Source organism: Nostoc cycadae WK-1 (genome assembly GCF_002897135.1).
Taxonomy (GTDB): Bacteria; Cyanobacteriota; Cyanobacteriia; order Cyanobacteriales; family Nostocaceae; genus Nostoc_B.
In genome coordinates this window covers 27,819-70,377 of the sequence record NZ_DF978439.1, presented here as the reverse complement: position 1 = coordinate 70,377, position 42,559 = coordinate 27,819, and the positions used below count along the sequence as shown (strand labels likewise).

Genomic DNA, 42,559 nt, shown 5'->3' with positions numbered 1-42,559 from the left:
CTGTAAATTTTTCCACCGACTTACTTAATGCAAATCTGAGTAAGGCAGATTGTACTGGAGTAAACTTTACTCAAGTCAAGTTTTTTGATACAAATCTTTACGGTGCTAATCTCCATAAAGCTAAACTTCAGGGAGTGACTTTTGACAAATGTGATTTATCAGAAGTAAATCTAGCTGAAGCAGATTTAGTTAGAGTTTTCTTGGGACAAATAAACCTTAAGAAAGCTTGTTTGCAAAAAGCAAATTTAGAGAGAGCTTGTTTGGTAAATGCAAATTTAACTAGAGCAAATTTCAATGGGGCTAACTTAAGGAAGGCTGATTTAACTGGAGCGAATATTTATGGCGCAACCTTTATAGATGCTGACCTAACTGGTGCGATAATGCCTGATGGAGAAATTTACAAACCGATCGCCTCTGAGGTGGAAGTCGGTAAACAGGTAGTATCGTTAGAAAAAGTAATATCTATGACACGGCAAGTTATTAATACTGATCAAGCACCTGCACCAGTGGGGCCATACAATCAAGCGATCGCGGCTTCTGGTCAAATGATATTTGTGGCTGGACAAATTGCGATCGATCCCCGGTTGGGTGATGTTGTTTACACAGATGATGTAAAAAAGCAAACTGAGCAAGTATTAGCAAATCTAGAAGCAATTTTAAAAGCTGCGGGAGCGACTTTTGCTAATGTTGTTAAAACAACTGTATTTTTAGCTGATATGAATGATTTTGCGGCTGTGAATGCAGTTTATGCTAAATACTTCCCTGAAGATACAGCCCCAGCGCGTGCTTGTGTTCAAGTGTCGCGTTTGCCAAAAGATGTCATGGTAGAAATTGATTGTATAGCCGTGATTTAAAACTAGTTGATCGGCAATAGCAATCCTATTGTGTTTGTGAGAATTGCGCTTATTCAGATCCCCGACTTCTCAAAGAAGTCGGGGATCTTGTTTCTCACGGATATTTGCTTACTCATAAGTGTGTGGATGAGGAGGCTGAGGTTTTGTTAAAAATCTTGCCAGCCATGCTAAAACCATGATTAATAAACCAACAGATATTGGTCGTATTTGGTTTTGCAATAGCAGCATTTCTAAATCACTAAAATAACTGTTGAGCAGTTGGGAAATAAAGATAAAAGCTACTAACCAGAGGATGATGCCAATAGGAGTTAGGATTGCTAATAATTTAACGGTTTTGTTGACCTTCCTGTGATTTTGCCAACGTAAAGCCAGCCAACATCCTAATACTTCTCCAATCCACCAACCAATAAACTGACCAATTACAGGTGGTATTAATCCTTCTAATTCAGCATTAGGCATAAATTTAATCACATAAATTCTGCCTAGATAACTGCCTAAATATAAAAGTGCTACAGCCCCAATTAAACTACCTATAATTGCTGCTAAATATCCATTTGGATTGTTTCTAGATAACTGCATATTATTTGCGACACTTACGCTGTGCGAACTTCGTTCCTCCTCACAATGACAGTTATTCTGTCTTTGCTAAATAAAAACTTGGATACACCCTAAGCCAAACTTGAATCTTGCTCTTCTAATTGTCCGTCGGAACCTCAAATTAAAAACTAACTCCTCAGTTTTACTACGTAATCAAATTTAGGTTATTTAGTCTTTTTACAACAGAATTTCTCATTACTGACCAGAAATCTCTGCTTTTAATTTTATTGTATAGTATCATACTGAAGTTACACACATTATATTACCAAAATTATGCAAACATTACATACACCATCATTCCTTAAAACTTTTTGGGAAAACTCATTTAATTTGAAACAACATATACAAGGATTTCTGAACCTAGATCCAGTGTCGCTAGAAACAAAGTTAAAATGTAGTCAGCAACACATGGCTGAGTTAGGCCATAAAGACTTTGATTGGGAAAAAGCAACCACTTTTTATAGTAAAAAAGTAAATGAACTCTATTTGTTTGAACTAGGCGCATGGCACTTAGGTAGCCAAAACTACATAGGAGATACTCTGCGTTTAATTGCAGACCATAGCCAAGGTCGAGTATTAGATTTTGGTGGAGGTATTGGTACTCACACCATAGCCGCTGCTCTTTCTCCTCAAGTTGAACAAGTAATCTATTGTGATATCAATCCCATTAATCGTAATTTTGTTGAGTACCGAGCAAAGGAATTAGGTTTGAACGATAAAATAACTTTCTACCTCGAAATACCACCAAACATAAATTTTGATACGATTCTTTGCTTTGATGTTTTAGAACATTTACCAGACCCTAACCACCAACTGTTACAGTTTCATAAAATTCTCAAAGATGAAGGTAAAATCATACTTAACTGGTGCTTTTTCAAAGGTTTTAATCAAGAACATCCTTTCCATTTAGATGACGCAGAGATGATAAACAAATTCTTCAAAACTTTGCAAACTAATTATCTAGAAATTTTTCACCCTTATCAAATTACAGGTCGTAGCTATCATAAATGGAGCTAAAAAAAGATTAATATTTACTTTATAAATTGAATCTAAAAATATTAGCAATTAATTAATCGAATTGAATGTCAATTGATATTGATAAATCCACACTAAATTTAGCTGTTCAATTCAATTTGTCAGTCGTCAAACTTTAAAAATCTAGTTTATGAGTTTTAGCAAATTATCTAGGATGGATATTGATCCAATATTAATCAAGCAGTTTCAGGAATTGATGTTTGTATTATCCTTCACAGTGAGGGTTTGTAGATAAAACTTCAGCTTGATTGGCTTGCTCAAGCGCAAGGCGGTCATAGTGTTCTTTATCTCTATATTTAATGATTCTGCTAGGTTGACCGCCTACAATTGCTAAAGGTTCCACATTAGAAGTTACAACTGTACCTGCGGCGATAATTGCTCCATCTCCAATCACAATACCAGGAATAATTAAGACATTAGCTCCAATCCAAACATTCTTACCAATTACTACAGGTTTATGAATGTAAATATCATGTTCATAAGGTAGAGCGTTACTTTGATAATCATGATTTGCTGATAAGATGACAACGTTAAATCCGATTGTAGTGTTGTCACCAATTGTAATTCCACCACGACCATCTAATACAACGTTCGTACCGATGTAAATTTTATTGCCAAAGGAAACATTTTGCGGATGATCAATCCGAATATCATCTCTAAATCGCACACGAGAACCGACAGATTTTAATTGTTGCTTTAGTTGTTGATGTTTATATTTCTTGATTTTAGTTTGCAAGTATTCTTCCCACTTGACAATGTGAGGGATAAAAGATAGTAATATGCGCTCTAATTTATTTGTAATTTTATGGCTAATTTGTTTCATGGGTTTTTTGAAAGATTATTTTTAGTATTCCCTTGAAGATTAGCGATCGCTTACAGTTTTAATAAAATTAAAATCGCAAGTACACCCCGCCTTTCCTATTAGATGGGTGGTGTAATATGCTTAATACTTAGGCGAGAGGTATTCATCAGAACTCTAATCTTGTGGTTCAATACCTGCTGCACGTAATTGTGCGGCTAGTCTTTCAGCGCGTTGATGTTCTTGTTCTGCTCGTTCTCGCTCTTGTTCAGCGCGTTGTCGTTCTTGTTTTGCTAACTCAAAACCCCAGAATAACAGGTTTCCTTGTTCATCCCACCACCGCAACCAATAGCCTGTGCGGTTTTCACGAGTACCTTGCCAAACGCTAAGGGAAATATTCATTTCGCTAATCCAGTAATGTTGGCTCTCGTTAGAGGTTTGGATGGTGTATCTACCTGTATTGTTATCTAGGCGATAAACTTCTAGGTTACCGCTATCAGGTTCAAATATGGCATAGTTTGGCACTTTTAAGATGCGTTCATAAAAAAACCATTTCCCAGGAGGATAGGTTGGTTTGGCAGAATACTCTGTTCCTTCTGTATCGGAAATAAATTCCATCACAATTGCGGGGATGTCGCCTTGGAGTTGGGGAGTGTAACTGCGGATTACTTCTGCTTTATCAACGGTAATTTTGGGAATATATGCCCAATCAGGGGCTTTAATGACCATTTTTCCATCTAAAGTTGCACAAATCCCATAATTTGTGGATGTAAAGGCATTTTCAGGGATTTTTCCGGCGATTTGTAAGCTTTCGGTGAGGGCTGCTGCTATGGCTGGTTGGTTGATGTTATCCACTGGCTCATCTGGAAGAACGTAATCATCGGGTAGTTTTTCCCAAGTGACTTGGTAGTTTTGGGTGATGATGGCTGTCATGTTGAGTAGGGGTAGGGGTTTGGGTGAAGAAGAGTGTGAGGGTGTAGGGGAGATTCTATAATTTGTCCCCTATCACCTATTACCTATTCGTCGTCGTCTGGATCGAAATCGCTATCTTCTAGTGTTTGATGGGGAATGGCAGCAATAATCGCATCAATTACTTTGGATACTGGTAAGATTTCCAGGTTAAGGTCGGGAAATTTTGTGCCTTTGGGGACGATCGCTCTTTTAAATCCCAATTTGGCTGCTTCTTTTAACCGCAGTTCCATCTGGGAAACGGCGCGGACTTGTCCACCTAAGCCGACTTCCCCAATCAAAACTGTACCTGGATCAACGATGCGATCGCGGAAACTGGCAACAATGGCGATCGCTACTCCTAAATCTACGGCTGGTTCGACTACACTCAATCCACCCGCCGAAGCCACATAAGAATCTAGCTTTGACATAGGAATTCCTACGCGTTTTTCTAAAACAGCGAGAATTTGGACTAAGCGGTTGTAGTCTACACCAGTCCCGGCGCGTCGGGGTGAGGGGTAACTTGTCGGACTAACCAAGGCTTGCAATTCCACCACAATCGGGCGTGTACCTTCGCAAGCCACAACAATGGCTGTACCTGGGGCGGGATCATCACGATTGCCTAAAAATAACTCTGAAGGGTTAGAAACTTCTCGCAGTCCATGTTCCACCATTTCAAAGATACCGATTTCGTGGGTTGCTCCGAAACGATTTTTCACGGTTCTTAATAAGCGGTGGGAGGCAAAGCGATCGCCTTCAAAATACAGTACTGTATCTACTAAGTGTTCTAAGACTTTCGGCCCGGCGATCGCACCTTCTTTGGTGACGTGTCCCACAATTAACATCGTGATGTCTTCGTGTTTCGCCACTTTCATCAAGGCTGCGGTACATTCTCTCACCTGGGCGACAGAACCAGGTGCAGATGTCAGTGCGGGAAAAAATACGGTTTGAATACTATCAATCACCGCCACATTTGGTCTGAGAGAATCTATTTCCCGTAAAATTTCTTCTAAATCAGTTTCTGGTAAGACATACAAATCTGCACCTATACGCTCAGAAGAGTCTGTTACTGTTTCTACTTCTAATACTTCGGTATTTACTGTGACTGCTGATTCTTCTATATCTAACGCTGCTTCTGTTGCTGTGCCATTACCATTACCAACCACACTCACCGATTTAGAAACACCCAAACGCAACGCCCGCAATTTGACTTGTTGTCCTGATTCTTCTCCCGAAACATAGAGAATCCGGTATCTCTGCGCCAATTGATTTGATACTTGCAATAATAATGTAGATTTACCAATCCCCGGATCGCCACCGATTAATACCATTGAACCAGGAACAACACCACCACCCAAGACTCGATCTAATTCTCCATAGCCAGATTCCCAGCGCGTGACTTGGCGATCGCTAATTTGATCAAATGTCAGCGAAGCCCGTGGTTTTGCTGGTTTAGCATGAGATTTCCCATTATTTTGCTCCTTATGCCAACTGCCGACTCCCCCTCTTGTGGGTACATCAACGGAAGATTGTATGGCAATTTGTTCTTCTAAAGAATTGAAGGTTCCGCAATTAGGACACTTACCAAACCACTGGGGAGATTCTGCACCACATTCGTTACAAATGTAAAAGGTTTTAGGCTTAGGCATTCTTAAATCTTAATTAAGTTAATTAATCTTAATTTTTTCTTAATTCTTACAAAAAACTAAAGTCAAAGAAAACTGGTTTTTCCAGCATTTTTCAAATCAATTGTGGGAATGATATCTTAATATTATGGTATTAAAAATTAATCATGAAAAATTTTAGTTAAGGAGCGTTGAGCAACTTGGAAAGTCATAAAGAAAAAATCCTGGTGGTAGACGATGAAGCCAGCATTCGCCGGATTTTAGAAACGCGCCTTTCTATGATTGGCTACGATGTTGTGACTGCTGGTGACGGCGAGGAAGCGTTAGAAACTTTTCGCAAATCCGATCCTGATTTAGTGGTTTTGGATGTAATGATGCCAAAGCTAGATGGCTACGGCGTGTGTCAAGAATTACGTAAAGAATCAGATGTCCCTATTATTATGCTAACAGCCTTGGGGGACGTTGCCGATCGCATCACCGGGTTAGAATTAGGTGCTGATGACTACGTAGTTAAGCCATTCTCCCCCAAAGAGCTAGAAGCACGGATTCGCTCAGTTTTACGCCGCGTAGATAAAACAGGTGCATCGGGAATTCCCAGTTCTGGGGTAATTCACGTAGGAAATATCAAAATCGATACCAACAAGCGACAAGTTTATAAAGGTGATGAGCGCATTCGCTTGACGGGAATGGAATTCAGCTTACTAGAATTGCTGGTTAGCCGTTCTGGAGAAGCTTTTTCCCGTTCCGAGATTTTGCAAGAAGTTTGGGGATATACACCAGAACGCCATGTAGATACGCGGGTGGTAGATGTGCATATATCCCGCCTACGAGCAAAACTAGAAGACGATCCCAGTAACCCAGAATTAATCCTGACTGCAAGAGGTACGGGTTATTTGTTTCAAAGCATAATTGAACCTGGAGAAGAGTAAACAGTCAGAGGAGCAGGGGAGCAGAGGAGCAAGGGAGAATAACTTTTGGCTATGAACAAAAGACAAATAACCATTGACCAATGACAAATGACCATTGACCAATGACCAAACCTGATCCCAATCGAGTGTTGCGCCGTTTACCCATAGTTGTCGGTGGGTTAGGCGCTATACTTTTGCTAATTAATCGGTTATTGACACCAGAACTTACAGAATCCCAATCTCGTGGCGATGTTTTGGGCGTAATTTTGAGTGCCGTGTTAATTTTAACGGGTTTAATTTGGCAGCAAGTACAGCCGCGATCGCCGGATGCTGTTGAACTGATTGGGGAAGAAGGTTTTGTGCTTGCAGATGACTTACCAGAAGCCGTGAAAACAGAACTAGCCTGGGCATCTCGGATGATATTAACTAACACAGTCACGCGATCGCTGGTAGTTGTATATCAAGGCAAAGTTTTGTTACGTCGCGGTATTCTGGGACTTAAATCTGAAGTAGTACCAGGGGCAATCTTAAAACGAGTACTGGAAAAACAACAGCCAGTTTATTTAGTTAATTTAAATATCTACCCTGGCAAAATTGAATTTGATTACTTACCCGAAAATACTCAAGGGGTAATTTGTCAACCCATTGGGGATAAAGGCGTGATAATTTTAGGAGCAAATGCACCTAGAAGTTACACCAAACAAGATGAAAATTGGATTGCTGGCATTGCTGATAAATTAGCTGTCACAATTAGTTTGTATATCTAATGGTTTAATTTTTAAACGCAGAGGTAGATGGAGGAAAACGCAAAGTAACTCAGAGTATGCTGACAGCTAATTATTTACTATATTTTCCTCGTATCTTTGAAAAATTTAAATGCTTATGCAAATTATTTATTGGTTACTAATTGCCTTAATGATTGTCGGAATTATTGGTGCTGTAGTCCCAGCGATTCCTGGAAGTAGTTTAATTTTAGCTGCTATTATTATTTGGGGACTTGTTAGTGGTTCTTTCGCAGCAATTAAGATACCTTTAATCGTCACAATTCTAGTTTTGCTTTTAAGTGTCGGAGTTGATTTTTTAGCCAGTTACATAGGAGCAAAACAAGCTGGCGCTAGTAAATGGGGACAAATTGGCGCAGTTGTTGGCTTAGTTTTAGGAATCTTGGGATTATTACCAGCTTTACCCTTTGGCGGGCCATTGCTAGGAATGTTATTTGGGCCGCTAATAGGTGCAATTATTGGTGAATTTATTTACCGCCGAGAATTATGGCCAGCAGTCAAAGCAGGTATTGGAATTGTCGTTGGTACATTAGTAGGGAATTTGATTCAGGGTTTGTTAGCAGTTGCAGCGGTTGCAGTTTTTATAGTCACAACCTGGCCACAAGTATTTAGTGGATGACTAAGTAGGTATTTGATAACATTTGGCAGACACGGACACAGGCTTGTACTTGTTCGTCTGTTGGGTTTATTGTCTGTCCCCCAATTGTGACTTATCCCAACTTAACACTCAATATATTAATTATTTTGCGGTAACTACTCAGATTAGTCCATGCTTAAGCGATAATAACTACACCTCCAGACAGATGCACAGTTATGACCTGCTGCCTAGATCCAGCTTGCCACAACCCACCCCATTTTGATGGCGTAGAGTACTGCTCTAGCTGTGGTGCGCCATTAATCGCTTTGAGAAACCGCTACCGTCCAATTCAATCAATCGGTGGCGGGGGATTTGGTAAAACTTATCTAGCAGAAGATATCGACAAACTTAATGAATCTTGCGTCATCAAGCAATTTGCACCGCAAGTCCAGGGAACAGGCGCACTCAAAAAAGCCACAGAACTATTTGAACAAGAAGCAAAGCGACTGCAACAGTTAGGCAAACATCCGCAAATACCAACACTGTTAGCGTATTTTAATGAAGATAAACGCCTGTACTTGGTACAGGAATTTATTGAAGGACAGAATTTATTAAAAGAATTACAACAGCAAGGACATTTCACTGAAGATAAAGTTAGGGAATTATTGCTGGATTTATTAGATATTCTCAAAACAGTTCATCAACAAAAAGTTATTCACCGTGATATTAAGCCAGAGAATATTATTCGCCATAGTAATGGCAAGTTAGTACTCATTGACTTCGGTGCATCCAAGCAACTGACCGCAACAGCGGTGACGCAAGCGGGAACTCAAATTGGTTCTTTTGGTTATGCACCTATGGAACAAATGCAAGGTGGCGAAGCTTTACCCTCCAGTGATTTATATAGTGTTGGTGCAACTTGCTTTCACCTGTTGAGTGGAACTCACCCTTGGGAGTTGTGGAAACGACAAGGTTATGGCTGGGTTTTTAGTTGGAGAGATCATTTGCGACAAGGGGTGAGTCAAGAATTTGGGCGGATGCTAGATAAACTGTTGCAAGAAGAATCTCATCACCGTTATGAGTCAGTAGAAGAATTATTAAAGGATTTAAATCCATCACCACAGCCTTCTGTAACTCATATCCAGCAAGAATTTGCCAACTTTCCACCAACACAACTACCAATACATCAACAACTAATTTCATTTTCACCATCATCGTCACCAGCCATAGTATCTTCTCAGGATCAAGTACTCACAAAAGAAAGATTAGTAGATTCACCAGTAAATCCAGAAGTATCGCCACAGCCGTCGAGACAATATACTAAGTTGGCAAAACACGTGCTGCTGGGTGTTGCTATTACCTTAGTAGGACTTCAAATATATAGTTATGTTCGTTATGGTTTATTTCCGACTAATCCAGTATCTCTAATTACCCGTGAATTAACGGGTAAAACTAGCGAAATGTTCTTAACAGGAACTCTCACAGGTCATGTGAAGTCAGTTCGTTCCGTCGTGTTTAGCCCTGATAGCAAAACTCTTTTCAGTGCTAGTCGTGACAACACCATCAAAGTTTGGAATCTTGCAACAGGAAAGGAAATTCGTACTCTGGAAGGGCATTCCAAGTCGGTTAGTACTATTGCCATCAGCCCTGATAGCAAAACTCTTTTCAGTGCTAGTCGTGACAACACCATCAAAGTGTGGAATATTACAACAGGAAAGGAAATCCGCACTCTGGAAGGGCATTCCGACTCAGTGAATTCTATTGCCATCAGCCCAGATGGCAAAACTCTTATCAGTGCTAGTCGTAACAAAAACCCCAATATCACATTGTGGAATACTGAAACGGGAAAAGAAATCCGCACTCTGGAAGGGCATTCCGACTCAGTGAATTCTGTTGCTATCAGCCCAGATGGCAAAACTCTTATCAGTGCTAGTGCTGACAGAAACATCAAAGTTTGGAATCTCACAACAGGACAGCTAATTGGCACCCTTGAAGGGCATTCCGACTCAGTGAATTCTGTTGCCATTAGTCCAGATGGCAAAACCCTTGTCAGTGCTAGTGCTGACAGAACCATCAAAGTTTGGAATTTTGCAACAGGAAAAGTAATCCGCACCTTTATAGGTCATTTAGGCTCTGTTAGTTCTGTTGCCATTAGTCCAGATGGCAAAACCCTAGCCAGTGCCAGTGGCGACCAAACTATCAAAGTTTGGAATCTCGCAACAGGGAGAGAAATCCGCACCCTCACATCTTATTCTGACGGGTTTAGTTCTGTTGCTATTAGTCCAGATGGCAAAACCCTTGCCCGTGGGAGTATGGACAAAACCGTCAAAGTTTGGCGGCTACCGTAGCGATGATTGACCTATGCGGGAATTGAACAATGACAAAAGAAACAATTACTCTGCAAATTCCAGAAATACTATATCAGCGTTTAGTCAACACCCCCCACGCTCAACGTCACCTCATTAAAGACTAATATTAGGTTTTATCATAGAAAAAAGCCACGCTATGGTCTAGCTTATGTCTTCCCTTGTCTTGGAACAACCTAGTAATGCTGAGACTTCCTACGTTCTTCTGTACAATGTCAGTTGGGAAAAGTTAGAACAGCTTGATGTTGCCCTTACTGGGACAAGCGCAAGGCTAACTTATTTAGACGGTCTTCTAGAAATTATGTCACCCCTGTCTGATGATCACGAGGATAATAAAAAAACTCTGGCGATGTTACTAGAAGTCTATATGCGGATGAAGAACATTCGGTTTTATGGACGTGGAAGTGCAACTATAGGTAATAAGGAAGATAATACACGACGAGAACCTGATGAGTCTTATAATTTAGGAACAAAAAAACCAATTCCCGATTTAATTTTGGAAATAACTGTTACAAGTGGTGGAATTAATAAGCTAAAAATTTATCAGCGTTTAGGAGTACCTGAAGTTTGGTTTTGGGAAGATGGTTTATTATCACTTTATTGTTTGCAAGGTGACAGCTATATAAAAGCTACTAAAAGCAATTTGTTGCCTGATTTAAATTTAGATTTATTAGCAAAATATGCGCGAATGACTGACCAATATGATGCTGTGAATGAATATATTCAGATAATAACTAAGGAATAACACACATAAGTGCTTGCCTGGTTGTAGGATATATATTCTTTTCCTCAATTGTGACACAAATAATCTTTAGTTTTTTCGGATAGGGAAAGCGATCGCACCATTTTAAATTCCAGATGCGATCTACGATATTTACCAATAACTAAACAGTCTGTAACGATTTCTGCGCTTCTATGGCGACTGCTTCAACTTCATCATTTACCAAAGTTTCTAATATCGATTTTGCTTCTGCGCCACCTAACCGTGCTAAAGCTTGGACAACTCTGTAGCGCATTTGCCAGTCGGGATTGGTAGAATATGGAGCTAATAGAGGAATTGCTTCGATATTTCCTAAGTCTCCAAAGGAACTGATAGCAGCAGTTTGCACTAATTCGTTCTCGGATGAAAGTGCTTCTTTGAGTAATTCAAAAGAACGCGGATCACCTAACTCGCCTAATGTGGCAATAATGCTGAATTGGACTAACCACTCACCAGTAGAGTGGTAAAGCTGCTCTAAATCTGCAAACGCATCGTGTAGTTTCAGCGCCCCTAAACAGTCAGCGGCGGCGGCTTGCACATCAGCTTCAGGGTCATTGAGCAAGCGATCGCGTAAAATATCCAAAGATAATTGCAAATCTTGTGTACCGAGTGTATCCATTTGACTCACTGCTGAGTACCGCACTCTAGAGTTGCTATCGCCTATAGCAATCTGCACTAGTTCCAAACCAATCACAGGTTCTAAGTCACGGATTTGATTGACAGCACGCAAGCGATCGCCCAAATCCTCAGAACTGAGCATTTGTCTTACCGACTCAGGAGTAATACTCATTTAATAATCCTAATTTCAAAGATGTTTTAAAAAATAGTCCATAGTTAATAGTCAAATGTCCATAGTCAATAGTCAAGAAACTCCTAACTAATGACAAAGGACTAATGACTAATGACTATCAACTTGCTGCCATTGCCCGAATCACATCACCACGGGTAAGAATGCCAACTACTTGACCTTCAGTATCTAATACAGGTAAGCGATGCACATTGCGATCGTGCATCATTTGTGCTGCTTCTTTTAATGTTTTGTTGGGAGAAATTGTTACAGCATTTTTGCTCATAACTTCTCCAACAGTTTGCCCTAATGCTTTATGTAAATCGCGATCGTAAGTAGCAGGATTTTTTAAATAGATGACACTATCCAAAAACATGATGTAAGCAGGTGGAGTTACACCAGTTTCTTGCCACATCAAATCTGTTTCGGAGATAATCCCCACCAATTTACCGACATCATCCACCACAGGTAGCCCGCTGATGCGTTTCTCTGCCAAAATTTGAATGGCTTCCTTCAGAGGAGTTTCCGCCCGCACAACAATCGGGTCACGGCTCATTACGTCGGCAACAGTTTTAGACATTTGCTTGCAGACACCATTTTTTATATTCCCTGGCATTATTGTAGAAAATTGCCGCCATGAACTGAATTGAGTTAATACATTGTTACTTGTGAACAATGGTCATTGGTCATTGGTCATTTCTTATTTTCTTCTGAATTTAACCTACGCAGAACTTTTCAGGGCAGCGATAATTTGACCGTTAGCTTGGGGAAAAGCATAATCTTCTAATTCATCTAAGCTTACCCAGCGAATTTCATCACATTCTAAGGGTTGGGGAATACCTGCGAGGAAGTGACAGTGATGCACGGTTAAAGTCACGCGCAAATGAGTATAAGTATGGTCAATGGTGATGAGATGGTCTTTCACTGCAATTTCTATACCCAGTTCTTCGGCTATTTCCCGCCGGATACACTCTTCAATTGTTTCTCCTGGTTCAATTTTGCCACCAGGGAATTCCCACAAGCCACCCATTGCACCTTGTGGACGACGGCGATCAATTAAAATTTGCTGCTGGTCGTTCCAAATAACAGCGACACCAATAATTTTATGGGGAATAGAACTAATTTCAGTCATAGTTTATGAGAATGATAGGTGACTGATCAAAAAACTCGGCAGACACTAAATTAGTCTGCCGAGTTTTTTAGATTAATAGTCGAAATTACTTTAATTTATTCAATATTGTCGCAGATGCCGTACAAAGTAACAAGTTATGATTTGATTGCTTTTTGATTAATCTACTATTAGAAATCCAATTTAGATTAACATTGATACAATCCTCATTGCGTTAGCGATTAGTGGCTGTATTGAAGATGTCGCTAACGCATTACAGGGATTTAGAATTTAGGTAAGGTAGGTTGTCAGGATTCCGCAGGAAACGAATCTGAGTTCTGCACATCGGCTGAAATAAACTCAACAACTTGCCATTACTCTTCAATTTCTTGATGATTGGTTTCCGTACCTTGTAATGCTATTTCAAAGTCCATACGTTGTTCAGCGTTACGTAGGAAATAACCACTAATCATTGCGGAAGCCAGCAAACGGCCAAGGCTCTCCCTACTAGTGGTAATAGTCATATTGAAGTGTTCGGGTGGTAAGTTGCCTAACAAACCCACAATGTTGCGTTCCATCACTTGGAAAACTTCGGGAGATGTTGGTTGAGATAACTGGCTAACTGTTTCAGGACTTAAAGATTTAACATACTGCCACAGAAAGTTGCTGGTTTCCGATGCGTCGCTATAAAAAAATTCTGACACTCGATTGGATTGGTTACTCACGTTTTACCTCCTGTAGTACCGTTGCTGGCTGCTATGTTTGCAACTGAGATAATAAGTGCCTGTCGTTTATTTAACGTAGCTGCCGTTTTGGTGTTCCTGTTAAATAATTTAACAAGCACATTCTCACTTGGAAGTCGGTGTAACCGTACCAAAACCAGAGTATTTTCTCGCCTAATGGTCATTTGTCATTGGTCATTTGTCATTTGTGAACTACTAATGACAAAGGACAAAGGACAAATGACTAACTCGCCAAATACTCATTCATAGCAGCTTTGGATTTGCGGAGTTTGTTTAAAGCTTCGCGTTCAATTTGGCGAACTCGTTCACGACTGATATTTAAGATTTCACCGATTCTGGCCAGTGTTAAAGCTTGACCATCAATTAACCCAAAGCGTAAGGTGATGACTTCTCGCTGCTGGGGGGTGAGTTCTTCCATAACTCGCTCTAAATCAGATGAAAGAGAGGTTTGCATCACAAACTCTTCGGGAGAAGCGCCTGGGTCTTCTAGCATTTCTCCGAGTTCGGTGTCGTAGTTATCTCCCAATCGCAGATCTAAGGATAGGGGTAAACGGGCTTTTTCGAGATACTCTCTGACTTGCTTGGGGGTTAGGTCTAGTTCTTGCGCCAATTCACCGACGGAGGGGGCGCGTCCGAGTTTTTGCGATAATTGACGCTGGGCTTTTTTGATTTTATTGAGTTTTTCTGTGATATGAATGGGTAGGCGAATAGTGCGGGCTTTTTCGGCGATCGCTCGCGTAATTGCTTGGCGAATCCACCAGTAAGCATAAGTAGAAAATCGATAACCTTTGGTGGGGTCGAATTTTTCTACGCCGCGCTGCATTCCAATACTGCCTTCTTGGATCAGGTCAAGTAAATCAACGTTACGCTTGATATACTTCTTAGCTACAGATACTACTAAGCGCAAATTGGCTTCAACCATTCTCCGTTTCGCAATTTCACCATAGGCGATCGCTTCGTTCAAATCGGCTATGTCTAGTTTCGACTCTTTTGCCCACTCTTCTAAAGTCGGTTCACGCCCCAACTGACTAGCTAAGGATTCTCTGACTTCTTGTAAAGCGGTTGAACGCTGCACTTGTTTGCCATAACGAATCTCTTCTTCATGAGTTAACAGTGGTACACGGCCGATCTCACGCAGGTAAGTCCGCACGAGGTCTGTAGCTGTCGGAGCGGTCTTCATGGCGCTACTCATTGGTGGTGTTGGGTTGATTGCTTGAGTCATTCAACTAGTAGATAACTAATAAATAGATGTTTGTTTGGGTGCTGCCCAGTTTGACTGGAAACACATATTAGGTTTACGATTTACGCGTCCGTTGGTATCGGTTGCTTTTATTAATCAAAAATTACGCTCTTAACTGCTAGAGGTTACAGTTTTTCCTGAGTTTGTACAAGTATCTACGGATAGATAAAGGTAGCTAGAACAACACCTTTTCTCTTTAATCTTTATTAAAAATTGTAACATTTATGAGAAATCTTGAAAAGCCCCACAGCCGAAAAATGATTGGAATTGAGAATGGTTTTGATAGGTTAACCACATTAGTGAATAAACCTTTGTTGGTCATCAAACCAGAATGAGAACTATAGACTATGGTTAAGGGGTAGATAAAAGTCATTTGTTTGCTTTGGCTCTGGTGTGAGGGCTGAAACTCCGACAAATCAACCTTTTGGCATAAGCATAATTACTTCATGTTGCTGAGAGCGATCGCTCTAGGTTAGTTAATAAATATTCGCAGAGAGAAAAATTAGTTTACTCATATTTGTTAAAATATCGCAATAGTAACTATAATGTTTCTTCTATAATAATTACTTAATTTTCCTTGTAAATACTGCTTTAAGCAGATTCATAAAAAAAGGGTAGGAGACAAGCGAAATCTTTAAACTTCCTCCACACCCTTCATACTCCAGTCAAATTCAGTGCCACGCCGGGCAGAGTTACGACAAACTCTTCATGGAATAATCTTGGAGGGCTTTTACGTCCAAAGTAGTATTTTGCAGAGAACGGATAGCAGCAACGGTAGCCTTAGCCCCAGCAATAGTAGTGATGATGGGGATTTTGTAGGCTAAGGCTGTGCGACGGATGAGTCTGGCATCAGTTTGCGCTTCTTCGCCAGAAGGGGTGTTGATAATTAGTTGAATCTTCTGGTTTTTAATCGCATCAAGGACGTGGGGACGACCTTCGTGAAGTTTCAGCACCAATTCAACCTTTAATCCATTTTCTTGAAGTGCCTGGCGTGTACCGAAGGTCGCCATGACGGTAAAGCCTAAGTCAATAAATTCCTTGACTACAGGAACGGCTGCGGCTTTGTCGCGATCGCTCATGGAGACAAATACAGTACCATTGAGGGGTAAACGCTCACCGGCAGCTAATTCTGCCTTGGCAAAGGCGCGGCCAAAGTCGCTATCTATGCCCATCACCTCACCAGTTGAGCGCATCTCCGGGCCTAATATTGTATCTGTACCGGGAAATTTATTAAACGGTAGAACTGCTTCTTTCACGGCAATATGTGAGGGTATGACTTCCTCAGTAAAGCCTAATTCCTCAAGAGTTTTACCCGACATAATTAAGGATGCCAACTTCGCCAATTGCACACCTGTAGCTTTAGAAACAAAAGGTACAGTCCGGGAAGCACGGGGGTTAGCTTCGAGAATGTAAACTTGGGGAGAGTATGAGCCGACACCTACCACCGCAAACTGAATATTCATTAACCCGATAACTGACAACGCTTGCGCCAGTTGGACAGTCCAAGTTCTGATTTGACTAAGTACCGCTGGGGGAAGAGAAATTGAGGGTAAAGAACAAGCAGAATCTCCTGAATGGATTCCGGCTTGTTCGATGTGTTCCATGATGCCACCAATCACCACCCGTCCGGTATGATCGGCGATCGCATCTACATCAACTTCGATGGCATTTTCTAAGAACTTATCAATTAAAATCGGATGTTCTGGTTCTACCTGCACTGCAAAGGTCATGTAGCGTTCCAGTTCTGTATCAGAGTAGACAATTTCCATTGCGCGTCCACCTAAGACATAACTAGGACGCACCACCACAGGATAACCAATGCGTCTAGCCACAATCAACGCATCTTCATAACTCCGCGCAATTCCGTTGGGTGGTTGTGCAATATTTAATTGCTTGAGAATCTTCTCAAACCTTTCTCTGTCTTCAGCGGTGTCGATGGAATCGGGGGATGTACCCCAAATCTGAGTGCTGAGTGCTGAGTGCTGAGTGCTGAGTGCTTGTTGGAGGGGAAGTGATAGTTTCAGAGGGGTTTGTCCGCCGAATTGGACTATGATTCCCACGGGGTTTTCGGCTTCGATGATGTTGAGAACATCTTCTTTGGTTAATGGTTCAAAGTAGAGGCGATCGCTAGTATCGTAGTCAGTAGAAACTGTCTCTGGGTTGGAGTTGACCATGATAGTTTCATAGCCTGCACCTTTTAAAGCATAAGAGGCGTGACAGCAACAATAGTCAAACTCAATTCCCTGACCGATACGGTTCGGCCCACCACCCAAAATCATCACTTTGGGTTTATCTGAGGGTAAAACTTCGCTTTCTTCTTCGTAGGTGGAATAATAGTAAGGAGTAAACGCCTCAAACTCAGCCGCGCAGGTATCAACAGTTTTGTAAGCTGGTACAATTCCTAATTCTTGGCGATATGCCCTAACTTCATCTTCTGTGGTTTTGGTGGCGAAAGCAATTTGGCGATCGCTAAATCCTTCCCGTTTTACTGCATATAGTTGCTCTTTCGTCAACTGTTTTAACGGGGTGCGCTTGATAAATTTTTCTGTCTCCAACAACTGCTGCATTTTATCTAAAAACCAAGGGTCAATCCCTGTGAGTTCATAGATTTCGTCAATAGTTAGCCCGACTTGCATAGCGTGACGCACAGCAAAAATGCGATCGGGATTCGGTGTCCGCAATAAGGCGCGGATTTGTTCACCACTGGGTAATTTTTCCGCTTTGTCACAACCCCAACCCGCGCGTCCGGTTTCTAAAGAACGCAGCGCCTTTTGGAAGGATTCGTTGAATGTACGTCCGATAGCCATTGCTTCCCCAACAGATTTCATTTGTGTTGTCAGCACTGGTTCAGAACCGGGGAATTTTTCAAAGGCGAAGCGGGGAATTTTGGTAACTACATAATCTATTGTTGGTTCAAAGGATGCGGGGGTTTTCTTGGTGATGTCGTTTTTAATTTCATCCAAGGTGTAACCCACAGCTAACTTCGCCGCCATCTTCGCTATCGGGAAGCCTGTAGCTTTAGAAGCCAGTGCGGAACTGCGAGATACGCGGGGGTTCATTTCAATCACAACCACATCCCCAGTCACAGGATTAACAGCAAACTGAATATTAGAACCGCCAGTTTCTACGCCAATTTCGCGGATGATTTTAATGGACATATCCCGCAACCGCTGATATTCTTTGTCGGTGAGGGTTTGGGCGGGTGCAACGGTGATGGAGTCCCCTGTGTGGATACCCATCGGGTCGAGATTTTCGATGGAACAGATAATCACCACGTTATCTGCTAAATCGCGCATCACTTCTAATTCATATTCTTTCCAGCCGAGGAGAGATTGGTCAATGAGAATTTGCGATACAGGACTTGCATCAATCCCCACTTGCGCCATTTCTTCAAATTCTTCTTGGTTGTAGGCAATACCACCACCAGTCCCCCCCATTGTAAAGGCAGGACGGATAATGAGGGGATAACTGCCAATTTTGCGGGCGATCGCTTTGGATTCTTCTAAAGATGAAGCTGTACCACTAGGACAGACATGCACGCCTATCTTGGCCATCGCTTCATTAAATAGTTTGCGGTCTTCCGCTTTTTCGATCGCGGCTAACTTTGCGCCAATTAATTCCACATTATATTGATCTAAGACACCGTTTTTAGCTAAAGCAACGGCGAGGTTGAGGGCAGTTTGTCCTCCCATTGTCGGGAGTAAAGCATCTGGGCGTTCTTTGGCGATGACTTTAGCAACTAATTCTGGTGTTAACGGCTCAATGTAAGTGCGATCGGCCGTTTCTGGGTCAGTCATAATTGTGGCAGGATTGGAGTTGACTAACACCACTTCATAGCCTTCTTCTCGTAACGCTTTACAGGCTTGGGTTCCAGAGTAGTCAAACTCACAGGCCTGTCCAATTACAATGGGGCCAGATCCTAATAGGAGTATTTTTTTGAGGTCTTGACGGCGGGGCATAGTCTTGGGGTTGGAGTACGAAAATACAAATCCTGATTATTTTAAGGGTGTTTGCCCTCAGTCATGTTGTTTATTATCAAGTTTTCCGGGTGCGATCGCCGCAGCCAGAGAAAAGGTAGTAGGGTAACAGATGTGTAGTGAAAGATGAACAAACAACAAATTACTATCGACGAATGACTATTGACGAATATATCTCTATTTACTATCTCATGTGCCTGACTCGTCTTTACTAACTCAGTATCCAGATTTTTTTGTGTTTACAGTTTTAATTAATTCTCAAAACCCAAACTCTCAATTATCTGCCAATAATTTTTATTTAAGTTGCTATTAAATCTCATAATTTAAATATGAGTTTCCAACTTATATTATTCTTCAACAAGTTATGAAATATTTCTTAAATAAAAATATTTATCATTTACTTAATTGCTAATAATTTTTAATATCTAACTAAATAATAATTTCATCTGGTAATTTTTGGCATATCTAAATAAAAAATGACAGAGATACTAACTACTTCTCTGTCATTTTTTACCTTTTCTTAATGTTCCGTGCTGTCAGATTTTGCCGCAGCAGTATCAAGAATAGACTAGATAATGAGATTTCTAGTTTTGAGCAGGTTGTACAAAACCCAAGGTTAAACTGTCTTTGGCTAAGAAATGAGCTAAATGATAAGCTCGTTCTTCAGTCTTTAACAGAATTTTTTCGTATAAATAGCGTGTCCCACGGTCGCCCAAACTCTCAGCCTGAGCAGCTTGACGACGAATTACATTAATAATTGCTTGTTCGGCGGCTAGGTCATTTTCTACCATTTTGCGCGAAGAATATACACCATCAGACTCTTGCTCAAAACAGGTTAGTTCTGCCAATTTGCTAAAAGAAGCAGCGGGTACGCCACCTAAACCATTAAGTCTTTCGCCAATTTCATGAACGTGGTCTTGTGCTTCATTGTAACTGCTGTTGAAAAACTCATGTAATGAGTAAAATTCTGCACCTTCTACAACAAAATGATGTTTTTGGTATTGCAAGTATAACGCCTGAAAACTAGCTAATAAAACGTTGAGTCCTTCTGTAACTGGAGCAGTAACACTACGGTCTAACAATACAGGATTGTCATAAACCTGACCGAAATTTTGTAACAAAGTTTGTGTATCAGACATAGTTCTCCTCGCTTTTTTGCAGTTACAGTTTTTAACTGCTTAGTTTTTACATATTAACATTCTAAAAATAAAAGCAAGTTCAAAGAATATCATAAATTTCTAAATTTTTTTGTGGCTATAATTGCAAATTTTTGCTTTTTATCGAGTTAATCTGCGCCTACTTCATTAGGCGTATATCTTGAGATTGTAGAAATATTTACTAATAGTAGAAATTACCAAGTAGAAAAGTCGCGCATCAGCGAAAACAAGGGAGACATCAGTAAAAAGACAGAAGTCAGGCGCTAGGAGGTAGGATTCAAAAGGGTTTGAGACTAATTCTGCTTTACATTTCCAGTAGAACAACTAGGTTAAATAAGACTATTCTTCATTACCAGTACTCATACCAGCCGAAAGATAGTGGTGTATCGATGAAGTGATAGAAACTAAGTGCAGACAGTCATTCTCATCCACAATACTAGTTACCTAAAAATTAAGCTGAAAAAAATTTAAAAAATTTTTGCAAAATTAAAATCAGGTCAAAGCTTGATGACATAAGCGGTTGAGCTTGTGCTTAACCCAAAATTAATGAGAAATTTTCATATTTCCATTAGAGAATAACTGAGAATAGTTCGCACTTAGGTTATCCTTATTTAAAGAAGCTGTAATCCTAAGATTCGTCAGAATCGAGGAGCGAAAGCAAACTAGTTACTGCAAATTTGTCGCACTTTTGAGGGTTCGTCTCTTGAAATCGTTTAGTTCCGGTTCAGAAATAGACCAGAAGTACGTAGTTGAAGTTAATTGGGCAGACCGCTGGCAAGTCTATCAACGTTTAAATGAGCTAGATATTCCCTGTTGCTGTGAGACTAACCAGCCGTTGCAAGTTGAAATTGCTAATCCTTTGGCAATGGTTCAATTTTGGTGTGTGATGCAACGATTTCTCGCCTGCCGTCCAGAACTAATTCAGATTCTTGAGAATAGCTGGCAAAGCCGCTACTGAAAGTAATAACCAAGGACAGATGTCTGCAAGTTATTACGTGATTAGAACAAAATTATTCAGTAAAAAATAGGACAAAAAAGATGGCTATAATCTACAGTCAAGAAATTACGGAATTTTGTTTGGAAGGCAGATTTATAGATTTTGTTATTAAAGATGGTTATAAGCTAAAAGGCTTGAAATTAGAAACTTCTGAAGGTGAATGCTATGTAAAGCTGGCTAAACCCTTAAGGGCTGCGTTTGATTTGCGTTTACCAAAAGGTACTTGGCTGCAAGTTGTTGGTACGAAAAAATACGACGAAAAAAAGAGTGAGTATACCCTAAAAGCAGAACGGGTGATGGCTGCACGTTCTGATTTAGGAAGAGTTGCAACCAGCACAGCATTACAGGAACCACCAGCTAGTAATGTGACTCAAGTCAAACCAGCTAAGACGAAGCAGACAATTTTAATGTGTCAAAAGTCAGATTGTTGGAAACGTGGCGGGAAACAGGTTTGTCAGGCATTTGAGGCGGCATTGAGCGATCGCGGTTTAGAAGACCAAGTTACTATCAAAGGTACAGGCTGCATGAAAAACTGCAAAGCAGGCCCTAATGTAGTTATGCCAGATAAAACCCGCTACAGCCGCATTCAAACAGAGCAAGTTGCTTCACTAATGGACAAGCACTTTGCTGAAAAGCAGGAAGATAAGCAAACTGATAACTCAGAATTATTACCAATAAAAATATCTAATTTCAATGAAGTTTCTGTAAAAACTTCTGTAATTTAATGAGAAAATTATAAAGTTAGAAGATTAGTGTGTTCCCTAAAAACTTGGCTACAACTTTTGCAAGGTAGATGCAAGAGTTGTAGCTGGGTTTTTTAATAGAGTTTTTACGTAAAAATAATTGCGATTACTTAACTAGTCAACTTTAAGCTTTGCCAGAATTTCTAAACGTTTAAGATAATTCTCCATATATTCAGCACTTTTTGTAGGGACACAGCCATCATTGTATAGATAAATTCTGTCTGTATTTGGATCTCCCTTATAAGAGAGCTTTGCTGCTGTTGTTGAAGTTATACCTTTTAATTCAACACAAATAGGATAGTCTTCATATTCAATATTTTCTGTAGTCTTAAAGCCGATAGGCTTATATTCTCTGTTCAACACCACGTATCGTCCATCAGATTGTTTGTCCAGACAGTAAGGTAAAAATACTGATCTAAAGTCGTTAAGTGCCATATTAGCTCCTTAATTGTGAAGCCTTTAAATTTTAATCTGTATGTAAGTATGTAACTAATCAGTACATTATAAATATACACACACTGATAAACTTACTCTCCAGCATAAGCACTCAGAAAAACTAGCTGATTCTCCATATCTTTAGCAGATTTAGTTGTCATCAACTTCAAAACTCGTCCCATCTGCTCACCAATTGAATAATCTTGTGTGGAAATAACAATTCCTGAATGATTTCTGTTTTCTGTCATGTAAAGACTATGCAACTGGTAGAAATCACCAACATTAAATGTATAAAATACACGCTGCTGTTCAGTTGAGATAGCTAACTGTTCTTCATCGCTCAAACCAGTTCTAATTAATTCTCCAACTGTTGTCACATCTACGCCTCTGGCTCTTAATGATGTAACAAATCGATGATCCATTGCATCCTCATCTATTAACAGCCGTATTTTGCTCATAATGACTGATTCATCAATGCTGCTAATTGTTCATAGTTGGACTTTTCAACCGTGAGGTAAGCTTCAATTTCTGACCGATTAGCATGATAATAAGTCAATGCTGCATATACTTGCACTAAAGTCAAGTTACCCATTCTTTCAACTATTTCCTCAGCATTTAGACCCATTTTGTACCAAGCTGCAACTCTTTGTACAGATACTCTGGTTTCTGCTATGTGAGGACGGCCACCAAGTGTTCCTGGTGTGCGAACAATCAATGTACCAATGTCTGTAAAGGTTTGCATTCACTTAAGTCCTCGGTTTTAACCTTGATCGTAAATCAACAGTTTGATAAGTGCGACTACATGGAATCTAGTCGCTGACGTAATTTACTACTAAAGGTATCAATTACAGTTACAACTACCAACAGCACTAACATCATAGTTGTGGCTTTGTTGTACTCAAAACCATCAATGTAACTCTTCAATTGAAAGCCAATTCCACCAGCACCAACTACACCCAACACGGAAGCGGCGCGGATATTATACTCAAACATCCATAAGGTGTAGCCTAAACCCAAGGGTAAGACTTGGGGTAAAATGCCGTACTGCATAATCTGAAATCTTGATGCACCCATCACTTGCAAAGATTCTAAAGACTTGGCATTGACGGCTTCAATGGCTTGTTGGTAGAACTTGGCTAAATAGCCGATAGTGTAAATTGCTAAGGCTAAAGTTCCGGCGGGTGCGCCTAAGCCAGTGGCGGCGACGAAAATTAACCCTAAAATAATGGAAGGAACGGAACGGACTGCGTTTTGCAGTAAGTTGGCTAACCATTGCAACCAACTAGGTGCAACATTACTAGCACTAGCGACAGCAATGGGTAAAGATAAAATTGCACCCACGGTGGTTCCCCACAAAGACATCTGCACTGTTTCTATAAGTGCTTTAATTGCTATATCTATAACCGTGGTATCTGGGGGAAATAAACGAGAAACAAAATCGGTGATGTAAGGCCAGCTAGATGTCAGCAATTCAAAATCGACTTTGATACCTCGCAAAGCCCAAGTATAAACTACAACGATAATTAATAGGATGAGTAAGGGACTGATCCAAGGATAACAGCGAAGAGTTTTTGAGTTTAACATTTGACAAATTGGGCTTGCAAGTTTTCACAAAGTCCGTCGTAAACAATGCGTCCGGCTTCTAAAACGATCGCACGTTGACCGTATTGTGCAGCTATACCTAAATCGTGCAACACTGTCACAATCGTCATCCCTTGCTGGTGCAATTCTGATAAGGTTTCCATTACCTGTTGACAGGCGACAACATCCAAACCTGTAATTGGTTCATCAGCTAAGAGTATCTGCGGTGATTGAATTAATGCACGGGCGATCGCTACACGTTGTTGCTGTCCGCCACTAAGTTGACTAGTTTTTTGATAAGCCTGTTCTTTTAAACCCAACTGTGCAAGTAAATCCATTGCTAAAAGGCGATCGCGTTGGGGAAAACCAAATAATGTCTGCCAAGTTTTCCTGACACCCAATCTGCCACACAATACATTATCAATGGCTGACAACTGCCGAATTAATCCGCCTCCCTGGAATAACATCCCCACATTGCGGCGAATTTGGGGTAATGTGCGGGGATTCATTGTCACACCGTTGATGTGAATTTCTCCCTTGGTGAAGGGGACTAATCCTACAAGCGATCGCAGTAATGTAGATTTACCCGCACCATTGAGTCCCAGTAAAACCACAAACTCGCCCTGTTTAATCTGACAACTAACGCCATTCAGGATAGGACGGTTCAAAGAAGCAGCATAAGCTGTCTCTAGGTTATGGCATTCAATTACAAAATTACCCATCCTATACCTCGAAATCCTAATTAATGGCTTTATATCCCCAACTTCTTAAAGAAGTCAGGGATCTTTTGATTTGTTTTACTGAATTTACGGTGCAATTCCAATGCGAGAAAGGGCGGTGCGAACTGGAGACAAGTGACGGTTATGATCAACTCTCACCAATTCGGTGGAATTGTATAAGTTACGTAATAGTTGATTATTTTGTGACTGATTTAACTTGAGTAGAGCGTTGATTAATCTTTCTCTGTCTTGAACTGGGACATCATCATCAATGGCGATACCGTGGGCGGGAACACCGGAGATTTTATGTAATATTCTTAACTGGCTTTTTTCTTGGGCGGTGATGTACGGAGGGAACATCGCATACTCAGAAACAACCGCGACATCAGCCTGACCACGCACAACAGCTTGTAAAGCTTTGCTGTAATTACCACCGTAAGCAACTTGACCGAAGAAACCATCAAGGCGATCGCGGTTGGGGACAAATCCTTGTTTTACCAACTCACTCACCGGGAAAACGAACCCTGAACCAGAAGTTGGGGAAGTAAACGCCATCCGCTTACCCCGTAGTTGTCCTAGGGTTGCTTGAGCAGTATTTCTGGTTTTTAGTGGGCTATTATTGGGAACAACAAATATGGAATTATAAGTGTATCTACCAGAGTAATTATCACGAACTTCTGCGAGATACAACTTTGCATTTGCCAATTGTTCAGCCTTCAACGCCGGACGACTGCTAAGAAAAGCCACATCAGCGCGATTCGCTCTCAAAGCTTCCACCGCCGCAGTATCATCACCAATCTGCGCTTTAACGGGAATCTTTAACTCGTTAGACAGAAATCTAGCGACAGCGTTGGCTTTAGTTTGCAAATCTGTAGAGTCAGAACGACTGGGAAAAATTACTGTTAAATTATTTAGTCTTTTAGCTTGGGCAAGTAAGTGTGGCGCTTGTTGATTAGGAATGGAGTTAGCATTAGCATTCTTTGTCTGCATCACCCCAAAACTGCCAACAACCAAACCTGTCAGCGCCGCAAATGCAGCACCAGCACCCAATACGCCCCTTTTACTTACAGTCATTTCTAACTCCCCATTAGGAACTATTTGCAGTATTTTTGACAATTAATTTCAACTATCTCAACAAATGAATCTAGAACTTTTGGGAATAAAAGTCAATATGAATGGGATGACTGAATACGGCAACAGGCTGTTAACTAGCTTGAAAGTAAGGAGTAGAGAATGAATGTCTGGGTGTTGAGATGAAAGCAAGAACAATATCTGCGTGATGAAGATTTAGATAAAGCCACCCACAGCCAATCAACCCAACTGCAATTTCTCAGCAGAGAGTTAATTAAGCATTTACTCATAGGTTCTCTCAAATATGTCACCAGTACTGTATCACTTTAAACCTTCAAGGAAGATTGTAATAACTCACGCATAGATTGAGCTTGTACATGATTAGGGAAAATTGTTAAAAAGTCTTTTAGGTCTTGAATTGCTTCGAGTTTAATATGCAAGGAAGCACTTTGAGATAGCGCATAATGATACAAATCTTCTGCTGATTTTGGGTCTTCGGCTGCTAAATAGTAGAGAGCTAAATTAAAAGTATTACGCCAGTTTTTAGCATCTTTTTCGTAGCTTTGTTTAGCAATCTTGATAGCAAGTTCTAAATCAGCCTGTGCTTTATCTTTTTGCTGAAGTGCTTTATATGTTAAACCACGCGTATATAAATAGTAATCATTATCTGCATCTAAATTTATAGCGAGGTTAAAATCTTGCAGTGCTTCGTGATAACGCTCCATTAAAAAATACAATTCTCCACGACTAGCGATCGCCCAGTCAAGCTTAGGATTAAGTTCAATGGCGCGGTCAAAATCTTGCACTGCTTCGGGATATCGCTCCATTAAGCGGTAAATTACACCACGTTGTGCGATCGCCCAGTCAGATTTAGGATTAAGTTCAATAGCGCGGTCAAAATCTTGCAGTGCTTCGGGATAACGCTCCATTAAACGGTATGTTTCACCGCGATGTGCGATCGCCCAATCAGATTTAGGATTAAGTTCAGTAGCAAGGTGGAAATCTTGCAGTGCTTCCTCATAACGTTCCATTGAGCGGTAAGTTTCACCACGATTTGCGATCGCCCAATCAGATTTAGGATTAAGTTCAATGGCGCGGTCAAAATCTTGCAGTGCTTCGGGATAACGCTCCATTAAACGGTAAGTTTCACCACGATTTGCGATCGCCAAGTCATATTTAGGATTAATTTCAATGGCGCGGTTGTAATCTGCCAGTGCTTCTTGATGACGCTCCATTAAGCGGTAAGTCCAACCTCTATCGACTAAATATTCAGCTTCTTCTTGATCTAATGTTATGGCTTCTGTTAAATCTTCTAAAGCTTTGGAGTATTGCTTAGATTGAGTATAAACATAACCACGCCAGTCTAAAGCTACTGCACGCCACTTGACTTCAATAAAGCTATTACTCAACAACGCTGTGAACATTTCAACAGCAGTTTCATACTGGTCTTCATCATAAGCTTTTAAACCATTGGCTAATTGTTCACCCCAACGCTGAATTTCAGCTACACCCGTATCTTTACCTGCTTGCATCATTCTTTCTGCCCAGCGTTTAGCAAAAGAAAGTTGATTTTTCAGTGCAGCGAGGAATTCATTTAAAGCAGCAGGTAAACTTCTCTGTGGTGACTGACATAAACCGTGATACAAAACATTGAGGGTGTAATTTTGCCATGCAGAATCGCGCTGTTTTTTGTCTTCCTCTAGGTGTAAATTATTTCGCAAGGTGTCGTAATAATCTGCTAACTTGCCATGCAAATCAGCCCAACTTTGCGGTGATACAAGCCGCTTGTGGCGAAGCATTTGCGTTTTGACCACATCATGATAAGCCCAACCATCGGTGCGTTCGTCAATAAATGGCATTTCTTTCAGCCAGCTAAATAAACCGTCCGCCTCTTCTTCTCCTCGCAATTTAGCCAACACATCTCGATTTAAACACAGGGGAAGCGCCGCATCTACAGCTAATTGTCGCCGCTTGGGGTCATCAATCCATTTTAAAAAGCGTTCTACTGCTGTACCGCTAGGATCACCTACTTGAGTGGGGTCACTGGGAGTTTCCGCCGCTAAGGTGGCGACTAGTAAAGGTAATTTTCCCGAAAGGCGTAAAATTACTTCAATAACTCGACTGTTGGTAATCCCTTTACGTGTGAGATATTGTTGGGCTTCTGCTTCTGTAAATGGTTCTAAAGGGAAACGAACCATTAACCCCTCATAAAATGCCCAATGGTTTTTATCTAATTCTTGCCGACCAGCAATAATCATCAATATATTGGCAGGAATTTCACCGTGACGACCGTCGAGAATTTCCCGCAGCCAGCTATCGAGAAATTCCTCACTGCGTTCATAGGTATCAAAGAACAACCCAAGACCAGACTTTTGAGCAATTTTAGAAATATCTTCTAAAAATAAAGGAGTTAGCACCTCCACAGGTTCTTGGACTAAGCGAACTTCGTCTTTATTTGCTAATTTTTTCGCTACATAAGCTGTCCATTCCCCGGCTTGAGTCGCCACAGCATCTTCATTTATCAAGCCAAACACCGCACCAGAACCGGGAACTTGTTTAGCCATACCCATTCCTGCTTTAGCGACAGTCTTACCCACAAAAGCTGAGAAACCTTGTGGTGCTTCGGGGTCAGTTTCTAATTCTTGACGCTTCTGACGATAAACTTTGTAGCGTTCCGTAAATTGTCCCAGCCTATGACCTTGCTGTTCTAAGTCTTCCGCCAAACGCCCCATAACTTCCGGGACACTTTTTTCACCCTCATCAACGTAAGCCGGGATAATTTTTGCCCCTTCTACAATTTGGCGAAACTGACGCAGCAGTGTAGTTTTACCAACTCCCCCTTGACCCCAAATATTAAATAAAAAGTGGCGACGGGAGTCTTCTAAGGGTAATTCTAGATTTTTGCGAAATAGATTAACTTGTTCCTCACGACCAACAAACCCTGACTGCTGACGTTGTTTGAGAATATCCTGTAAACTTTTGGGCTTATTTGGTGGGTTCATTACCAGATTCGGGTGTAAGCTCTAATACATACAGGATAACTACTCAGTCAGCATTACCCATTGCGGATTTAGAAAGACTTAATTCTTGGCTATGTAGCCAGTTGTGCGATCGCAGCATCAACACAGTAAACAGATAATTAAGGTGCGTGCAGTTTTACTCCAAGATTAACTAGTTAAAACCTATCAAAACACTAAAATAAAAGCACATATCGATAACTCATATTGCCCTGGCTATGACAACTGTAATCGCTAGACCTTCATCATTGATTGGTAGTATCAGAATAGAAAAGCTGGATAAGTTTCACCTTTTCAAATTTAACGATCAACTACAAGCACGAATGGAAGAACTGTTAGAACGCAAAAAAGCTGACCTACTAACTCCAGAAGAAGTAATCGAACTTGAAGAAATCGGAGAACTAGATAGAATTTTTACTCATATCAATGCGATGTTAGTAGCTCAAAACAATGATTGATGATGCTACTAAAGAAATTGTCCGAAAACGTGCCAATTATCTGTGCGAGTATTGCCATTCTCCAGAACGCATTTCTACAACAAGATTTACAGTAGACCATTTAATACCAAAATCTATTGGCGGTTCTGATGAACTTAATAACCTAGCCTTGGCTTGTCGTCGTTGTAATGAGCGTCGCTACAACTTTGTCGCCGGATATGACTCAGAGACTAACGCAGTAGTACCTCTATTTAATCCTCGCCAGCAAATTTGGTCAGAGCATTTCTTTTGGTCAGCAGATGGTAAGACAATTATCGGAGTTACCCCCGTTGGTAGAGCAACCTGTAAGCGACTTGATATAAACGATGAACGCTATCCCGAAGATGACTCTATTAGGAGTGCGCGGAGTTTTTGGGTTAATGCTGGCTTACATCCTCCTAGTGAAGATCCAAGAGCAAGCTAGTCGTTAGCGTTATTCTGAACTGAAACTTATTGCTCGTTAACCCTCAACAGTCTAGTTCCAAACACAAAAATTTTAACTTGAAACGAAAACGTTCTCACTTTTAACCGCAATGCTCTCGTTTCAACCAAGAACATTCTCACTTGAAACAGAAACATTCTTACTTAAAACAGAAACGTTCTCGTTTGCAACAAGAACGTTCTCACCTACAACAGCAAAATTTAAGCTTTGAACTCGGAGTTTTTCATTTTAAACTAAACCATCCAGGCTCAGAAACTCAAATGTCGAGTTAATTACTCAACTTACAAAGCTTGTGGCTGGACTTTTTTAGTTTTCCGCGCAAATCTTCGTCCTAAATCATCAATCATTGTCTCTAAACCTGCGCCTTTACCACTAGCTTTTGCATAGTTATAAACTAGCAACCCCGCAGCATAAGCTTCACTGCCCACAGCCACAGATGTATCATCAACCAGTTCTTGCAGTTGTGTCAACGACAGCAAAATCGGATACAAAGCTTCAAATAATTCAATGTCGCGGCGCATTTCATCTAAGTCAAAAGAACGCGGTAAGAAGTCGGGATTTTGTGCAGCTATTTCCAACGCCTTACTCACAAATGCGCGACTCTTATCTCCCAGCTTCGGTAAAGATTTACGCTCCTCCGTTGACAAATCTACTAAGAACGGTAACTTTTCTTTGATGGTCGTAATTGCTTGCATCACCGCTTCCCGGTCTGCTGGGGAAAGTCTAGCACTAACTTTAGATTCTGGCATTTTTCATACACTCTAAATTGGACTTAATTTCAGTGTTCCCCAAGTTAGTTAGGCAGTTATAGTTACTTATAAGCAATTAAGAAAATTTTTTTATACTATCACTCAAGTAATGTTCGGTAATTATAAGCTTTAGTCCAGTAGCGTTTGTTGTGCCGTAGACTAACGCACATTGAATTGTTGAATTAAAATATAGCCATCTTCAATTATTCATGAATAATAAGATCCCCGAATTTTTGAAGAAGTCGGGGATCTAAACATCTCAAATTACATCTTATGACAACATTCCCTAAATACATCCCACAATCTGATCCGCCCCGTCCTCCTTGGGAAACCCTACCAACAATGTATGATTTACCCAGCGATAATCCAGAGGAACCAGGTTTGCCAGACGATTTTCATTTTTTACAACCTTTACTTTTATATTTAACTTTTCAACCAATTAACTGGAATCCAGAGTTAGTTTATAGTGCGGCTGACTTGAATCTTTATTATGATTTGCAGCATCCTTTATGGTACAAACGCCCAGATTGGTTTGGAGTTGTCGGAGTTAAAAAACTCTACAAAGGTGAAGATTTGCGATTAAGTTATGTCACTTGGCAAGAGCCAGCAAATCCTTTTGTGATTGTGGAATTATTATCTCCCGGTACAGAAGCGGAAGACTTAGGAACCAGCGAAAAAGCAGAAGATAAACCACCGAGTAAATGGGAAGTTTATGAAAAAATTTTGCGGATTCCTTACTATATTGTGTTTAGTCGTTATACCAATGAACTCCAAGCATTTGGATTAGTTGGTGGTCATTATGAACCCATAAATTTAACTAACGGACGCATACTTATGCCAGAGTTAAGTTTAAGTTTAGGTGTATGGCAAGGTGCATTTCGAGATATTGAAAGATTATGGTTACGCTGGTTCACCCTAGAAGGGGAATTGATACCCGAACCTACCGAGGAAGTTTCTGCGGCGAATGAACGAGCGATAATTGCTGAACAAGAAGCGAGAAATGCGAAACAAGAAGCAGAACAAGCAAGAAGAAAAGCAGAACAATTAGCAGAACGTTTACGCCAATTGGGTGTGAATCCTGATGAGTTGATTTAATATGTAACGTGAGATAAACCCCTAGATAGACTTGCGATCGCTCAAAGATTGTCACAATTAATCACAAGAACTGTTATTTTTGGACAATCAAACCTATGGGATTCGGTATTGGTGATTTATTCTGGATTTTTCTGCTGCTTTCTTCTCTACAACCCCTCTGGCAAAAACGCCAAGTAGAATATCGGCGTATTCGCAGCTTGCAAGAATTCCAACAAGAACGCAAAAGTCGGGTGATTTTGCTCATCCACCGTCAAGAATCCATCAGCTTACTAGGCATTCCCATCTCCCGCTACATCACCATTGAAGACTCAGAACAAATTCTGCGGGCAATTCGCCTCACGCCTCCAGATGTTCCTATTGATTTAATTCTGCACACTCCCGGCGGTTTGGTACTCGCAACCGAACAAATAGCTAGAGCATTAATTCGTCATCCTGCAAAAGTCACAGTTTTTGTCCCACACTATGCCATGAGTGGTGGGACAATGCTGGCCTTAGCCGCCGATGAAATTGTTATGGATGCTAACGCTGTTTTGGGGCCAGTTGATCCCCAATTAGGTAACTTCCCCGCCGCCAGCATTTTAAAAGTAGTTAAAGATAAACCCATCGGTGAAATTGATGATCAAACTTTGATCATGGCAGACTTGTCAGAGAAAGCCATTCAACAAGTACAACGCTTTGTGCGGACTTTATTGAAAGATAATATCCCTAAACAAAAAGTTGAACCAGAAAATATTGAACCAATTATCGATGCCTTAACAACCGGACGCGTGACTCACGATTATCCCATTACCGTTGAAGAAGCCACAGAAATGGGGTTGCCTGTCACAGTCGGACTACCCCGTTCCATTTACGATTTGATGGATTTGTATCCCCAACCCCAGGGAGGACGGCCAAGCGTACAGTACATTCCCATGCCTTACGATGACCGTCGTCCAATTTTACCAACACCTAAAGGTAGACCTTTAGAAGAACCTAATCAAAGAATGTAGACAAGTGCTGAGTGCTGAGTGTACTTGGTTACTTATCCTACAGGAAAATGCTTTGGGTCTAAAAAGCTTTAGCAATCAGCAATTTCTTTATCTATCAAACTACCGATACAACTTAGGGAGTAGTCGTTGGAGTTGCTGTTGGTGTCGCTGTTGGAGTTGCAGTCGGTTTAACCGTTGGAGTTGCAGTCGGTTTAACCGTCGGTTTCGCAGTTGGTTTAGCCGTCGGTGTCGCAGTCGGTTTAGCTGTTGGTGTCGCAGTCGGTTTGGGTGACGATGGAGACTGAGGCGTACCTATAGCTTCCTTCGCATCTGCATTTAGCTTCTGACGGAGTGCTAAATTCGCAATTCCCGTTTCTTGAAGCTGATTTTTTTTCTGATATTCCTTAATTAATTGTTCTGTGCGCGGGCCAAAAAACTGATCACGAGGGAGAGAGGGATTTGGTTTAAGTACGACATTTAAATTAGCTTGCAGGATCTGCACAATATCGGCCGCTAAATCTTGGGTTTTGGGGCCTGCTATACCGTCAACACCGAGCTTGTAGCCTTTTTGAAAATCGCGGATGGCCTTTTTCGTTTCCTCGTCTGTTAGAGGTGTATTCGAGACTTTAACTTTGTAACCTAGCCCGTGCAACACAGCACGTAATTGTTGGGGCGTATAGTTACGTTGACGAGCAGCAAAGGAACTATCAGAAATTAGTACACTGGTACTTACTAGGCAAGTAGCAGCAATAATTGCGCTGGATTTACTAAACCCACACCACATATCTCAAACTCCTTGCAGTTAAATTAGCATCATTTAGAGATTAACAGGTGCATTTTACGTTTCTTGAAGACTTTTTTCTCAATGTTTAATCATTTGTGATTAATTAAAATTAATTAATATTGATATAAATTTTTGGCAATCTTTCTTGAGAAGTATTTAGATTTCCTATTTCCTTCTTTCAAATCTCTAGTTAGGTTATAACTAAATACTTAAAACTTGTATAATCTAAAACAAAAAAATGGTTAATCAAACATTGCCAAAACAAAAAAATCTTTGGTTTGAAAGATTGATGGCACTGCTTGCCACAGTTAACTTAGGCTTAGTTGTGTTTGATTTGACTTATATACAATGGCGTGATTTATACCTGCGGAGATTACCTAAAGTTACTCAAATATATGATCCAATTAAAGGCATCGCTGCCCATAGAGAAACCCAAAGTTATTTAAAAGCAGTAGATGCACTCAAAGAGCAGGTTAGTCAAACAGGTTTAACATCACCACAGGCAAAGGCAAAGCTAGACGAACTCAGCCGCCTGAGTGTCGAAATGATTGATAGCAACCCGTTTGCCGGAGTTGGCAAAAGTGGTACTCTAGAAAAAATTAAAAACCGAATGCGCGATCGCATCGGTAAAGATTCCGCCAAGCAGTCCTTTGCTACTTTCTGGAGTCAAGCTTATCTCTCCGAAAAAGGCTGGAATCAAGAATTTACTTTTTTTAATCAAAAAATTAGTCCGTTAATCGCCAGCAACTACTACCGCCAAATTGGGGAAAATAGCGAATATTTCGATGATTTTTGGCTCCTAGACTTACCATTTGTCACGATATTTGCCATCGAGTTTTTAGCACGCATCTTTTATATCAAACGTCGTCATCCCGGTTACCGCTGGTTAAATGCCATATCTTACCGCTGGTATGACTTATTTTTGCTCATACCATTTTGCCGTTGGTTGCGAGTTATACCTGTAGTCGTCCGCCTTGACCAATCCCAACTATTAGATCTCCAGCCATTACAGCACCAAATTAATCAATCAGTTGTCGCAAATTTTGCCGAAGAACTCACAGAAATTGTCGTCGTTAGGGTAATCAACCAGATTCAAATCTCGATTAAACAAGGTGATTTCACCCGCTGGATATCGCAACAAGAGAACTTACGCCCTTATGTAGATATCAATAATGTAAATGAAATAGAAGCGATCGCCGGCATTTTAGTGCAAACCGTCGTCTACCAAGTTCTACCCAAAATTCAGCCTGATTTAATCGCGATTTTGCGCCACAACATCGACGGTGTATTAAATCAAGTTCCTATGTACCGCAACCTCCAAGCCTTCCCAGGCATCGGAAAAGCTCAAACCCAACTCAGCGAACAACTCGCCACTCAAATTACCACCAGCTTGTATGGTGCTTTAGTCAGTGCTATTCAAGATTCTGAAGGTGCAAAACTCACAAATCAACTTGTACAAAGTTTTACCACCGCTTTAGGCACAGAAGTACAGCAAAAACAAGTAACTGCCGAAATTCAAAGCTTATTATTTGATTTCTTAGAAGAAGTCAAGCTCAACTACGTACAGCGCCTCTCCCAAGAAGATATAGAGACAATCGTCGAGCAAACCAGACAGCTAAGAACACAACCATACATTCAGCCCATAGTAGAGCAAAGTTCTGCGATCGTTGAGAGCAGAGACAAAAAAATCTGAAGTGTGAAATTGTTCATAGCTTCTGCCTCCTGCCTCCTGCCTTTTGACCATTTAACTATTGACTCTTAGAGAAATGCGCTACACTCAATTTAGGGCGAACTATCATCAGTTCGTTACAAGACTTCTTGGAAGATATCCCTATCGCAGGAAGTGGGTCGAAGCCCACTTTTTTTATTGAAATTTCGCATGACTCATCCGTTAGTCCCACAAATTATAGATTTGGCAGCACCAGTAGCAACAGAACTGGGATTAGAAGTCGTTGGCGCAGTTTTTCACACTAACCAACGTCCACCCGTATTGCGGATAGACATTCGCAATCCCCAGCAAGATACTGGTTTGGAGGATTGCGAAAGGATGAGCCGCGCTTTAGAACCCTGCTTAGATGCGGCGGAGATCATTCCAGATGCTTATGTCTTGGAAGTGTCTAGTCCAGGTATTTCGCGGCAATTGGTGACAGATAGAGAATTTATTTCCTTCAAAGGATTTCCTGTGATTGTCACCACTTCGCCACCCCACGACGGACAACCAGAGTGGAATGGTCAGTTGATTCGCCGGGATGAAACCAACATTTATTTAAATCAAAAAGGTCGGGTAGTAGAGATTCCCCGTTCTCTCATTACTAGGGTGCAACTAGACGAACGTCGGTAAACGAGGGATTAGGGTTTAGAGATTAGAGGCTAGGGACTAGGGAGTAGAGTTAATCTTTTCTCTAATCCCTAGTTACTAATGCTTTTTCCTACTTCCTACTCCTTATTCCTTAATTTTTAAAGGAGATTGCTTATGTCAATGGTTAGTCTACCAGGATTAAAAGAATTAATTGAAAGTATTAGTCGTGAGCGAAACTTACCTCGTTTAGCAGTTCAAGCGGCGATTAGAGAAGCACTGCTGAAAGGGTATGAACGTTATCGTCGCGCTCAAAATTTAGAACGCAAGCAATTTGATGAAGATTATTTTGATAATTTTGAAGTAGAACTCGATATTGATGACGAAGGATTTCGCGTTCTCTCCACAAAAACCATCGTTGAAGAAGTTAGTAACACCGACCATCAAATTTCTTTAGACGAAGTGCAACAAGTCGCCCCAGAAGCTCAATTAGGCGATTCTGTCGTCTTGGATGTCACCCCCGACCAAGGAGAATTCGGTCGCATGGCCGCCATGCAAACCAAGCAAGTCCTGGCGCAAAAATTACGGGATCAACAACGCCAGATGGTGCAGGAAGAGTTCCAAGATTTAGAAGGAACTGTACTGCAAGCCAGAGTTCTGCGATTTGAGAGACAATCAGTAATTTTGGCTGTTAGCAGTACCTTTGGTCAGCCAGAAGTCGAAGCTGAATTACCCAAGCGAGAACAGCTACCAAACGATAATTATCGAGCTAATGCCACCTTTAAGGTATACCTGAAAAAAGTTTCTCAAGGTCAGCAAAGAGGGCCGCAACTGTTAGTATCCCGCGCTGATGCTGGGTTGGTAGTTTATTTGTTTGCCAACGAAGTCCCAGAAATTGAAGACGAAGTAGTGCGGATAGTCGCTGTAGCGCGAGAAGCTAATCCCCCATCTCGATACGTCGGCCCCCGGACTAAAATCGCTGTAGATACCTTAGATCGAGATGTTGACCCTGTAGGTGCTTGTATTGGCGCACGAGGATCAAGAATCCAAGTAGTAGTAAATGAACTACGTGGTGAAAAAATTGACGTAATTCGTTGGTCTCCAGACCCAGCTACATATATCGCCAACGCCTTGAGTCCAGCGAGAGTCGATGAAGTCCGGCTGATGGATCCAGAAACGCGGCAAACTCACGTATTAGTAGCCGAAGATCAACTGAGTTTGGCAATTGGCAAAGAAGGACAAAACGTGCGTCTAGCAGCCCGCCTCACTGGTTGGAAAATTGATATTAAAGATAAAGCCAAGTATGACTATGCAGGCGAAGATACAAGGTTTGCAGCTGCTCGTGCTAAAGCTCAACTAGAACAAGAACAAATGGAACTAGAGGAGGATGACATCGAACTAGAAGATGATGATATGGAATTAGACGAATTTGAGGAGCAAAACCAACAAGAATTAGATGACGACTCTTTTGATCCGGGTGACGAAGAGTAATTTATGAGCTTGGGACAGTTCTGCTAATATTTACCTCAGTCAAAGTTTAATAATTACTTGAGAAAAAATGAGGTACAAGTCAAAAGTTAGCTATACTAGCTGGACTTTCCTATAAAACTGTTGACCGATAATTTTCTGATGCAATCAATAAAAAAAACAAAATTTATCAATGGGGTAAATCCAAAATCAAAAATCAAAAATCAAAAATTATTTGACTTCATGCCTATAAAAAACTGATGAAACCGAATTATCGGCGTTGTATTAGTTGCCGCAAAGTCGGCTTGAAGCAAGACTTTTGGCGGATTGTCCGCGTCTTTCCATCGGGAAAGGTACAATTAGATGAGGGCATGGGGCGTTCTGCCTATATTTGTCCGCAAGCAACTTGCTTGCAAGCGGCAAACAAAAAGAATAGATTAGGGCGATCGCTACAAGCATCAGTGCCAGAAACACTGTATCAAACATTGTGGCAACGTCTAGCTCCAAGTCATCACCAAAATCAAATATCAGGTTGAAAAACTTGGTGGTGGTAATCCCCAGAGGATTGTAACGAAAGCCGAACTACTCGTGCCAAAGATACACCCTCTGCAATTGTTGGGGTTAGTGCCAAAATAGTAGATGGGTGTAGTCAGCAAGCGGCTCTTTAATTTAAAAAGGAACGAAGCAATACTCCCACAAAGTTTTACTCGATTGTGTTGTGGAAGACTCAGAATCAGCAAAACAAAAAACTACAGAATGGCAACCTGGTAGCGCTCAGGCGCAGTTCGGCATCAAAAGTTCTCAGAAAAACTTTTTATGGGAGCCAATCAACCGCCATTTTTGGCGTAGATGCCAACGTTAACCCGAAACATCTCTCTTTCCTGATTGGAGGCACCGGCAAAATTACCAAGGGCAACCGAAAAACAGTGATCTAAGGATGGAGATGTCGCACACCCAGGCAACCATCCGCCAAAAAACTGTAAATTAAAGGGGAAGAGTGGATGAACAACGGCAAAGTTAGAATCTATGAATTATCAAAGGAATTGAATTTGGATAACAAAGAGCTATTAGCAATTTGCGACCAGCTCAATATTGCGGTCAAAAGCCATAGCAGCACTATTTCAGAATCAGAGGCAGAACATATCCGGACGGCTGCCGAAAAATTGGCAGTAACGAATGGAACACCTAAAAGAGAACTAGGAACAACCACCAACAAACCAAATTCACACCAAACTGGCTCTCATAGCCGACCTGCACCACCACACAAACAACAAATTTTGGAAATTCGTAAACCCAAAATATTGAGAAATCCTAACACCAATGCCCCAGAGGCATCAGTTGCTACTAATACTCAATTTGCTTCTTCTGAAGTCAATTCTCCAGCACCTCCACGGCCCTTCGCTACACCAGTCTCATCCATGAAGCCGACGGCACCAACCCGACCTGTACCCCGGAATCAGTCTGAGAACTCACAAGCACCTGCTGTCACAGACGCACCCCCAAAACCGAATACGCAAGTAGCAGAAAATATAGCAGCGGAAAAGCCAGAAAAAGCGCCTTCGCACAAGCAAAGGCCAGAAAAACCGCAAAAACCGCAATTATCTGCCCCACCGGCCAGACCAGAGGCAGAACAAGCCTCAATTAGTGGTCTGTCCAGTTCAGCAGACAAACCGATCCTCAAACGCGATCGCGACCAGGTGAAACCGACTAAGGCTGGTAAACCATCTCAGCCTCCAACAGAAGCAGGACAAGCACCAGCGCCCAAACAAAGTCGTCCGACCCCTGGGCCTGTTAAACCAGAGCAACGGACGAACCGACCCCCAGGAGCAGGCTCCTCAGACGGGCCACGTCCTCAAAGACCAGTACGTTCCACAGAACAAGCAGCAGCCCCACTTGCTACCCCACCTAGCAGACCGGCAGCCGGAGCAACAGCAAAAATCGGAGTCGATGATGATGCTGTAGTTCCAGATCTCTTAGACTTGAAACGGCCAACACCGCCTCGTCTAGCCAAAGGTGGGAAAAAATGGCAAGAAGAGGAAATAATTGACGAAGTTAAAGAAAAAGCAGGCAAGGGCGGCCCCAAAGGTAAGCGGGTCAAACCAATCCTGGATGATGACTTTGAAGATGATGATCTTCTAGATGAAGAAGGTCTAGATATCCCTACTACTATCCAGGCCAGTCTTTCTATAGCTCGTCCACCAAAACCAAAAGCAGCGCGACCTGCACAGCCTGTAATTGCAGCAGCGATCGCCGCTCCAACTTCTAGAGCGAATAAAAAAGCTAGTCATTCTAATCGTGGTGAGCAAAACCGTCGTCAAGAAGCAGAGCCAAAACGCGATCGTCCAGAAAAAATCGTGGTGACAGGGCCGCTGACAGTGCAAGAACTCGCCAACGAATTAGCAGTTGCGGATACAGAGATTGTAAAAATCCTGTTCCTCAAAGGTATGGCGGTAAGCATTACTCAAAATCTAGATATCCCAACCATTACCTTGGTGGGTAAAGAGCTAGAAGTAGAAGTTGAAACCGCCGAACCAGAGGCAGAAGCACGTAAGATCACAGAAATGATCGACGTGGCAGATTTAGAACATCTCATTCGTCGTCCGCCTGTCGTGACCATTATGGGTCACGTAGACCACGGTAAAACTACCCTACTTGACTCGATTCGCAAAACCAAAGTCGCGGCAGGAGAAGCTGGTGGTATTACCCAACACATCGGTGCCTACCATGTGGACATCGAACATGACAGTAAGCTCCATCAGATCGTATTTTTAGATACTCCTGGTCACGAAGCCTTTACCGCTATGCGGGCGCGAGGCGCGAGGGTGACAGACATCGCCATTTTGGTAGTAGCGGCAGATGATGGTGTGCGTCCCCAAACAGTGGAAGCCATCAGCCACGCTCAAGCCGCAGAAGTGCCAATTGTCGTCGCAATTAACAAAATTGACAAAGAAGGCGCACAACCAGACAGAGTTAAACAAGAACTCACCCATTATGGTTTAACTCCAGAAGAATGGGGTGGTGAAACCATAATGGTTCCAGTCAGTGCAATTAAGGGTGAAAACCTTGATACCCTTCTGGAAATGATTCTGTTAGTCGCAGAAGTTGGCGAACTATCTGCCAACCCCGATCGCCTAGCGAAAGGAACCGTAATTGAAGCCCACCTGGATAAAGCTAAGGGAGCAGTTGCTACCTTGTTAATTCAGAACGGGACTCTGCACGTCGGAGATATGCTCGTTGCCGGTTCAGCCTTTGGGAAAGTTCGGGCAATGGTTGATGACCGAGGCCGCAGAGTTGATGCAGCTTCACCTTCCTTTGCCGTTGAGGTACTAGGCTTAAGTGATGTACCCGCAGCCGGGGATGACTTTGAGGTCTTCGAGAACGAAAAAGAAGCTCGGAGTATTGCCGGCGATCGCGCCGACAAACAACGCTTGTCACGACTGTTACAGGGACGTGTCACACTCACAACTTTGTCGGCTCAAGCACAAGAAGGCGAGTTGAAAGAACTCAACTTAATCTTGAAAGGCGACGTGCAAGGTTCTGTCGAAGCGATCGTTGGTTCGCTCAAGCAAATACCCCAAAACGAAGTGCAAATCCGGATGCTGTTAGCATCGGCTGGAGAAATTACCCAAACAGATATTGACTTAGCTGCTGCCAGTGGCGCAGTCATTATTGGCTTTAACACCACCTACGCCAGTGGCGCAAGACAAGCCGCTGATGAAGCAGGTGTAGATGTCCGGGAGTATAACATTATCTATAAACTCCTCGAAGATATCCAAGGAGCCTTGGAAGGTCTGTTGGAACCAGAGTTGGTTGAAGAACCTCTTGGTCAGTGCGAAGTCCGTGCTGTCTTCCCAGTTGGTAAAGGAGCCGTTGCTGGTTGTTATGTCCAATCTGGCAAGCTGGTGCGTAACTGCAAACTGCGTGTGCGTCGTGGCGGAAAAATTGTTTACGAAGGTGTTCTTGACTCCCTCAAACGGATCAAAGAAGATGCTCGTGAAGTCAATGCTGGTTATGAATGCGGTATTAACGTAGACAAATTCCATGACTGGGTTGAAGGCGACATTATTGAAGCCTACCAGATGGTTACGAAACGCCGTACTCTCACATTGACAAGATAGTGGTCAACACTAAGTGCTGAGTTCAAGTCAACGTTTAAGTGTGTTGAACTGAAAATAAGTTAGTTCCACACTCAAAACTGAAAATTTAAACTCAGCACTCAGCACTTTTAACAGTTATCAGTTATCAGTTTAAATACCTTTTATCACTGTTCACTGTTGACTGATTTACTTCAGCACTCAGCACTTTTAATATGTCCTCGTTTCGCTCTGAACCTATATTGTGGATTCACATTGCTGGATTAGCAGCACTGCCAATTTTTTTGGTGTTGTGCCTATTATTCTTAGCTATAGGTGAGCCACTCTTACCAGTGTGGGGAGAGTTATTATTAGTAGCCACCATAGGCGTTACCCCACTGTTATGGATGCAGCTACGTCGTCCATTTTATATATATTCTCTTTTAGGCATAGCGCTCAAACCCGAAAATTTGACCGAGCAACAGCGTAAGATACTTTGTTTAATTAATACTAAGTTAAACCGGGTACTTTCCTTAGTTACAGCAATAATATTAACTGTGGTGCTGTGGCAGCTTTACAAGGTTGTTCCCCAAGTGCAACATTTAGTCAGCTTTTTGCCGCAGTGGCGTGGCTTAGGCTTAGTGTTGGCTGCTTTAGCTTTTTTAGCAAGTAACTTATTTTTACAAGTTCCCGTGAGTGTGGCAAGAATTTTAGTGACTAATGACACAGAATTTGCTGCCCTAGAACCGTTATCTTTAGATAATATCAAGCATGATTTCACTATTTTAGGGGTGCAAGTTAATCAAATTTTACCCAGGTTGTTTCAATCCTTAATCGGGATCAATAGAAACTCGCAGCAGCCCTAAACATTAGAACCTAATAAATATTTCGCAGAGTATACACTGTCTCACAAGGGCAGGTTTGTATTCGCTCAAAACGAAAACCGCCATAACTGTTAAAGTTGAGGAATAAGGGACTATGACTCCAACTCCTGCTGCTAGTAATTATCAATATCCCGCTGATACCGAAATTTGGTACAGCCTTAAATGTGCGATCGCTTCCAGTTCCGGTTTCCAAAGTTGGCAACTAGAACGTGATGCCCAATTACAAGGTCTGCGCCTGGATCAACAAGTACAAAAGTATTTAAGAGAAACTTTAGAAACCTTGGCTTACTAAAAAAATCAGATTAATCTGGGTTACTTACCCCAAATAACCAGTTTCCAGGGAAGCATTATAGTAATGCTTCCTTTTTAGTTGGGTGGAGCAAAATTACAAAAATTTTTGTCTATCAGCTGCGATCGCTCAGTTCTTCTAATGAAAAGCTATCTCCAGCGTTCTGTTCCCATTCTGCTTGATACCAATTCACTAAAAGTGTGATACAGA

41 protein-coding genes are annotated in these 42,559 nt (G+C 41.5%); 20 read left to right on the top strand and 21 right to left on the bottom strand.

Annotation, left to right across the window (positions count from 1 at the left end):
* Positions 1-854: Rid family detoxifying hydrolase (locus NCWK1_RS23770; RefSeq protein WP_103126408.1), on the top strand; the 854-nt coding region annotated here is incomplete at its 5' end.
* A 108-nt stretch (positions 855-962) separates the two neighbouring features.
* Here NCWK1_RS23770 and NCWK1_RS23765 read toward each other — a convergent pair.
* Positions 963-1,433, bottom strand: a complete 471-nt coding sequence (locus NCWK1_RS23765; RefSeq protein WP_103126407.1) for a hypothetical protein — start codon at positions 1,431-1,433, stop codon at positions 963-965.
* Between the two features lie 291 nt (positions 1,434-1,724).
* Between NCWK1_RS23765 and NCWK1_RS23760 the strand changes: the two genes are divergently transcribed.
* The gene (locus tag NCWK1_RS23760) at positions 1,725-2,468 is read left to right on the top strand and encodes a class I SAM-dependent methyltransferase (protein ID WP_103126406.1); all 744 of its coding nucleotides are present in this window, start codon (positions 1,725-1,727) and stop codon (positions 2,466-2,468) included.
* A 223-nt stretch (positions 2,469-2,691) separates the two neighbouring features.
* On the opposite strand, the gene NCWK1_RS23755 is transcribed toward NCWK1_RS23760, so the two are convergent.
* The 3 genes from NCWK1_RS23755 to radA all read right to left on the bottom strand — a co-directional run bounded on the left by NCWK1_RS23755 (position 2,692) and on the right by radA (position 5,882).
* On the bottom strand, positions 2,692-3,309 hold the full coding sequence (locus NCWK1_RS23755; RefSeq protein ID WP_103126405.1) for an acyltransferase: 618 nt from the start codon (positions 3,307-3,309) through the stop codon (positions 2,692-2,694).
* 153 nt (positions 3,310-3,462) lie between these two features.
* Complete coding sequence (locus NCWK1_RS23750) at positions 3,463-4,218, bottom strand: Uma2 family endonuclease (protein WP_103126404.1); 756 nt, start codon at positions 4,216-4,218, stop codon at positions 3,463-3,465.
* Between the two features lie 83 nt (positions 4,219-4,301).
* Positions 4,302-5,882, bottom strand: a complete 1,581-nt coding sequence (radA, locus tag NCWK1_RS23745) for a DNA repair protein RadA (protein ID WP_096579042.1) — start codon at positions 5,880-5,882, stop codon at positions 4,302-4,304.
* Positions 5,883-6,058: 176 nt separating this feature from the next.
* Here radA and rpaB point away from each other — a divergent pair, with 176 nt between their 5' ends.
* The 3 genes from rpaB (at position 6,059) to NCWK1_RS23730 (ending at position 8,167) form a co-directional block, all read left to right on the top strand.
* Positions 6,059-6,787: a response regulator transcription factor RpaB gene (gene rpaB / locus NCWK1_RS23740; RefSeq protein ID WP_103126403.1), complete on the top strand. Its 729-nt coding sequence runs from the start codon at positions 6,059-6,061 to the stop codon at positions 6,785-6,787.
* Positions 6,788-6,888: 101 nt separating this feature from the next.
* Entirely contained in the window at positions 6,889-7,533 is a 645-nt protein-coding gene (locus NCWK1_RS23735) for a cofactor assembly of complex C subunit B (protein ID WP_103126402.1), read from the top strand.
* 115 nt (positions 7,534-7,648) lie between these two features.
* Entirely contained in the window at positions 7,649-8,167 is a 519-nt protein-coding gene (locus NCWK1_RS23730) for a DUF456 domain-containing protein (protein ID WP_096585124.1), read from the top strand.
* Here NCWK1_RS23730 and NCWK1_RS30640 read toward each other — a convergent pair.
* Positions 8,157-8,237, bottom strand: a complete 81-nt coding sequence (locus tag NCWK1_RS30640) for a DUF6888 family protein (RefSeq protein WP_422730886.1) — start codon at positions 8,235-8,237, stop codon at positions 8,157-8,159. The two genes, NCWK1_RS23730 and NCWK1_RS30640, sit on opposite strands and share 11 nt — an antisense overlap.
* A 124-nt stretch (positions 8,238-8,361) precedes the next feature.
* On the opposite strand from NCWK1_RS30640, the gene NCWK1_RS23725 reads away from it, so the two are divergent.
* Together NCWK1_RS23725 and NCWK1_RS23720 are read left to right on the top strand one after the other, a co-directional pair.
* Positions 8,362-10,473 (top strand): serine/threonine-protein kinase, encoded by a 2,112-nt coding sequence (locus NCWK1_RS23725; RefSeq protein ID WP_103126401.1) that lies wholly within the window; start codon positions 8,362-8,364, stop codon positions 10,471-10,473.
* Between the two features lie 169 nt (positions 10,474-10,642).
* A complete protein-coding gene (locus tag NCWK1_RS23720; protein WP_096579048.1) occupies positions 10,643-11,236 on the top strand; it encodes a Uma2 family endonuclease in 594 nt (197 codons plus the stop codon).
* A 139-nt stretch (positions 11,237-11,375) separates the two neighbouring features.
* Here the strand turns inward: NCWK1_RS23720 and nblB are convergent, their stop codons facing one another.
* From nblB to dpsA, 7 genes are all read right to left on the bottom strand, one after another.
* Entirely contained in the window at positions 11,376-12,041 is a 666-nt protein-coding gene (nblB, locus tag NCWK1_RS23715; protein ID WP_103126400.1) for a phycobilisome degradation protein NblB, read from the bottom strand.
* A 118-nt stretch (positions 12,042-12,159) separates the two neighbouring features.
* Complete coding sequence (locus NCWK1_RS23710; RefSeq protein ID WP_187308231.1) at positions 12,160-12,618, bottom strand: CBS domain-containing protein; 459 nt, start codon at positions 12,616-12,618, stop codon at positions 12,160-12,162.
* A gap of 141 nt (positions 12,619-12,759) precedes the next feature.
* On the bottom strand, positions 12,760-13,170 hold the full coding sequence (gene mutT / locus NCWK1_RS23705) for an 8-oxo-dGTP diphosphatase MutT (RefSeq protein ID WP_096579052.1): 411 nt from the start codon (positions 13,168-13,170) through the stop codon (positions 12,760-12,762).
* A gap of 350 nt (positions 13,171-13,520) precedes the next feature.
* Positions 13,521-13,871 (bottom strand): DUF760 domain-containing protein, encoded by a 351-nt coding sequence (locus tag NCWK1_RS23700; protein WP_103126399.1) that lies wholly within the window; start codon positions 13,869-13,871, stop codon positions 13,521-13,523.
* A gap of 241 nt (positions 13,872-14,112) precedes the next feature.
* Positions 14,113-15,069 (bottom strand): RNA polymerase sigma factor, RpoD/SigA family, encoded by a 957-nt coding sequence (locus tag NCWK1_RS23695; protein ID WP_096585130.1) that lies wholly within the window; start codon positions 15,067-15,069, stop codon positions 14,113-14,115.
* Positions 15,070-15,821: 752 nt separating this feature from the next.
* A complete protein-coding gene (gene carB, locus NCWK1_RS23690; protein WP_103126398.1) occupies positions 15,822-19,088 on the bottom strand; it encodes a carbamoyl-phosphate synthase large subunit in 3,267 nt (1,088 codons plus the stop codon).
* A 602-nt stretch (positions 19,089-19,690) separates the two neighbouring features.
* Positions 19,691-20,245, bottom strand: coding sequence for a DNA starvation/stress protection protein DpsA (dpsA, locus tag NCWK1_RS23685; RefSeq protein ID WP_103126397.1), 555 nt, complete (start codon positions 20,243-20,245; stop codon positions 19,691-19,693).
* Between the two features lie 721 nt (positions 20,246-20,966).
* Between dpsA and NCWK1_RS23680 the strand changes: the two genes are divergently transcribed.
* Both NCWK1_RS23680 and NCWK1_RS23675 read left to right on the top strand, forming a co-directional pair.
* The gene (locus NCWK1_RS23680; protein ID WP_096579060.1) at positions 20,967-21,221 is read left to right on the top strand and encodes an Asr1405/Asl0597 family protein; all 255 of its coding nucleotides are present in this window, start codon (positions 20,967-20,969) and stop codon (positions 21,219-21,221) included.
* Positions 21,222-21,301: 80 nt separating this feature from the next.
* A complete protein-coding gene (locus NCWK1_RS23675) occupies positions 21,302-21,985 on the top strand; it encodes a (2Fe-2S) ferredoxin domain-containing protein (RefSeq protein WP_096579062.1) in 684 nt (227 codons plus the stop codon).
* A 132-nt stretch (positions 21,986-22,117) separates the two neighbouring features.
* On the opposite strand, the gene NCWK1_RS23670 is transcribed toward NCWK1_RS23675, so the two are convergent.
* From NCWK1_RS23670 to NCWK1_RS23640, 7 genes are all read right to left on the bottom strand, one after another.
* Positions 22,118-22,438, bottom strand: a complete 321-nt coding sequence (locus NCWK1_RS23670; RefSeq protein ID WP_103126396.1) for a hypothetical protein — start codon at positions 22,436-22,438, stop codon at positions 22,118-22,120.
* Between the two features lie 92 nt (positions 22,439-22,530).
* Positions 22,531-22,896, bottom strand: a complete 366-nt coding sequence (locus NCWK1_RS23665; protein ID WP_103126395.1) for a DUF5615 family PIN-like protein — start codon at positions 22,894-22,896, stop codon at positions 22,531-22,533.
* Complete coding sequence (locus tag NCWK1_RS23660; protein WP_096579068.1) at positions 22,893-23,180, bottom strand: DUF433 domain-containing protein; 288 nt, start codon at positions 23,178-23,180, stop codon at positions 22,893-22,895. Before NCWK1_RS23660 ends, NCWK1_RS23665 begins: the two co-directional genes overlap by 4 nt.
* A gap of 56 nt (positions 23,181-23,236) precedes the next feature.
* Positions 23,237-24,022, bottom strand: coding sequence for a phosphonate ABC transporter, permease protein PhnE (gene phnE, locus NCWK1_RS23655; protein ID WP_103126394.1), 786 nt, complete (start codon positions 24,020-24,022; stop codon positions 23,237-23,239).
* Complete coding sequence (locus tag NCWK1_RS23650) at positions 24,016-24,741, bottom strand: phosphonate ABC transporter ATP-binding protein (protein WP_103126393.1); 726 nt, start codon at positions 24,739-24,741, stop codon at positions 24,016-24,018. Before NCWK1_RS23650 ends, phnE begins: the two co-directional genes overlap by 7 nt.
* A gap of 84 nt (positions 24,742-24,825) precedes the next feature.
* Positions 24,826-25,812: a phosphate/phosphite/phosphonate ABC transporter substrate-binding protein gene (locus tag NCWK1_RS23645; RefSeq protein ID WP_103126392.1), complete on the bottom strand. Its 987-nt coding sequence runs from the start codon at positions 25,810-25,812 to the stop codon at positions 24,826-24,828.
* Positions 25,813-26,135: 323 nt separating this feature from the next.
* A complete protein-coding gene (locus tag NCWK1_RS23640) occupies positions 26,136-28,811 on the bottom strand; it encodes a tetratricopeptide repeat protein (RefSeq protein ID WP_103126391.1) in 2,676 nt (891 codons plus the stop codon).
* A gap of 233 nt (positions 28,812-29,044) precedes the next feature.
* On the opposite strand from NCWK1_RS23640, the gene NCWK1_RS23635 reads away from it, so the two are divergent.
* The gene (locus tag NCWK1_RS23635) at positions 29,045-29,284 is read left to right on the top strand and encodes a hypothetical protein (RefSeq protein WP_096579082.1); all 240 of its coding nucleotides are present in this window, start codon (positions 29,045-29,047) and stop codon (positions 29,282-29,284) included.
* A complete protein-coding gene (locus tag NCWK1_RS23630) occupies positions 29,277-29,726 on the top strand; it encodes an HNH endonuclease (RefSeq protein ID WP_096579084.1) in 450 nt (149 codons plus the stop codon). The genes NCWK1_RS23635 and NCWK1_RS23630 overlap by 8 nt, the downstream gene beginning before the upstream one ends.
* Before the next feature lie 299 nt (positions 29,727-30,025).
* Here NCWK1_RS23630 and NCWK1_RS23625 read toward each other — a convergent pair whose 3' ends face one another.
* The gene (locus NCWK1_RS23625; protein ID WP_103126390.1) at positions 30,026-30,493 is read right to left on the bottom strand and encodes a hypothetical protein; all 468 of its coding nucleotides are present in this window, start codon (positions 30,491-30,493) and stop codon (positions 30,026-30,028) included.
* 273 nt (positions 30,494-30,766) lie between these two features.
* On the opposite strand from NCWK1_RS23625, the gene NCWK1_RS23620 reads away from it, so the two are divergent.
* The gene (locus tag NCWK1_RS23620; RefSeq protein WP_096579088.1) at positions 30,767-31,588 is read left to right on the top strand and encodes a Uma2 family endonuclease; all 822 of its coding nucleotides are present in this window, start codon (positions 30,767-30,769) and stop codon (positions 31,586-31,588) included.
* Positions 31,589-31,683: 95 nt separating this feature from the next.
* On the top strand, positions 31,684-32,577 hold the full coding sequence (locus NCWK1_RS23615) for an SDH family Clp fold serine proteinase (RefSeq protein WP_096579090.1): 894 nt from the start codon (positions 31,684-31,686) through the stop codon (positions 32,575-32,577).
* A gap of 112 nt (positions 32,578-32,689) precedes the next feature.
* Here NCWK1_RS23615 and NCWK1_RS23610 read toward each other — a convergent pair whose 3' ends face one another.
* Positions 32,690-33,340 (bottom strand): peptidoglycan-binding protein, encoded by a 651-nt coding sequence (locus NCWK1_RS23610; RefSeq protein WP_103126389.1) that lies wholly within the window; start codon positions 33,338-33,340, stop codon positions 32,690-32,692.
* A 238-nt stretch (positions 33,341-33,578) separates the two neighbouring features.
* On the opposite strand from NCWK1_RS23610, the gene NCWK1_RS23605 reads away from it, so the two are divergent.
* The 7 genes from NCWK1_RS23605 to NCWK1_RS23575 all read left to right on the top strand — a co-directional run bounded on the left by NCWK1_RS23605 (position 33,579) and on the right by NCWK1_RS23575 (position 42,352).
* Positions 33,579-35,033, top strand: coding sequence for a hypothetical protein (locus NCWK1_RS23605; protein ID WP_187308230.1), 1,455 nt, complete (start codon positions 33,579-33,581; stop codon positions 35,031-35,033).
* A gap of 186 nt (positions 35,034-35,219) precedes the next feature.
* Positions 35,220-35,681: a ribosome maturation factor RimP gene (gene rimP, locus NCWK1_RS23600; protein WP_096585136.1), complete on the top strand. Its 462-nt coding sequence runs from the start codon at positions 35,220-35,222 to the stop codon at positions 35,679-35,681.
* Positions 35,682-35,813: 132 nt separating this feature from the next.
* Complete coding sequence (gene nusA, locus NCWK1_RS23595) at positions 35,814-37,127, top strand: transcription termination factor NusA (RefSeq protein WP_187308229.1); 1,314 nt, start codon at positions 35,814-35,816, stop codon at positions 37,125-37,127.
* Between the two features lie 236 nt (positions 37,128-37,363).
* Positions 37,364-37,639, top strand: a complete 276-nt coding sequence (locus NCWK1_RS23590; RefSeq protein ID WP_096579096.1) for a YlxR family protein — start codon at positions 37,364-37,366, stop codon at positions 37,637-37,639.
* 465 nt (positions 37,640-38,104) lie between these two features.
* On the top strand, positions 38,105-41,221 hold the full coding sequence (gene infB, locus NCWK1_RS23585) for a translation initiation factor IF-2 (protein ID WP_103126387.1): 3,117 nt from the start codon (positions 38,105-38,107) through the stop codon (positions 41,219-41,221).
* Positions 41,222-41,412: 191 nt separating this feature from the next.
* On the top strand, positions 41,413-42,042 hold the full coding sequence (locus NCWK1_RS23580; protein WP_096579100.1) for a low-complexity tail membrane protein: 630 nt from the start codon (positions 41,413-41,415) through the stop codon (positions 42,040-42,042).
* Positions 42,043-42,154: 112 nt separating this feature from the next.
* Positions 42,155-42,352: a hypothetical protein gene (locus tag NCWK1_RS23575; RefSeq protein WP_096579102.1), complete on the top strand. Its 198-nt coding sequence runs from the start codon at positions 42,155-42,157 to the stop codon at positions 42,350-42,352.
* The last annotated feature ends 207 nt before the right edge of the window (positions 42,353-42,559 follow it).

Coding starts and splice junctions, on each gene's coding strand:
- NCWK1_RS23765 (WP_103126407.1), bottom strand. CDS start 1,433: ATGCAGTTATCTAGAAACAATCCAAATGGATATTTAGCAGCAATTATA.
- NCWK1_RS23760 (WP_103126406.1), top strand. CDS start 1,725: ATGCAAACATTACATACACCATCATTCCTTAAAACTTTTTGGGAAAAC.
- NCWK1_RS23755 (WP_103126405.1), bottom strand. CDS start 3,309: ATGAAACAAATTAGCCATAAAATTACAAATAAATTAGAGCGCATATTA.
- NCWK1_RS23750 (WP_103126404.1), bottom strand. CDS start 4,218: ATGACAGCCATCATCACCCAAAACTACCAAGTCACTTGGGAAAAACTA.
- radA (WP_096579042.1), bottom strand. CDS start 5,882: ATGCCTAAGCCTAAAACCTTTTACATTTGTAACGAATGTGGTGCAGAA.
- NCWK1_RS23735 (WP_103126402.1), top strand. CDS start 6,889: ATGACCAAACCTGATCCCAATCGAGTGTTGCGCCGTTTACCCATAGTT.
- NCWK1_RS23730 (WP_096585124.1), top strand. CDS start 7,649: ATGCAAATTATTTATTGGTTACTAATTGCCTTAATGATTGTCGGAATT.
- NCWK1_RS23725 (WP_103126401.1), top strand. CDS start 8,362: ATGACCTGCTGCCTAGATCCAGCTTGCCACAACCCACCCCATTTTGAT.
- NCWK1_RS23720 (WP_096579048.1), top strand. CDS start 10,643: ATGTCTTCCCTTGTCTTGGAACAACCTAGTAATGCTGAGACTTCCTAC.
- nblB (WP_103126400.1), bottom strand. CDS start 12,041: ATGAGTATTACTCCTGAGTCGGTAAGACAAATGCTCAGTTCTGAGGAT.
- NCWK1_RS23710 (WP_187308231.1), bottom strand. CDS start 12,618: ATGTCTAAAACTGTTGCCGACGTAATGAGCCGTGACCCGATTGTTGTG.
- mutT (WP_096579052.1), bottom strand. CDS start 13,170: ATGACTGAAATTAGTTCTATTCCCCATAAAATTATTGGTGTCGCTGTT.
- NCWK1_RS23695 (WP_096585130.1), bottom strand. CDS start 15,069: ATGAAGACCGCTCCGACAGCTACAGACCTCGTGCGGACTTACCTGCGT.
- carB (WP_103126398.1), bottom strand. CDS start 19,088: ATGCCCCGCCGTCAAGACCTCAAAAAAATACTCCTATTAGGATCTGGC.
- dpsA (WP_103126397.1), bottom strand. CDS start 20,245: ATGTCTGATACACAAACTTTGTTACAAAATTTCGGTCAGGTTTATGAC.
- NCWK1_RS23675 (WP_096579062.1), top strand. CDS start 21,302: ATGGCTATAATCTACAGTCAAGAAATTACGGAATTTTGTTTGGAAGGC.
- NCWK1_RS23670 (WP_103126396.1), bottom strand. CDS start 22,438: ATGGCACTTAACGACTTTAGATCAGTATTTTTACCTTACTGTCTGGAC.
- NCWK1_RS23665 (WP_103126395.1), bottom strand. CDS start 22,896: ATGAGCAAAATACGGCTGTTAATAGATGAGGATGCAATGGATCATCGA.
- NCWK1_RS23660 (WP_096579068.1), bottom strand. CDS start 23,180: ATGCAAACCTTTACAGACATTGGTACATTGATTGTTCGCACACCAGGA.
- phnE (WP_103126394.1), bottom strand. CDS start 24,022: ATGTTAAACTCAAAAACTCTTCGCTGTTATCCTTGGATCAGTCCCTTA.
- NCWK1_RS23650 (WP_103126393.1), bottom strand. CDS start 24,741: ATGGGTAATTTTGTAATTGAATGCCATAACCTAGAGACAGCTTATGCT.
- NCWK1_RS23645 (WP_103126392.1), bottom strand. CDS start 25,812: ATGACTGTAAGTAAAAGGGGCGTATTGGGTGCTGGTGCTGCATTTGCG.
- NCWK1_RS23640 (WP_103126391.1), bottom strand. CDS start 28,811: ATGAACCCACCAAATAAGCCCAAAAGTTTACAGGATATTCTCAAACAA.
- NCWK1_RS23635 (WP_096579082.1), top strand. CDS start 29,045: ATGACAACTGTAATCGCTAGACCTTCATCATTGATTGGTAGTATCAGA.
- NCWK1_RS23630 (WP_096579084.1), top strand. CDS start 29,277: ATGATTGATGATGCTACTAAAGAAATTGTCCGAAAACGTGCCAATTAT.
- NCWK1_RS23625 (WP_103126390.1), bottom strand. CDS start 30,493: ATGCCAGAATCTAAAGTTAGTGCTAGACTTTCCCCAGCAGACCGGGAA.
- NCWK1_RS23620 (WP_096579088.1), top strand. CDS start 30,767: ATGACAACATTCCCTAAATACATCCCACAATCTGATCCGCCCCGTCCT.
- NCWK1_RS23615 (WP_096579090.1), top strand. CDS start 31,684: ATGGGATTCGGTATTGGTGATTTATTCTGGATTTTTCTGCTGCTTTCT.
- NCWK1_RS23610 (WP_103126389.1), bottom strand. CDS start 33,340: ATGTGGTGTGGGTTTAGTAAATCCAGCGCAATTATTGCTGCTACTTGC.
- NCWK1_RS23605 (WP_187308230.1), top strand. CDS start 33,579: ATGGTTAATCAAACATTGCCAAAACAAAAAAATCTTTGGTTTGAAAGA.
- rimP (WP_096585136.1), top strand. CDS start 35,220: ATGACTCATCCGTTAGTCCCACAAATTATAGATTTGGCAGCACCAGTA.
- nusA (WP_187308229.1), top strand. CDS start 35,814: ATGTCAATGGTTAGTCTACCAGGATTAAAAGAATTAATTGAAAGTATT.
- NCWK1_RS23590 (WP_096579096.1), top strand. CDS start 37,364: ATGAAACCGAATTATCGGCGTTGTATTAGTTGCCGCAAAGTCGGCTTG.
- infB (WP_103126387.1), top strand. CDS start 38,105: ATGAACAACGGCAAAGTTAGAATCTATGAATTATCAAAGGAATTGAAT.
- NCWK1_RS23580 (WP_096579100.1), top strand. CDS start 41,413: ATGTCCTCGTTTCGCTCTGAACCTATATTGTGGATTCACATTGCTGGA.
- NCWK1_RS23575 (WP_096579102.1), top strand. CDS start 42,155: ATGACTCCAACTCCTGCTGCTAGTAATTATCAATATCCCGCTGATACC.